Genomic DNA, 56,694 nt, shown 5'->3' with positions numbered 1-56,694 from the left:
ACTCCGCGTATGACACTGCCTCCGCCCAGGCCGTTGCCGCCGAGGAGCCGTCGCTCGATGTCCTGGACATCGAGTCGGCCCCTGAGAGCGCGGAGCCTCCCACCTTCGACGCGGCCGACCTTGGCGCGGAGGCGGAGCCCGCCGGGTTCTCTCCGGCGCCCATCGGGTCTCCCTTCACTGCCTCGGACGTGCCCTCCATCGAGCTGCGCGCCGTGCAGGTGGGCCCGGACCTTCAGGCTGAAACCCTCGCGGTCGACGGGGATCCGGCGCCCGCCCCCTCGCGTGAGTTCGCGAGCACGCCCTCCGCGCAGGAGATGTTCGACCTGAGCGGCAGCCCCGAGGAAACGGTGCCGCTCGCCGCTGCGGGCGAGTTCGTGGATTACCGCAACTTCGCCTCCGCCGGTGAGCGCGGGCTGGAGCTGCGGAGCGAGGAGCACGCCTCCGTCGCGGACTGGAGCACGGACTCGACCGAGGCCGTGCCGCTCATGAGCGAGGAGCCGACTCCCAGCGCCGATTGGAGCGGGGACCCGTCGGACGCGGTGCCGCTCGCGACCAACGCGGACTTCGTGTCGGAGATGGGGACGACCGGCGAGCCCTGGACCCCGACCTCCGCGGAGACGTCCGACACCGCGCAGCAGCCCGAGTGGTCCGCCTCCACCGAAGACGCCGCCGCCATCGAGCTGCAGCCCGAGTGGGCTTCGGCCTCCGAGCCGGCCTCCATGACCGGGGACGCGGAGGCTGCGACGGAGCTCCAGCCCGAGTGGGTCAGCGAGACAACACCGGAGACCAGCGCGAATCCTTCCGAGTGGTCCACCGCCACCGCCGAGTCGCCTGCTTCCGAGTGGTCCGCCACGTCGGCCGAGGAGTCCACGCCCGTCGAAGAGGCCACGCCGGCCAACGCGCCGATCTCCGACACGTCCCAGTTTGCCTGGTCAGCGCCCAAGTCCGCGCAGCCTGAGTGGGAGACGCTGGAGACGGAGGCCGCTCCCGAGGCCGCCCAGCCTGAGTGGGCCACTCCCGAAGCCGCGCAGACTCAGTGGGCCGCGCCCGCCGAAGCCGCTTCCGAGGAAGTGCAAGCCGAGTGGGCTACGCCCGCTGAAGAGGCTGCCCCCGAGTCGGCACAGCCGGAGTGGGCCACCCCCGCGACCGAGGCCGCCTCCGAAGAGGTCCAGGCCGAGTGGGCCACGCCCGCCGAGGAAGTCGCGCCAGAGGCTGTTCAGGCCGAGTGGGCCACGCCTGCGGGGGAACTCGCAGCAGCGCCCGCGCAGACCGACTGGTCCACGCCCGAGACCGAGACCGCGCAGGCCGAGTGGGCCACTCCCGTCGAAGAGCTTGCGCCCGAGACCGCGCAGGCCGAGTGGGCCACGCCCGTCGAGGAGCTCGCTCCCGAGGCCGTGCAGACCGAGTGGGCCACGCCCGTCGAAGAGCTTGCGCCCGAGGCCGTGCAGACCGAGTGGGCCGCGCCTTCCGCCGAAGCCGCCCCCGAGACCGCGCAGGCCGAGTGGGCCACGCCTGTCGAGGAGCTCGCTCCCGACGCAGTGCAGGCCGAGTGGTCCACGCCTTCCGCCGAAGCGGCTTCCGAAGCCGTGCAGGCCGAGTGGGCCACGCCTATCGAAGAGGCCGCGCCCGAGGCTGTCCAGGCTGAGTGGGAGACGCCGATCGAGGAGGCCGCGCCCGAGGCGGCCCAGGCGGAGTGGGCCTCCGCCGAAGCCGCATCCCAGCCCGCGCAGCCCGAGTGGGCGACGCCCGCCGCCGAAGCCGTACAGGCTGAGTGGGAGACGCCGGTCGAAGAGATTGCTCCCGAAGCCGTCCAGACCGAGTGGGCTGCTCAGTCCACCGAGGCCCCCTCCGACGCGGCCCAGCCCGAGTGGGCCACGCCCGTCGAGGAGCTCGCTCCCGAGGCCGTTCAGGCAGAGTGGACGCCTTCCTCCGAAGCGGCTCCCGAGCTGAACGCGCAGGCCGAGTGGGCCTCCCCGATGGAGGAGCTCCCCGCCGACGCCGTCCAGGCCGAGTGGTCGGAGCCCGCCACCGACGCCGCGCCCCAGGCCGCTCAGTCGGAGTGGGCCACGCCCGCCACCGACGCCGCGCCCCAGGCCGAGTGGGCTGCCCCCATGGAGGAGCTGCCCGCCGACGCCGTCCAGGCCGAGTGGTCCACGACCGACGCCGAGGCCGCCCCCACGGCCGCGTCCGAGTGGTCTCCCACCGCCGAGGCGCCTGCATCCGAGTGGGCCGAGCCCGGCGCACAGCCCGCGTCCACCTGGGACTCCGCTCCGGTCGCCGAAGCCGCCCCGGAGGAGCTACAGCCCGAGTGGGTGACGGCGGAAGCCGAGCCCGCTGCCGAGTGGAGCGCGCAGCAGCCCCCGCCCGCCGCCGCGTGGAGCGAGACCCCCGCCGAGGAAATCTCCCTCGCGGACGCGCCCGTCGAGGCCGCCCAGCCCGAGTGGAGCGACGCGCCCGTGGAGGTGGAGCCGGAGTCCTCCTGGAGTGACGCGTCCGCCCAGCCGTGGGCCGCCGAGCCCCCGGCTCCCGCCTGGGAGGCCAGCGCCAATCCCTTCGGTGCTCCGGCCCAGGACTTCTCCGCGTCGCACGACGTGGACGTCGGCCTCGACGCTCCGCCGGCCTCCCCCATCGAGGAAGAAGTCGCGGTGGAGATGGAGCCGGAGATGGCCGAAATCGAGCTCGTGGAGGAGTCCGTGGAGCCGCCGCCCCCGGCCTTCGCGCCGCCTCCGCCCGCGCCCGTCGCCGCCATCATGGCCGCGGCCTCGGTGGTCACCGCCGCCGTCACCCGGACTCCCACGGGCGCCACGGCGGCGCCCAGGGCCTCCAGCACGGGCACCCCGGTCGTCGTCCCGGCCGCGACCCAGGCGCCCGCCCCCAACCGCGTCGTCACGCGCGAGCCGTTCTTCGCCCAGGCGGCCGTGGTGGACTCGGCGCCCATCACCTCCTTCGTGGAGGGCGAGCACCGCGTCATCATCCACACCGTCGAGGGTCAGGTGAAGCGCGGCACCATCCGCGACGCGGACCTGCTCGACGAGGTCATCAACCTGGAGCAGCAGAGCGGCTTCGCCCCAGAGCAGATTCCGGGCAAGCGCGTGAAGGCCATCTTCTTCATGCTCACCGCCGGCGCGCGCCAGCCGCAGGCGGAGGGCCAGAAGATTCGCGTCACCTTCAACGACGGTCGCCAGGTGGCGGGCTTCTCGCAGGACTTCAAGGGCGCCACCCCGGGCTTCTTCGTCATCCCCGCGGACCAGCGCACCAACACCGCCCGCATCTTCATCTACCGCTCCAGCGTGCAGGCGGTGGCGGAGGGCTGAGGCTCCACCCCGGAAGGAGTGGAGTGCCCGGACCGGGTGCTCCCTCCCCCACACTCCCGCCCGCGCGCTCCCACGAGCCCGCAAGTGAAAGAGGGGCCCCCACTCGCGTGGGAGGCCCCTCCGTCATTCAGCGTGGCTGGGGCTTCGGACTACTTCTTGTCCGTCGCGGTCGCAGGCTTGGCCGGGGCCGCCGCCGGCTGCTTCTTCACCAGCGACAGGTCCAGGTTCACGGTGACTTCCTCACCCACCGCCACGCCGCCCGTCTCCAGCGCCGCGTTGTAGGTCAGGCCGAAGTCCTTGCGGTTCAGCTTGGTGGTCGCCTGCACGCCCGTACGGGTGTTGCCCCAGGGGTCCTTGGACTCCTTGGTCGGGCCCGTGACGTCCAGGACGACGGGCTTGGTGACGCCGTGCATGGTCAGGTTGCCGGAGACCTTCAGCATGCCCTCGCCGGCCTTCTCCACCTTGTTCGACTTGAAGGTGATGGTCGGGTACTTGGCCGTGTCGAAGAAGTCGGGGGCGCGCAGGTGCTCATCGCGCTTGGCATTGGCGGTGTTGACCGTGGTGGCATCCAGGACGGCCTCGACGGTGGACTTGGTGATGTCCTTCTCGTCGACATTCACGGTGCCGCTCTTCACGTTGAACGAGCCGTTCACGTTCGACACCATCATGTGCTTCACGGTGAAGCCCGCGCTCGAGTGGGAACCGTCAACGTCCCACGTGGAAGCCAGCGCCATCGAGGGGAGGGCGAACATCAGGGCGACAGCGCTCTTCATGGACATCTTCATTTGGGGTGTGCTCCTTGGGTACTGCGGTTTCAGGCGCGCGGCGCGAAGCCGCGCATCGACAAAGTTGAAATCCAGCGGCGTAAATTCTGGGCTCTCTGATGCGCGAGCCTTGTCTTCGGTGCATCCATTCACGACGGAAGCCTTCTACTGCAACCCCAGGACCAAGGCACGTAACACGCCAACCCGCTGGAATGACTCCAGTCTCCTGGCAGGGCATGCAACGGGTCTCTCATAATGATAGAGAGACACATCACTCTGGAAGGGAGTCGTACACCGTGGCTGGCGGATTCGAGCTGGGCTTGAACGAGCTGTTGTCCTTCGAGCCGGGCGGCGGGCTCATCCACTTCGCCGGCCAGCGGGCGATGCTGATGGACCCGGTGGCGCTGGGCCTGCTTCGCAAGGAGCTCATCGACCTGGTGGGTATCACCGCCGCTCGCGGCATCTTCACCCGGCTGGGTTACGCGCACGGCTGGCGGACGGCGGAGGCCCTGAAGACGGCGGTGGCCTGGCCGGACGAGTCCGTGTGGCGCCGGGCCGGAGGCCGCCTGCACATGCTGCAGGGCCAGGTCCGCGTGGAGCGCATGGAGCGCCGGCCGGACGAGGGCCCGGAGCCCTTCGCCGAGGCACAGTGGCGCGACTCCTATGAAGCCGAGCAGCACCTGCTGCACCTGGGCCAGGCGGATCAGCCGGTGTGCTGGAGCCTCACCGGCTTCGCGTCCGGCTACATGAGCTACGTCAACGGCAAGCCCATCTACGGCACGGAATTGCGCTGCGTGGGCCGTGGGGACGCGGCCTGCCACTTCGTCGGCCGGCCCGCCGAGGAGTGGAGCACCGAGTGCACCGAGGTGCTGCGCTTCTACGAGACGCAGTGCATGGAGGGCGTGCTGGCGCAGGTGACGGACGCGCTGAAGCAGGCCGAGCGCAAGCTGCGCGCGAAGCGCCAGTCCCTGGCGCGCGCGGGCGTGACGGAGGACCCGGCGGGCATGGTGGCGCGCTCGGAGTCCATGCTGCGGGTCATCAACCTCGCGCGCCGCGCGGCGAAGGTGGACTCCACGGTGCTCGTCACCGGCGAGAGCGGCGTGGGCAAGGAGCGCATCGCCCGGCTCATCCACGACGAGTCCGGCCGCGCGCACAAGGCCTTCGTCGCCGTCAACTGCGCCGCCGTCACGGAGAGCCTGCTGGAGAGCGAGCTGTTCGGCCACGCGCGGGGTGCCTTCACCGGGGCCACGCATGACCGCGCGGGCCTCTTCGAGGCGGCCCACGGCGGCACCCTCTTCCTGGACGAGGTGGGCGAGGTGCCCGCGTCCATGCAGGCCAAGCTGCTGCGCGTCCTCCAGGAGCGCGAGGTGCGACGCGTGGGCGAGAATGCCAGCCGCAAGGTGGACGTGCGCCTGGTGGCCGCCACCAACCGCGAGCTCGCGGAGGAGGTGCGCCTGGGCCGCTTCCGCCAGGACCTCTACTACCGCCTGCGCGTCATCGAGCTGAAGATTCCCCCGCTGCGCGAGCGGCGCGAGGACATCCTCCCCCTGGCGCGGCTGCTGCTCGCCGAGGCCGCGGAGCGGCTGGGCCGCAAGGTGGCCGGCCTGGCCCCCGATGCCGTCGACCAGCTCCTGCGCTACGGCTGGCCCGGCAACGTGCGGGAGCTGGGCAACGCGGTGGAGCGCGCGGTGGCCCTGTGCGAGGGCCAGCGCGTGGAGCGCGACGACCTGCCCGAGGAGGTGCGCGCCGCGCCACCCAACCTCATGCCCACCGGCAACCCGCGTCGGCTGGAGGACATGGAGAAGGAGTACATCCTCGCCGTGCTGGCGCAGAACGACGGCAACCGCGCGCGCACCGCCGAGCAGCTCGACATCGGCGTGGCCACGCTCTACCGCAAGCTCAAGCAGTACGGCCACCCCGAGGCGGCCCACTGAAAGGCCGCCTCCCGAGGCCCGGGGTCAGTTGAGGAACTGGTCCCGGTCCGGACGGCTCTGGTTCTTCGGCACCACGCGCAGGTGCTTGGAGCGGTCCTTCAGCTGGCGCTGCAGCCGCCAGTGCTGGAAGTGCAACAGCAGCCGGCGCGGGTTGGCGCCGCGCACGTAGGCGAACACCATGCCCAGCGCGAGCAGGTCCGGCACCTGCGCCTGCCACGGGCCGATGATGGCCATCAGCACCACGAAGCCCGCGCCCACGCCGGCCAGCGCGTTGCCCGACAGGGGGATGCCCCAGAAGTTCGTCTCACCCCGGCCGATGCTCAACCCGTACGCCACCCACAGCACGGTCGTCAGCACGTTGCCGCCGGTGTACGCCCGCGCCGTCGCGCCGGGCACCAGCATGGCCAGCAGCACGGTGATGAAGCCCGCCAGCGCGGTGACGCCCAGCGCCACCATCAGCAGGCGCTTGCCTCCCCAGATTGACTCCAGGTAGCCGCCGATGGACCAGGTGATGATGGCGCCGAAGATGATGCCGAGCGGGCTGCTCTCGATGAAGGCGTAGGTAATCGGCTGCCAGAGGAAGAAGCTGCCGAAGACGTAGTCGGGCAGCAGCAGCAGCAGCGCGCCCTGCCCTCCCTTGGTGAGGTGGTACAGCACGGAACCCGCCACCAGCGCGACGGCCAGCTTGGACGCCATGGTCTCCAGGCTGGGCAGCCCGCCGCCGCCCCTGCCGCCGAAGCTGCGCATCGGTCGCATTCAGTACTCCTCCACTCGCCCCTCAAAGAGCCGTCCAAAGGTGGTGGAACACCCGTCGCTTCGCAACCCCAAACGACAAGAGCGCCCATCCCCGTTATCAGGGAGAGCGCCCTCGCACACCGACTCTTCCTTCCGCCGCGCGGCCGCTCAGGCCTTCGGCTTGTAGAAGAGCGTGATGGTCAGACAGTGGAACTCCTTGTCGGAGGACTGCGTCACCACTCTGTCCACCACTTCGACGTTGGGGTTTTCCTTGAGCCACTTGGTGATGTTCTCACCCATGTTCTCGCGGTCACGCGCGAGAGTGGTGGAGAACACCTTGACTCCCGTGAAGCTGATAACGCCCATTCCGACCCTCGTCTAAACCAGAGATTCTGGACGTTTACCCCGAGACGATTCCGCCATCAAGAAACGGGGCCGAATTCCGGTCCTGGCGGACCCGGCGTCCACCGCGTCCCGTCTGCCAGGTTCCCTCCCGGGCCCCGGGGCCCGCAGTTCTTCGTCGGACACCAGGCCGGGGCTGGCCCGGGCCGCCCGGAGGACGGCGCGGGGCCCGGGCCCGCGGCTTCACCGGCTGCTTGCGGCCTTGCGAGACAGGCACGCGACCTCGTCCTTGCAGGACGGGCCGATGCCCTCGGGGTGCGCGGTGAGCGGCGTCTTGTCGCTCTCCTCCACGCCACACACCACGCACTTGCGCTTGCGGTTGCGGCGCTCGGCGCGGCGCTGCTCGGCGATGGCCTTGGCCCGCTCACGGGCCGTCTTCGCGTCCACCTCGTTGCTCATCTCGCGTCCCGTGTCCTGTGCGGCCATCAGAGTGCCTCGACCAGCACCGCGATGCCCTGGCCGCCACCGATGCAGGCAGACCCGATACCATAGCGAGCGCCGCGACGCTTCAGCTCGTACACCAGCGTGGTGGTGATGCGAGCCCCCGAGGCTCCCAGCGGGTGGCCCACGGCGATGGCGCCGCCATTGACGTTCGTCCTGTCACGCGGCAGGCCCAGCTCCTTCTCCACCGCGAGGTACTGCGGCGCGAAGGCCTCGTTGACCTCGAAGAGGTCCACGTCGGACAGCTGGCACTGCGCGCGCTCCAGCAGCCGGCGGATGGCCGGCGCGGGGCCGATGCCCATGATTTTCGGGTCGCACCCGGAGATGCCCCAGTTGACCAGCCGGGCAATGGGCTTCAGCCCGTGCTTCTCCACGAAGCTCCGCGTGGCCATCACCATGGAGCCCGCGCCGTCGCAGATGCCGCTGGCCGCGCCCGCGTGCACCACGCCGTCCTTCTTGAAGACCTTGGGCAGCTTGCGCAGCCCCTCCACCGTGGTCTCCGGACGGTTGTGCTCGTCGCGGGAGACGACGGTGTCGCCCTTCTTCCCCTTGAGGGTGACGGGGGAAATCTCGTCGTTGAAGCGGCCCGCCTCCTGCGCGGCGGCGAAGCGCTTCTGGGTGAGGACGGCGTACTCGTCCACGTGCTCCTGCGTGAGGGCGTAGTCCACCGCGAGCTGCTCGGCGGTGAGCGCCATGGCCTGGCCGGTGTAGCTGTCGGTGAGGGCCGTCCAGAGCATGTCCTCCAAGCCGCCCTTGCCCAGCGGCAGGCCCCAGCGGGCGCCGCGGATGACGTGGGGCGCCTGGCTCATGGACTCCGTGCCGCCAGCCAGCACGCAGCTCGCCTGGTCGGTCAGCATCATCTCCGCCGCGGTGACGAACGCCTGGAAGCCGGAGCCACACAGCCGGTTGACTCCCAGGGCGGGCACGGGGACGGGCACGCCGGTGCGCAGGCCCACGTGGCGCGGCAGGTAGATGGCATCCGAGCTGGTCTGCACCACGTTCCCGTACACGACGTGCTGGACGTCTTCCGGAGACACCTTCGCCTGGGCGAGGGCGGCCTTCGCCGACTCCACGGCGAGGTCGGTGGCGCTGAGGTCCTTCAGGCTGCCCCCGTAGGTACCGAACGGGGTGCGCTTGCCGGACAGGAAGTAGATCTCCTCGGTCTTGGACACGCTCTTCATGGTGGTCGTCTACCTACTCTCAACCCGCGCGCGGTGCACGCACGCCGTGACGTCGTGAGGTGTGGGGCGGGGTCGTCAGGGCACCCGCCGACCCAGGAAGGCACTGGCGACGATGGCCAGGGCCATGACGGTCCACAACAACCCTTGCAGGTTCTGCCGCCGAATCTCCTTGCGGCCGAGCCCCTGGTACCAGGAACGCCCGGCCGCCACGCGACCTTCCCAGGTGAAGTCACCCGTGGGGGTGAAGCCCTCCAGGCGGCGCAGGTGGGCGCGCAGCAGCCGCTCCGGCGAAGCGTCGTCCAGTGAACCGGACCGGTAGACGCCGGGCACCTCCAGCGCGGGGCGCCGGTAGCCCGCGGTGATGACGAAGCCCTGGGGGGCCACCGGGGTGAGGAGGTACAGCCGGGGCGCATCGTCCTGGCCCAGGTGGAGCGTGGCGAAGACGCGCTCGCCAGGGTGGGCCCAGTCGTAGGAGCGCGTGGCGCGCTGGAGACGGGGCTTCTCCTCGTGACTGCCGAGCGGCACGAAGCCGAGCGCCTGGAGCTGGGTGGCCATGGGCCCCAGCTCCAGCGGAAGGTCCATCTGGTCGGCGGGGGCCTCGGGCTCCACGCGGACGCTGGCGGGGAAGAGGAAGAGGATGGCGCGCCAGAGGTTGAGCGACAGCAGGACGATGGCGAGCACCAGGCCGCCGACGGCGACGCCCAGCTCGACGAGGAGGTTCATGCGGGGAGGACCTCGGGTCGCGCCAGCCCCCGCGCAGGGTGCGCGAGGACCTTCTGCGTGAGCGTCAGGGCGGGGCCACGGGAGACCATGGTCCGGGCACCCTAGCGGAAAGCGGCGGCTCCGTGCGCCCGCTTCAGCGCCGGGACGCGGAGGCGGGCAGGTCTCGCCAGCGCTCGAGGTCCACCTGGGAGAGGGGGTCCTCGCCACGCAGGAACTGCTCCAGGTGGCCCAGCGAGTCCACGCCGAAGAACAGCTCCCCGTCCGCGAGGATGCTGGGCACGCCAAAGGCTCCCGCGGCGAGCGCCTCCTCGGTGTTGCGGCGAACGCGGTCCTTGACCTCGGGCGTCTGGGCGGCGGCGAGCAGCGCCGGGGCCTCGAGCCCGGCGGACTGGATGGCGGCGGCCACCGCCTCGGGTGTCTCCACGCCCTTCCCGCCGCCCCAGACGGAGGTGAAGAGGGCGGACACCAGCCGGCCCCGGGCCTCCAGGTCCTCCACCGCGGCCGTCACCCGCAGCGCGAGCAACGGGTTGAACGGGTGGGACGGCGGCGGCACCAGCGGCACGCCGAACTCATGGGCGATGCGGCACGTGTGCTTGAAGACGTAGACGCGCTTGGGCGGAATCTCCGCCGGCCCCACGCTGCCGAGCGCGTTGAGCAGGCCCGCAAGCAGCACGGGCACGGGCTCCACGGCGCGGCCATGGCGTGCGGCGAGGGCGGGCATGCGCGTCCACGCGAGGTAGGCGTAGGGGGACAGGTAGTCCAGGCAGAAGCGGAGGGGGGCTCGGGCCATGCGGGGACTCTACCGCGTCCACTCCAAGGCGGCGGAGTCAGGCGGCGAGGCCGCTCAGCCTCACGCGCTCTGACGGACACCCGCGCGCCGCTGCAGGGCGCCGCGCAGGGAGCTCGTCAGCGACAGCAGGCTGGTGGCGCGCGCCTCGGTGAAGAGCGCCTCGGCCGCCGCCAGTTCCGCCACCGCGGCCTCGCTCAAGGGCTCGCGCTCCGCGAGGGACAGGCGCACCAGCCCCATCTGCAACACGTTCCCCGTCAGCTCCGCCAGCGCCAGCGCGCGCCGCAGGTGCGCGGTGCCCTCGGCCCCGGGCTGCAGCGCCGCCAGGGCCCGGCGGGCGATGATTTCATCCCACGGGTTGGCCAGCACCGGGTCCAGCGCCCGTGTGAGCGCGGCCTCGGCGGCCTCCGCCGCCGCCAGGAGGTTTCCCTGCTCCCGCTCGAACCGCGACTGGTACACGCGCAGGAGCGTCTCCATGCGCAGGCCGCCCTCGCGCGACGCCGCCAGCGCCTTCGGCAGCGACTGCCGCGCCGCCGCCGCGTCCTCGAAGAGCACGTCCCGGCACGCCTGGTACACCTGCACGTGGCACTGCAGCCATCTGTCTCCGGGCAGCACCTGCGCCAGCGTCTCCGCGCGAGCCACCACCGCCGCCACGTGCTCGTGCTCGCCGCGCTCCAGGTAGTAGGGCGGCGTGAAGATGGCCAGGTTGCGCTCCATCAGCCGGGGGTTGCCCAGCCGCCGCACCAGGTCCGTCTTCTCCGTGAAGGCGGGGACGAAGGACGCGCCATCGCCGGTGAAGGCCGCGCGCGTCACCACCGAGAACAGGTGGAACGCCCGCACGTCGGTGAAGCCGTGGGCCTCCGCCACCGCGTACCCGTCGCGCGTGGCCTGCACGTCCAGCGGCTCGCCGCGCAGCGCCAGGTTCATGTTCATCATGTAGCCGCCCATGCCCAGCGCCCACGCCAGGCGCTTGGGGAGCCGGCCCATGGCCTCGCGCAGCCCGCGCAGCCGCGCCAGCTGCTCGTACTGCGTCTCCAGCACGCCCGCGAAGCGGCCCGTGTACGCGCAGAGCACCGCGGGCGACAGCAGCGTCCCCGCCCGGTACGGAGACACCTCCGGCTGCTCGGCCTCCACGCGCTTCAGCAGCGTCGACAGCGCCTCCGTCCGCCCGACGATGGCCAGCGCCATGCCCTGGAGGATTTGCAGCTCCGCCTGCTTCCAGAAGGTGTCCGCGGGAGAAGCGTACGCATCCGCCTCGCGCTCGCGGAACAGCTCTCGCAGCCGCGCGGGCCGGTCCACCTCCGGCGCGGCGCACGCGGACTCCAGCGCCTCCAGCGCCTGCCGCCGCCCCTCCGCCAGGTCCACCGTGGCTTCCCAGTGCGCGAAGAGCTTCTCCGCGAAGGCCAGCGACGTGGGCGGGTCGCTGGAGTAGCCCACCTCCACCATCGTCACCCAGATGCGCAGCAGCAGCCTGTCGCGCCCCGGGAAGTCCGGCGCGGCCTCCAGCAGCGCCGCCGCCTCCTTCAGGAGCAGCGTCGCCTCCAGCAGCGCCTGGGCCTCAATCGCGGCGCGGCCCGCGTCCAGCAGCGGGCCGATGGCCAGCTCCGGCTCCGACGAGCGCAGGTAGTGCCAGCCCACCGTGCGCGACAGGTCCGGCCGCTGCGTGTGCAGCGTCTGGAGCGCCAGCGCCACCTGCCCGTGCGCCACCCGCCGCTCGGCCTCCGGCGTGCTGTCGTAGACGGCCTGGTGCACGGTGTCGTGCGTGAAGACGTAGCGCCCCTCCACCTCCTGGAGGAACTGCCGCTCGACGATGGCGTCCAGCACCGCGAACAGGTCCACCTCGGGCAGGTCCGCCAGCGCGCGCACCATGGGCAGGTCCAGGCTGCGTCCCGCGGGCGCCAGCCTGCGCAGCAGCGCCACCTGCTCCGGCGGGGCGGTGGCCAGGCGCGCCAGCACCGCGTCCTGGATGCTGGCCGGCAGGGGCCGCGTGTCCAGCCCCGCCTCCGCGTTCCACCGGCCCCCCACGCGCGTCAGCGCATTCGCCTCCACCAGCGCGCGCAGGCACTCGGTGGCGAAGAAGGCATTGCCGCCCGTGGTGGCGTGCAGCCGCGCCACGAAGCCCTCGGGCACCGACAGCCCCGGCAGGGCCAGCTCCACCAGCGTGCGCACGTGGTCCACGGCCAGCGGGTCCAGGTCCATGCGCGTGGTGAGCTTCTCGTCCACCGTCTGGAAGGCCAGGCTCAGCCGGCTCAGCTCGCCGGAGCGGAACGTGCCCACCACCATGCCGCGCGTGCCGTGCAGCGTGCGGATGAGCACGTTGAGCACCTCCAGCGTGGCGCTGTCCGCCCACTGCAAGTCTTCGAAGCACAGCACCAGCGTCATCTGGCGCCCCAGCGCCTGCACCCACTCCGCCAGCGCGCCGAAGAAGGCCAGCTTCTCCTCGCCCACCGCTGGCGGCACCCCGTGGGGCGCCGCACCCGGCTCCGTCGCCACCAACCCCGGCAGCAGCCGCACCAGCTTCGGCGACAGCCGCTCCATCATGTCCACCGGCGTGTGCGGAATCAGGCAGCGCAGCGCCTGGGCAATCGGCATCAGCGGCGCCTGTCCCTCGGCCCGGCACTGCCCCCGGCCGAAGGGCAGCTCCGCCAGCTTCGCCTGCAGCTCGAACTCCTGGAGCAGCCGCGTCTTGCCCACGCCCGCCGGCGCGCCGATGAGCACCGCGTGCGACTGGCCCCAGTCCGCCTCGGCCAGCCCGTTCATCAGCGCCTCGAGCTCCGCGCCGCGCCCCACCACCTCCGGCACGTGCAGGTAGCTGGCGCGCGCCGACAGCGTCTCCTCCGGCAGCGGCTCGCCGCTGGCGTGGCACAGCGCCTCCAGCAGCTCCCCTGCGTCCTGGAAGCGCTCGCGCGGGTCCTTCGCCAGCAGCAGGAGGATGAGCTCCTCCAGCTGCGGCTCCACGGGGCAAATCGTGGAGGGCCGCGGCGGCGGGCGCGTCAGGTGGTCCGCCAGCAGCGCCGCCGGGGTGTTGCGCTTGAAGGGCAGCCGGCGCGTGACGAGGTAGTAGGCCATCACCCCCAACGAGTACAGGTCCGCGCGCCCGTCGATGCTGGCGCCGCGCTGCCACTCTGGAGCCAGGTACTCCAGCGTGCCCTTGAGGCGGCCGGGGCTGGGCGTGCCCAGCTGGTGCATCACCCCGAAGTCCATCAGCTTCACCGCGCCGGAGCGGGTGATGCGCACGTTGCTGGCCTTGATGTCGCAGTGCACGTACAGCCGCGAGTGCAGGAAGGCCAGCACCTGCGCCATCTGGATGAGCACCCGGTACAGCGTGCGCGTGTCCAGCGGCTCGTCGCGCGCCAGCGTGCTCAGGTCCTTCCCGTCCACCACCTCCATGGTGATGAAGCGGTTGCCGGCCTCCGTCATGCCCCAGTCGAAGACCTTCAGCGTGCCGGGGTGTTGCAGCTTCTTCATCGCGAAGAACTCATGCCGGAACATCAGCACCAGCTCCTCCGTCTTCCCCGCCGTCAGGCCCGCGGGGACCTGCATCTCCTTGAGCGCCACGCGGCGCTTCTCGTGCAGGTCCGACGCCAGCCAGATGCGGCCCATGCCACCCTCACCCAGCAGGCCCTCCACCTGGTAGCGCCCCGTCACCACCATGCCCACGTCCAGTGAGCGGCGCTCCCCGGCGCGCGCCCCCGGGAGGGTGATGGGCGTGCGGATGCGGTCCCCCCAGCTACTTGGAGGACGGCTGCGCTCGTCCAGGACGGTTGTCTTCTCCTCGTCGCTCACGGAGGTGCGGTGGGACCCGGGGGTTAGCGGAATCCAGAGGTCAATGGAATATCACGTTTCCACGGTACGAGCACGTTCAGTGGTCATCAAAACGGGTAACAGCGGACCTCCACCCCACGTGCGCAGGCAAGTGACAGCCGGAGCGTGCCCTGCTCGTGCGCCTGCCGGACGGCCCTTCCCTCAGGGCCCGGTGGGCGGGTGCACATCCTTCCCCACAGGGGTGCCGGCCAGGGGCCGTGTACCCGTGAGGGAGGCGGACGATGCGCGCGGGCACGAGGCGATGGCTGGCATGGGCGGGAGCGCTGGGACTGGCGACGCTGGCGGCCTGTGACGGCCCCGCGCCGGACGAAGCGGACACCCCGCCCGACGTCGATGACGTGGCCGCGGCCACGGTGACGCTGGAGCCGGGCCACTGCGCGGGCGTGGTGGTGGAGGATGGCCGGCACGCCCTCACCGCGGCGCACTGCGTCCGGCCGGATGACACGCGGGTACACCTGTCATTCCTGGGCGGACAGCGGCTCGGAGGCACCTACGTGCACGTGGACCGCGGCCGGGACGTGGCCGTCATCCGGCTGGACGCCCGGGCGCCGGTGCGGCCGCTGGAGGTGGCGGACGGGCTGCCCGCGCCCGGCGACGCCCTGGTCTTCACCGGCCGGAACGACAGGCCCGGCGACGCACAGGAGGCCCAGCTGGAGCGGCTGGGCCGCTGCCCCTCGCTGCCGGAGGTGCCGGCCGCCCTCTTCACCACGATGCGGGGCCGGCCCGGAGACTCGGGGGCGCCGCTGGTGGACTCGCGGATGCAGGTGGTGGGGCTCGTCCATGGCGGCGCGGCCTGCCGCATCGCTACGCCCACCGCCGGACTGGGCCCGCTGGTGGAGGACCTGTCGCGCGGCGGCCCGGAGCTGGCGCGGGGCGCCACCCGGCGGCGCTAGCCCACCACCCGGCCGGCCGGGCCTTGCTTGCCCGCCGCGCCGCCGCTTCCGAACTTCAGTCGGGCAGGCAGGGCATGCGCACGGAGGCGACACCATGGCGGGCAACACAAAGGACTTTCAGCCGCGCAACCGGGGGCAGGTGGAGGACGCGCAGGACCGGGGTGCCGCCGAGACGGCCCGACAGCTGGGCAAGGAGCGCGACGCCAGCCCCACCTCGGACACCGACTGGGAGGCCCGGGTGGAGCGCGGCGAGGAGTGGACGACGGAGCAGGTGCCCGAGCGCGAGGCGCGCGGTGACGAGGAGCCGGACTCCGACGTGTCCCGGCGCGGGCTGGTGAACCCGCCTCCAGAGGAGTAACCCCCCGATTTCCCGCCCGGCCCCCGAGCGGCGGGGCGCCATGGGGCCCGAAGGCCCCGACTGGGGGCAATGCGGACCCCTTGCTCCCAATGCGCGGGACGGGGATGCTGGAGACCTGACCGATTGGATGAGGGAGCGCTGGACCCACCTGGCGCCTCCCCCAGCCCCGGGGGCGGAAGCGCCGTGAAGCCGAAGGTCCTCATCGTCGAGAACTCATGGACGATGCGGGAGACGCTGCGTCTCCTGCTGTCCGGCGAATTCGACTGCACCACCGCGGCCGACGGCGAAACGGGCCTGTCGCTCGCGATGGCCAGCCCTCCGGACGTGCTGCTGTCCGATGTGAACATGGACGGCATGGACGGCTACGAGCTGTGCCGCCGGTTCCGCGCCGAGCCCACGCTGCAGCAGATTCCCGTCATCTTCGTCAGCGGCTACCCGCCCCGCGAGGCGGGCGATGCGGCCCAGTCCGGGCCGGACGTGTACCTCGTCAAGCCGGTGAAGCCGCAGGTGCTCATCGCGGAAATCCACACCCTGCTGGGCGCCCGCCTCACCACCCAGGCCGTCGGCAAGCCCTGACCCGGGCCGCGCTCAGCTTCCCCTGTACGTGGAGTAGCCGAAGGGGCTCAGCAGCAGCGGGACGTGGTAGTGCTCGTCCGGCGCGGTGAGCTCGAACACCACCGTCACGGAGGGGTAGAAGCCCTTCTCGCCTTGCGCGCGGAAGTAGGCCCCCGTGTCGAAGGCCATGCGGTAGACGCCGGTCTCCACGCGGGCGCCCTGGGGCAGGAAGTCGCGCACGCGCCCGTCGTCGTTGGTGATGCCGCGCGCCAGCTCCTTCCAGGTGCCAGCAGGCCCTTGCAGCTCCAGGGTGATGGGGACACCGGCGGCCGGGCGGCCGCGGTGCGTGTCGAGGACATGGGTGGAAAGAGTGCTCATGACGCCAGCAGCTTCTCCAGTCGGATGCGGGTGATTTTCGCCTGCTCCTCGGCGGCGATGCGCAGCTCCTCGTCCGGAGGGTTGTCCAGCCGCGCGCGCAGCAGGTCCAGCATCTCCGCCGCGCTCTTCCCGGTGGCGCACACCAGGAAGATGAAACCGAACCGCCGCTCGTACTCTGCATTGCCGTCGGCCAGCCCCTGCAGCACCGCCTCGTCCGCGCCGCTCACCCCGCCCTGCTCCTGCGAGGACCAGGACGCGGTGGACGCGAACTTCGCGCGAAGCTGGGACACGTCGCCGATGCGGGGGTGGTGCGTGAAGGCCTCGCGCCAGTCCTCCGGCCCCGTCTGCTTCCAGAGCCACGAGGCCTCCGCGAGCAGGTGCTCGGCGTCGCGGAAGGGCCGAGAGCGGACCATGCCGTCCGCCCAGCGCGAGGAGCCACAGCAGCGCAGCAGCTCCGCGCGGGCCTCGGAGGGCAGCAGCTTGTTGAGTCGCTCCAGCGCGCTCATGCCGGCCGCCCGTGGACCCGCAGCCGGCTGACGCCGCCGTCGGGGAAGATTTTCAAGCGCACGTGGGTGAAGGGCCCCTGGGCGCGCAGCTCGGACTCGAAGAAGTGCCGGTGGTCCGCCTGCAGCTTCGTGCGCGGCAGCAGCTCCGTCCAGGCGATGTCGTGCGCGTTGGCGAAGTCCACCACCGGCTCGCGCAGGTAGCAGCCCTCCAGGGACGCGGACTCCGGGAAGTTGCCCTTGTAGTGCGCGGTGTCCACCTCCACCTTCTGCACGGTGCCCGGCACGGCCAGCTTCACCACAATCCAGTCGAAGCCCGGCAGCGTCCGCTTGCGCCGCGTCTCCCAGCCCTCGCCCATGTTGGCCGCGCGGCCCGGGAGGATGAGGTTGTCCTTGGGGCTGAAGAAGGAGTCGTTGCACGTCACCACCGTGCCGCCGTGCTCCGCCGCCGCCAGGTCCACCGTGCCACTCGCGCGCGTCAGGCGCTCGAAGTCCGGCCGCACCTCGCCGTGCACGCGGAAGCGCGCCACGCCGCCATCCGGGTAGATGTTGAGGCGCAGGTGCGTCCAGCGCTGCTCGCTGGCGATGGGGAACAGGTTGCGCGAGCCCCCTTGCAGCCGGAGCTGCGGGAGGATGCGCGTCCACTTCGCGTCCACCAGCGACTCGGGAGTGGGCGTGCCCTCCACCTCCAGCGCGTCCACCGAGGCATACTCGGGGAAGTTGCCGAGGAAGTGGTTGGTGTCGATGTCCACGCCGCGCACCACGCCCGGCAGGCCGAGCTGGAGGATGCACCAGTCGTGGCCCGGCACGCGCTTGCGGCGCGACTCCCAGCCGTCCATCCACTTGCCCTGCTCGGTGTACTTGCCGGGGATGAAGACGCCCCGGCCGGGCTTGAGGAGGTTCTCCTTGCCCGCGAAGAACTCGTCGCTGGCCAGCAGGGCGCGGCCGCCCACGTGTTCAGCCGCCAGGTCGATGAACTCGGTGAAAGCGACGCGCAGCTTTCCCTCTTCGGGTGCGTGCATGGTGTGTGGTCTCCAGACTTTCAGGCTTCGGCGCGCGCCGTGACAGGGCGGCGCACCCAGCGTCCAACCGGGCGCGGCAACGGCTGGCCGCGCTCATGAATCTTCATTCCCCGCAGGAACGTCATCTCCACCACGCCCGTCAGCGTCCGGCCCGCGTAGGGCGTAATCGGATGACGGTGTAGCAGGCGCGAGGGCTCCACGGTGAAGGAAGCCTCCGGGTCGAAGACGACGAGGTCCGCGTCCGCCCCGGGTGCCAGCGTGCCCTTCACGCCCTCCAGCCCTACCAGCCGCGCCGGGGCCTCGCACATCCAGCGCACCAGCGACTCCAGCCCGTGCCCGCGCTTGCGCGCCTCCGTCCACACCGCCGGCAGGCTGAGCTGCAGGGAGGCAATGCCCCCCCACGCCGCGCCGAAGTCCCCGCGCTCCAGGTGCTTCAGGGCCGGCGTGCAGGGCGAGTGGTCCGACACCACCATTTCGATGTCTCCCTGCGCCAGCCCGCTCCACAGCCGCTCGCGGTTCTCCGCCTCGCGGATGGGCGGCGCGCACTTGAAGTGGGTGGCGCCGTCCTCGATTTCCTCCGCCGTGAAGGAGAGGTAGTGCGGACACGTCTCCACCGACACGTCCAGGCCCTCGCGCCGGGCGTCGCGCAGGATGGACAGCGCGTTCGCCGACGACAGGTGGACGATGTGCACGCGGCAGCGGTGCTTGCGCGCCAGCTCCATCATCATCCGGATGGCGTCGTCCTCCCAGCGCTTCGGGCGGGACTCCAGATAGCCGCGGTACGTGCGCGGGTCTGCTCCCGCCGGCGCCCGCCGCACGGGCGACTCCAGCTCCGCGTGGACGATGAGCGGCACAGCCCGCCGCGCCAGCACCGGCATGGCCACGTCGAGCACCGCGCTGTCCGCATGGGGGAACTCGTCCACGCCCGACGGACACAGGAAGCACTTGAAGCCGGCGATGCCCGCGTCGATGAGCGCCTCCAGCTGGTCCGCGTTGCCGGGAATGACGCCGCCCCAGAAGGCATGGTCCACCTGGCAGCGCCCTTCCGCGGCGCGGGCCTTGAGCTGGAGCGCGTCCAGCGTGGTGGTGGGCGGCAGCGAGTTGAGCGGCATGTCCACCACGGTGGTGATGCCGCCGGCCGCCGCCGCGCGCGTGGCCGTCTCGAAGCCCTCCCACTCGGTGCGGCCGGGCTCGTTGATGTGCGCGTGGCTGTCCACCACGCCGGGCATCACCACCTTGTCGCCCACATCCGTCACCGGCAGGCCCGCCGGAATCTCGGAGGGGGCCACCACCGCGGCCACCTTGCCGTCCTTCACCACCACCGCCGCCTCGCGCATGCCGCCGGGCGCCAACACCCGCCGGCTGCGCAGCACGAACTGCTCTCCGCTCATGGCTCGAATTCCTTCTCGTCGTAGCGTTCCAGGGACTCGAAGAAGGCGTCCCGGTCATCCAGGTAGAGCTGCCGCGTCACCCCGCTCACCAGCTTGGGCAGGCCGTACTTCATTCCGGAGATGCTGGCACCCCCGAAGCCCAGCGACAGCAGGCAGCCGAAGGTGAAGTTGAAGATGGAGGCGAGATGCGGCGCGCGGCCCGGGTGCTTCTCCTGCAGCTCGAAGTGGGCGCCCAGGTACGGGTGGCGCAGCAGGTCCGCATGCTCCTGCCCCGAGGGCGGCGTGTAGCGGTCCTTCCACAGGGCGATGTCCCCGTGCAGCAGCGCCAGCTCCGGACGCAGCGACAGGTCCGTCACGGTGCCGCTGCCGACGATGAGCTTGTCGAAGGTGAACTGCCCCTGCGGCGTGGTGACGCGGGCCCGGCCGCCCACCTCCTCGGCGGAGAGCCACGGGCTGCCGCCGTGCAGGTGGAACTGGGGGAAGGTGCGGGCGCGACGGAAGGTGTCCGCGGGCGGCAATTGCCCCATCTCCATGATGCGGTGGATGAAGCGCCAGCGGTCCGCGTCCGGCAGGTCGGCGTGGTGCTTGAGGAAGCCCACGAACTCGGCCCAGCGGTACGGGTTGACGTTGGGCAGCGTCTTGCGGCGGTAGAAGAGGCTCACCTCGGAGGCGCCGTGCTCCAGCGCCACGGCGGCGTTGTCGAAGGCGGAGGCGCCAGCGCCCAGCACGCCCACGCTCCTGCCGCGCAGGGCCTCGAAGTCGATGTCGTCGCGCGTGTGGGCGTACAGCTCGCGGGGCAGGCCGGCAATCACGGACGGCACCTCCCAGCGGCCCGAGCCGTCGATGCCGGTGGCCAGCACCACCTTGCGCGCATACAGCACCCCGGCGTCGCCCTCGCGGGTGTGCTGGAGGGGGGCGACGAAGCACTCCTCCTCCGCGCTCCACGCCAGCGCGCCCACGCGGGTGCGGCAGCGCACTGGGATTTCCAGCGTGCGGCGGTACCAGTTGAGGTAGTCCGCCCACATCTCCTTGGGGACGCGCTCCACCTCCTGCCACGCCGCGTCACCGTGTTGGGCCTCGTACCAGGACTGGAAGCAGAGGTTGGGGAGGTTGTGGTCCGGGCCGGTGAGGTGCTTCGGCGTGCGCAGCGTGTGCATGCGCGCGAAGGTCTTCCACGGCCCGGCCAGGTCCGGCTCGCTGTCGTCCACCACGAGCAGGTTGGTGACGCGCTCGCGCATCAGCCCGAAGGCGGCGGTGAGGCCGCTCTGCCCGCCGCCGATGATGAGCACGTCCAGCACCTTCTGCCCGGCCCGCGTGCAGCGCGGCAGCACCCAGGGGCGCTTGGGGTACTCCAGCCGCTCGAGGTCCTTGCGAATCGCGTCCTCCAGCGCGGAGAGACCGGGGGCCGAGGGGGACTCGGGGCTGCGAGGCAGGATGCGCATGGCCCACATCGTACCCGTGCTCCAAGACATCGGGTCAATGTCACCCGGAAGACAGAGAACCCCATGGAAATCAAAGGGTTCACTGATAGCAGGCCCCTGCTTCCTCGCTGCCCCCGCCAGGCGGGTTGGTTATGCTCCGCCGCCCTTTGTTTCCCGACCCGAGGTCCGCCCGCGTGATCAACGCCATTACCCGCGTCCCGCCGCCGAAGAACGAGCCCGTCCTCTCCCACGCGCCTGGGTCGCCCGAGCGCCGCGAGCTGCAGGCCACGCTCAAGCGCATGAGCGCCGAGCAGATTGAGATTCCCGTCATCATCGGCGGCAAGCACATCCGCACCGGCAAGACGGACACGGTGCGCATGCCGCACAAGCACTCGCACGTGCTGGCCACGCTGCACGAGGCGGACGGCAGCCACGTGGAGCAGGCCATCCAGGCCGCGCTGTCCGTCAAGGACGACTGGGCGCGGATGCCCTTCCAGTCGCGCGCCGCCATCTTCCTGCGCGCCGCGGAGCTGCTGGCCACGCGCTACCGCCCCCTCCTCAACGCCTCCACGATGCTGGGGCAGTCCAAGACAGCCCACCAGGCGGAAATCGACGCCACGTGCGAGGCCGTGGACTTCCTGCGCTACAACGTCCACTTCGCGGAGCAGATTCTCGGCATGCAGCCGGAGGCCGCGCCGCAGACGTGGAACATGTCGGACTACCGCCCGCTGGACGGCTTCGTCCTCGCGGTGGCGCCCTTCAACTTCTCGTCCATTGCCCTCAACCTGGCCACCGCGCCGGCGCTGATGGGCAACGTGGTGCTCTTCAAGCCCTCGTCCACGGCGGCCCTGAGCGCCTGGTACATCATGGAGCTGATGCGCGAGGCGGGCCTGCCCGACGGCGTCATCAACATGCTGCCCGGCGACGGCCCGACGGTGGGCAACCCGGCCATGGCCAGCCCGCACCTGGGCGGCATCCACTTCACCGGCTCCACGCCCACGTTCAACGCGATGTGGCGCACGGTGGGAGAGAACATCTCCAAGTACAAGCAGTACCCCCGGCTGGTGGGTGAGACGGGCGGCAAGGACTTCATCGTCGCCCACGCGTCCGCGGCGGATGACCTGGAGGCGCTCGCGGTGGCCATCGTCCGCGGCGGCTTCGAGTACCAGGGCCAGAAGTGCTCCGCGGCCAGCCGCGTCTTCATCCCCGAGTCCCTGTGGCCGAAGCTGAAGCCCCGCCTCCAGGCGCTCGCCAGCGACATCCGCATGGGCGACGTGACGGACTTCCGCAACTTCATGGGCGCCGTCATCGACGAGAAGTCCTTCAAGCGCACGTCCTCGTACCTGGACCTGGCGAAGAACGACCCGCAGGCCAGCATCGTGACGGGCGGCACGGCGGACTCGAAGGAGGGCTGGTTCGTGAAGCCCACGCTGGTGCAGCTCAATGACCCGCGCCACCGCATCCTCCGCGAGGAAATCTTCGCGCCGGTGGTGGGCATCCACGTGTACCCCGACGCGCGCTACGAGGAGACGCTGCGCGAGGTCGACCAGGCCGCCTCCTACGCCCTCACCGGCGCGGTGTTCGCCCGGGACAGGAAGGCCATCGACACGGCGATGCGCGAGCTGCGCCACGCGGCGGGCAACTTCTACATCAACGACAAGCCCACGGGCGCGGTGGTGGGCCAGCAGCCCTTCGGCGGTGGGCGCGCGTCGGGCACCAACGACAAGGCGGGCTCCATGCTCAACCTGCTCCGCTGGACGAGCCCCCGCACCATCAAGGAGACCTTCGTGCCGCCCGTGAAGGTGCCCTACCCCTTCATGGACAGCGACCCGCACGAAGGGGCCATCTAACGCCATGGGCGGTCCGTTCCCCGGCATCGCGGGCCTGGACACGTACGCGCTGGTGGACGGCGGCTGCCGCGTGGAGGTCATCCCCTCGCGCGGCGCCCTCGTCACCCGGATGACGGTGGACGGCGACGAGGTGCTCTACCTCGACGAGGCCACCGTCGCCGACCCGGCGAAGAACGTGCGCGGCGGCATTCCCGTGCTCTTCCCCATCGCGGGCGCGCTGCCGGGGGACACGTACCCGGCGGCCGGCGAGGAGTACTCGCTGCCGCAGCATGGCTTCGCACGGAAGCTGCCCTGGAAGGTGCGGCAGTCGGAGGACTCCCTGTTGGTGGTGGGCCTGTCCTCCACTGTCGAGACGCGGCGCCAGTTTCCGTGGAGGTTCGACGCGCAGCTCACCTTCTCGCTGGTGGGCTCGCGGCTGACGCTGGCCTTCGACGTGGAGAATCAGGACCGCAAGCCCCTGCCGCTGCACCTGGGCTTCCACCCCTACTTCCGGGTGACGGAGGCACTGAAGCCCCGGGCGAGTGTAGAGACGAACGCCACGCACGCCTGGGACAACCGCCTCAAGCGGGAGGTGGCCTTCACCGGGTTGGACCTCACCGCGGACGAGTTGGACCTGCACCTGAGGGACCACTCGGGCGCGGGGACGAAGCTGGAGCGCGGGCCGGGAAGCCGGCCGGTGCGCCTGTCCTGGAGCCCGGAGTTCCGCCTGCTCGTGGTGTGGACGCTCAAGGGGAAGGACTTCGTCTGCGTGGAGCCCTGGACGGCGGCGGCGGGTGCGCTGGCCACCGGACAAGGCCTGCTGCACGTGCAGCCCGGGGAGCGGGCCTCGCTCGCGTTCGACATCGAGGCGTGAGCGTCCGCTGCCTCCCCGGCGCGTTGGCCGGGGAGCACGGCGGGCGCTGGTGTCTCCTCCTGCCCCTGGCTGCTTGCGTCCTGAAGCGCGCGTCCCCAGCGGTGCCTTGAAGGCCACCACCACGGGAGAGCGCCATGTCCACGGTCAGGTCCATGCAGTCACACGGAAGGGGGCGGGTACCGTCCGCCTGGGTGCTCGCCATGCTCTTGCTGGGCATGGTGCTCCCTGGAGTCGCGCGGGCCGCGGACGTGCGCACCGGGGAAAGGGTGGTGGTAGGCCCCCAGGAGGTCATCAACGATGACCTGTATGTCTTTGCCCGGGAGGTGGACATCCAGGGCACTGTCCGAGGGGACGTGGTGGCGATGGCCCGGAAGGTCACTCTCCAAGGCAGGGTGGAAGGCGACGTGTTCTCCGCTGCCGGGGAGACGCTGGCGAATGGACAGGTGGACGGCAGCCTCCGGAGCGCCACCAACACCCTCCAGTTGGGGGCCACCGTGGGCAAGGATGCGCTGCTCGCCGGCAACCAAATGAGCCTGCTCCCCGGGGGGAACATCCCGGGGGACCTCCTCATCGCCGGGAACAAGGTGGACGTCCGGACTCCGGTGGGCGGAGACGCACGGGCCGCCGCGCAGGCGCTCACGCTGGGAGCGCCGGTGCAAGGCACCCTGAGTGCCGAGGTGGGCACGCTGAACTTCACCGAAGGGGCACGCATTGGCGGAGACCTGAGCGTGACCTCCGAGGATGCGGTGCAGGTGCCTCCCGGCGCGGTGGCGGGACAGGTGGAACAGACGCGTACCGAGAGCCAGAGCGCGGGGAGCACGGCGCTCGGCGTGTTCTATCTCTGGGTGCGCTCCATCGTCGGACTGTTCGCCCTCGGGTTGCTGCTGGCGCTCCTGGCGCCCCGGCTCGCGAGGAGTGCGCCGGTGGTGCTGCGGGAGCGGCCCTGGCAGAGCCTGGGCTGGGGTGTCCTGGCCTTCGTGGTTGCTCCCATCGCCGCCTCCATCGTGTTCGCGGTGGGGCTCGTGGTGGGAGGCTGGTGGCTTGGCGTATTCGTGCTGGCGCTCTACGTGCTGGCGCTCCTGGCGAGCTTCCCCGTGGTGGGGATGCTCATTGGCAGGAAATTACTGGAGCGGTTCGGCAGGCACGGGCCCTCGCTGGTCCTCGCACTGCTGACGGGCCTCGTCCTGCTGACGCTCCTGCGGCGGGTGCCATTCCTCGGTGGAGTGGTCGGACTGGTCACCATGTTCTTCGGTCTGGGGGCGCTGCTGCTGGCCATCCGGGGCCTGCGCCGCCCCACCACCCCGCTCAGCGCTCCCGCCTGACCGCGACACACAGCTCGAGGGCCGCTACTTCCGCTCGTCCTCGTCCGAGGGGTCAACGGGCTTCGGTCGCGGCCATCCAATCCACTCAATGGCTCTGGATGCCGCATCGGCCACGGTACCCACCCATCCCTCTACCGGGGTCTTGTCCGCGAGCATCTCCTTGAGCGCCGGAATGAGCGGCGGATGATTCGATGATCCCAGTGCGAAGAGGGCGCAGTAGCGGACCTCGGGCGAGGGGTCTTTCAGTGCATCGAGCAGTGCCTTGACCGCGATTTCAAACTCCCTGGAGTCCGCACTCACTTTGTTGAACAGGTAGGCAAGCCCCTCCGAGGCCTGCCCCCGTACCTTGGGAGCCTCGCTACGGTCTTCGAGGATGCGGACCATGAGGCCCCACAGCGCGAGATCGTCATGCCAGGACAGCGCATAGAGGATGGCATGCCTCGTCTCGATACGGCGCTCCGGCTCAAGGAGTTCGAGCAACCTGGACGTGGTCGACGCGTCGGCGGAAAGAAGCTTGGCCGCTCCAACCATGGCCTCGCGGTCGGGTCCCAGGATGTCCTTCAGCGCGGTTTCACGCTGCTCCTGCGACAACGGCTCACGCTTGCTCATGTTCGTACCCCCGGACCTCGGGCACCAGCAGGTTCACTCGTCCGCTCATGAAGAGAATCCTCGCCTGGGTGCGGGCACGTGGGGAACAGGAGTCACCGCCGACACGTCCTCCCCGACGGACATTCTCGTCTACGAGGCCAGAGTCCCGGACTGGCTGTCTCTGCGGCCGCGTCCCGGGGTGCGGGCCCGCAGCGAGACGCAGCCGGCGAGTGCAGGCCCCACCGGACTGGAAGCAGGCCCCAACGTCCATGGCACCAAGCATCCCGGAGTGCGCGCTACTTCGTGCCTGTGGCCAGCGCCCCGGCGAGCGCCAGCAGCTCCGTGCGCAGCCAGCGGTTGCGCGGCTCCGAGTCCGACTGCCGGTGCCAGTACACGTGCAGCTCCAGCGGAGGCAGTGCCAGCGGCATCGGCATCAGATGGTTGCCCACCATGGAGTGCAGCTGCTCCGCGCGGCGCCGCGCCATGGTGAGCAACAGGTCCGAGCCGGAAATGATGTGGAACGCGGCCTCGTAGCTCTGGCACCGCGCGTTGACGTCGCGCTGGTAGCCCAGGCGGGTGAGCACCATGTCCTCCACGGCCAGCCCCGTGCGCCGGGATGACACGGTGACGTGCCCCGCTGCCATATACGCTGCCACGTCCAGCCTGCGCCGCCGCCGGCCCACCACACAGAAGGTGTCCCGCAGCAGCAGCGTGTGCCGCAGGTCCGCCCCCGTCGGCTGCTCCACGTCGAGCGACAGGTCCACCCGTCCCGACGCCAGGTCCCGCTCCAGCCGGGGCCGGTCCAGCCGGACGCTCCGCACCCGTGCCTCGGGGGCGCTCTCCCGCAAGCGCGCCACCAGGTGCGGGACGATGGACGGCTCCAGCAAATCGTTCATCGCCACGGTGACGGAGCCCACGTCGCGCCGGGGGTCGAAGCCCCGGGTGCGGTGCACGGCGCCCTCGAACAGGGCGAGCGCCTCGCGAATCTCCGGCGCCAGCCGCTCCGCGAACGGCGTCGGCGCCACTCCCCTCCCCTCCCGGACGAAGAGCGGCTCCCCCAGCTGCTCCTTCAGCCGGGCGAGCGCATGGCTCACCGCCGACTGGCTGAGGAACAGCACCTCCGCGGCCCGGGTGAGGCTCCGCTCCCGGAGCACCACGTCGAAGACCCGGAAGAGGTTGAGATCGAGCTGCGCCAGCCGGGCTGAGTCCTGAACAGGATTCATGACAACACATGACCAACATTCATTGGATGCATCAACAGCGGAGTGCGCAGGATGCCGACATCACCTCAAGGAGAACCCCGCGATGGACTTCGAGCCGAGCGCCCGAACCAAGGACTACCTGGAGCGCATCAAGCGGTTCATGCGCGAGCACATCGACCCGGTCGAAGCCCGCTACCGGGACGAGGTCAACGCCACCTGCCACGGGGGCGACTGGAAGACCTGGAAGGTGCCGTCGGTGATGGAGGAGCTGAAGGCCCGCGCGAAGGCGGAAGGGCTGTGGAACCTCTTCCTCCCCGACGCGAAGCTCGGCGCCGGCCTCAGCGTCCTTGAGTATGCGCCCCTGGCCGAGGAGATGGGCCGCAGCTTCATCGCCCCCGAGGTCTTCAACTGCAGCGCTCCTGACACCGGCAACATGGAGGTGCTCTGGAAGTACGGCTCCGAGGAGCAGAAGGCGCGCTGGCTCACGCCGCTGCTCGCGGGAGACATCCGCTCGGTGTTCTGCATGACGGAGCCCGAGGTGGCCTCGTCGGACGCCACCAACATGCAGGCCACCGCCGTCGTGGACGGGAACGAGGTCGTCCTCAACGGCAGCAAGTGGTGGTCCAGCGGCCTGGGCCACCCGAACGCGAAGGTCACCATCTTCATGGCCCGCACGCCCGAGACCGGGGGCGACCGCCACCACCAGCACTCCATGGTGCTGGTGCCCCTGGATGCCAAGGGTGTGAGCATCCGCCGCATGCTGCCGGTGTTCGGCGACTACGACGCCCCCCATGGCCACGGGGAAGTCCACTTCCAGGACGTGCGCGTGCCGCTCAACAACATCATCTCCGGGCCGGGCATGGGCTTCGAGATTGCCCAGGGCCGGCTCGGCCCCGGCCGCATCCACCACTGCATGCGCTGCATCGGCGCGTCCGAGCGGGCGCTGGAGCTGATGATCGACCGAGGCATGAAGCGCACCGCCTTCGGCAAGCAATTGCTCAACCTGGGTGGCAACCGCGAGCGCGTCGCCGAGGCACGCATCGCCATCGACCAGGCGCGCCTGCTGACGCTCTACGCCGCCTGGAAGATGGACCAGGTCGGCGCCCTGGGCGCGATGACGGAGATTTCCGCCATCAAGGTGACCGCGCCCAACGTGCTCCAGAAGGTGGTGGACGACGCCATCCAGATTCACGGCGGCGCGGGCGTGTCCCAGGACACGCAGCTGTCGGGCTTCTTCGCCCAGGCGCGCACCCTGCGCCTCGCGGACGGTCCGGACGAGGTCCACAAGGGGCTCATCGCCCGCATCGAGCTGTCGAAGCGCGGCTTCTCCCGGAGCTGAAGCGTCCATGGCCAACCAGCGCATCTTCATCACCGGCGGGGCCAGCGGGCTCGGGAAGGCCATCGCCCTGCGCTTCGCCCGAGCGGGGTGGAAGGTCTGCATCGCCGACCTCAACGAGGCCCGGGGCGCGGAGACGTTGTCTGCCCTGGGCTCGGACGGCTACTTCCTGCGCTGCGACGTGACGCGCGAGGAGGACCTGCGCGCCGCCGCGGAGTCGCTCCAGGCGCGCTGGGGCGGCGTGGACGTGGTGGTGAACAACGCGGGCGTCGCCCAGGCCGGCGCCATCGAGGACGTCTCCATCGATGACTGGCGGTGGATCATCGACATCAACCTGCTGGGCGTGGTGCGGGGCTGCAAGGTGTTCACCCCCGTGTTCCGCCTGCAGGGGCACGGGCACTTCGTCAACGTCGCCTCCATGGCGGGCCTGCTCGATGTGCCGATGATGAGCAGCTACAACGCCACCAAGGCGGCCGTCGTCTCGCTGTCGGAGACGCTGCACAACGAGCTGGCGGACGCGAATATCGGTGTCAGCGTCGTGTGTCCGTCCTTCTTCAAGACGAACCTGGGCGACTCGCTGCGCACCACGGACCCGCGGCTGGGGGCCACCATGGCGCGGCTCCTGGAGCGCTCGGCCGTCACCGCGGACGACATCGCCAACGACGTCTTCCGGGCGGTGGAGCAGCGGAAGTTCTACGTCCTGTCGCACGCGGAGGGGCGCCGGGCGTGGCTGATGAAGCGCTTCCTCCCGCGCGGCATCTACGCGAAGGTGATGCGCAGGAGCACCGCCCGGATGCGCCCAAGCCCCGGCCCCACACCGACGACATGAGGGAGAGAAAGCACGCCATGGCTTCCACCACCCCCATCGACCCGTCCGGGGCCGTCCGCCCCGGCGAGGAGCTGAACGTCCCCGCCGTCGACGCCTGGCTCAAGGCGCTGGTGCCCTCGCTGGAGGGCACGCCGCAAATCACCCAGTACTCGGGGGGCGCCTCCAACTGGACGTACCGGCTGAAGTACCCGAACCGCGACCTCATCCTGCGCCGGCCCCCGTCGGGCACGAAGGCGAAGTCCGCGCATGACATGGGCCGCGAGTTCAAGGTGCAGCAGGCCCTGAAGCCAGCCTACCCGGCCGTGCCCACCATGGTGGGCCTGTGCCAGGACGCGTCCGTCATCGGCTCCGAGTTCTATGTGATGGAGCGCATCGAGGGCGTCATCCCTCGCAAGCAAATGCCCCGGGGGCTCACCCTGGACAAGGCGCAGACGCGGCAGCTCTGCCTCAATGTCATCGACAAGCTGGTGGAGCTCCACTCCGTGGACGCGGCGTCCGTGGGACTGTCCTCGCTGGGCAAGGGTCCGGGCTATCCGAAGCGGCAGATTGAGGGCTGGTCGGACCGGTACGAGAAGGCGCGCACCTGGAACGTGCTCGGCTTCAAGTACGTGCGGGACTGGCTCAAGGCCCACACGCCCGATGACGTTGCCACCTGTGTCATCCACAACGACTGGCGCTTCGACAACGTGGTGCTCGACGCGGGTGACCCCACCCGCGTCATCGGCGTGCTCGACTGGGAGATGGCCACGCTGGGCGACCCGCTGATGGACCTGGGCAACGCGCTGGCCTACTGGGTCCACGCGGACGACAACTTCATGCTGCGGATGACACGCCGCCAGCCCACGCACCTGCCCGGCATGCTCCGGCGCGAAGAGGTGGTGGAGTACTACTGCGACCGCATGAAGCTGAAGCCCGCGAACTGGACCTTCTACGAGGTCTACGGCCTCTTCCGGCTCGCGGTCATCATCCAGCAAATCTACTACCGCTATCACCACAAGCAGACGCGCAACCCGGCGTTCAAGAACTTCTGGGTGCTGGCCAACTACCTCGGCCTGCGCTGCGAGCGGCTCGTCCGCACGAAGGGGGCCCGCTGATGGGCGTGGTGTACCTGGTCCGCCATGGACAGGCCTCGTTCGGGGCCGCGGACTATGACCAGCTCTCGGAGACGGGCGTCGCGCAGGCGCGCGTGCTCGGGGAGACGCTGCGCTCCCGGCTTCCTCGCGCGGACGCGGTCGTCACGGGCACCCTGGTGCGCCACCGGCAGACCGCCGACGCGTGCCTCGCCGCGCTGAAGTGTGACGTCCCCCAGCGGCGCTCGAAGGGCTTCGACGAGTTCGACATGGACGAAATCATCGTCCGCCATGAGCCGCGCTACGAGGACCGCACGCTGCTGATGCAGGACATCGCCGGAGCGACGGAACCGCGTCGCGCGTTCCAGGCGCTGTTCACGGAGGCCGTCGCCCGCTGGGTGGGTGGCGGGTTCGACGACGAGTACACCGAGCCCTGGCCCGTCTTCAGGGACCGCTGCATCCGGGCGATGGACGAGCTGATTCGCGAGCTGGGCGCCTCGAAGAACGCGCTGGTGTTCACCTCCGGCGGCCCGATTACGGCCATCTGCCAGGACCTGCTGCGGATTCCCGACGAGCACGCCTTCCGGCTGAACACGGCCCTGGCGAACTGTGGCGTCACCAAGGTCGTCTACAGCGAGCGCACCCGGTTCCTGTCCACGATGAACGAGCACGGCTTTTTCGAGGGGACGCAGCGCGCGCTGCTCACCTACCGCTGAGGGCTGCACGATGCGCAAGAACATCCTGATTACCGGCGCCAGCTCCGGCCTGGGCGAGGGCATGGCCCGCGAGTTCGCCGCCCAGGGCCGCAACCTCGCGCTGTGCGCGCGCCGCACCGAGCGGCTGGACGCGCTCAAGGCGGAGCTGGTGGCGAAGCACCCGGGCGTCACCATCTCCGTGCGGGCCCTGGACGTGAATGACCACGCGCAGGTGTTCAGCGTGTTCGACGCATTCACGCAGGACCTGGGCAGCCTGGACCGCTTCATCGTCAACGCGGGCGTCGGGCAGGGGAAGCGAATTGGCACCGGCCACTTCGCCGTCAACGTGCAGACGGCGCAGACGAACTTCGTCGCCGCGCTGGCGCAGTGCGAGGCGGCGGTGGGCATCCTCCGCAAGCAGGGCCAGGGACACCTGGTGACGATTTCGTCGATGAGCGCCATGCGCGGGCTGCCCCGGCACCTGACGGCCTACGCGGCGACGAAGGCCGGCCTCGCCACCCTGACGGAGGGCATCCGCGCCGAGCTGCTGGGGACGCGCATCAAGGTCACCACCATCTACCCCGGCTACATCCACACGGAGCTGAACGCGGGGGCGAAGAACCTGCCCTTCGCCGTGGACTCCGAGAAGGGCTCGCGCGCCCTGGTGAAGGCGATTGAGCGCGAGCCCGTGAAGGCCTACGTGCCCGGCTGGCCTTGGGCGGCCGTGGGCTTCTTCCTGCGGAACCTGCCGCTCAAGCTCGTCGCGCGCATGTCGTGAGGGTGCGCGGGCCTGTATCCTGACGCGGCCCGGCCGCTTCGAGCCCACCTCGGGGCGGCCTCCCCATGCCAGACACCGAGTCCCCACCCGCGCAGCCCACCACCACCGTAGCCCCTCCAGCCCGGCTCGGGCTGATGGCACGCTTCGGTCCAGGAATGCTCGTCGCGGCCACCGGCGTTGGCGCGGGAGACCTGCTCACCGCCAGCCTGGGCGGCTCGACGGTGGGCGTGTCCATCCTCTGGGCCGCCGTGCTGGGCGCCTTGCTGAAGGGCTTCCTCAACGAGGGCATCGCCCGCTGGCAGCTCGCCACCGGCACCACGGTGCTGGAGGGCTGGGCCCGGTTCGGCGCCTGGCTGCGCTACCTCTTCCTCATCTACCTGCTGGGCTGGAGCTTCTTCACCGGCGGGGCACTCATCTCCGCGTGTGGCGCCGCGGGAGATGCTCTGTGGCCCCTGAGCAGTGAGCCGGAGACGTCCCGGCGCATCTGGGGCGTGCTGCACTCGCTCGTCGGCCTGGGGCTGGTCTGGTTCGGCGGCTTCCGCCTGTTCGAGAAGCTGATGGCCGCCTGCACCGGCCTGATGTTCGTCGCCGTCCTCTTCACCGCCGTGGGCTCGGGCCCGGACTGGGGCGCCGCCGCGCGAGGAGTCGTCATCCCCTCCATCCCCCCGGGAGGCGCGGGCTGGGTGCTGGGGCTGCTGGGCGGCGTGGGCGGCACCGTGACGATGCTCTCCTACGGCTACTGGATTCGCCAGAAGGGCCGCGAGGGCGCGCAGTGGCTGCGGACCTGTCAGGCGGACCTCGCCGTGGGCTATTCGCTGACGGCGCTGTTCGGCATGGCCATGGTGCTCATCGGCTCCACGCTGGAGCTGCAAGGCAGTGGGCTGAAGGTGGCGAACCTGCTGGCGCAGCGGCTGGGGGAAGTCATCGGCCCCGCGGGCTACTGGCTCTTCCTCTGGGGCTTCTGGGGCGCCGTCTTCTCCAGTCTGCTGGGGGTCTGGGAGGGGGTCCCCTACCTCTTCGCGGACTTCCTCCGCATCCACCGGAAGCAGCCCGCGCATCAGGTCGACCTGAGGACCACCCGGGCGTGGCGCCTGTACCTAGTGGCGCTCGCCCTGGTGCCCCTGCCCATGCTGTGGGCGCCGCTCCAGCGCGCGCAGCTCGCCTACGCGGTGGTGGGCTCCCTCTTCATGCCGCTGCTCGCCGCCACGCTGCTGTGGATGAACAACCGGCGTGACTGGGTGGGCGGGCTGCGGAGCAACTGGCTCATCAACGCCGCGCTCGTCGCCACGCTGCTGCTGTTCCTCGGAGTCGGGCTCGATGAAGCCCTTGAAGCATTCCGCAAGCTGCGGGGGCCGTGAGCCGCGCCTCAGGCGCTTCCCACTCCCGCCTCACTGACCATCCCCGCCTCGTTCTCCGCGCCGTACCGCAGCGACTCCCACGCGAGCATGACCTGCTTGCGCGCCGGCCCCCAGCGGTAGTCCCCGAAGACGCCCGTCTTCCGCAGCACCCGGTGGCAGGGGATGAGCAGCGCCACGGGGTTGTCCCCCACCGCCGAGCCCACCGCGCGCACCGCCTTCGGATTGCCGATGGCCCGGGCAAGGTCCTCGTACGTCGCGACCTGGCCGGGGGAGATGCGCAGCAACGCCTGCCACACCTGCACCTGGAAGGGCGTACCCTTCACCAGCACCGATAGCGGCGTGGGCTCACGCGGCGGCTGCTCGGGGAAGATGCGCTCCGCCCAGGACGCTGTGCCGTCCCGAGACTCCACGAAGGCGGCCCGGGGCCACTGCGCGCGCAGCGAGGCCAGGGCCTCTTCCGCCGACTCGCCGGTGAGGAAGTGGAGGCCGCAGATGCCGCGCTCACAGGCGGCGATGAGGCAGTCGCCGAACGGGGACGGATGGATGCCGTACCGCACGGTGAGCCCCTCGCCCCCCTGCTTGAACTCGCCCGGCGTCATCGCGGTGAGGGTGACGAAGAGCTCGTGCAGCCGGCCTCCGCCGGACAGGCCCACCGTGTAGGACGTGTCGAGCACGCTGCGCCGCTCGGCGAGCAGGCGCCGGGCCGAGCTGAACGTGTGCACCTGGAGGAAGCGCTTGGGGCTGATGCCTGCCCAGCGCGTGAAGAGCCGCTGGAAGTGGAACGGGCTCAGGCCCACGTGCGCCGCGACGTCGTCGAGCGACGGCTGCTCGCGTGCATGGACGTCGAGGTAGAGGATGGCCTGCTCGATTCGGGCGTAGTCGCTGGTCGCCATGCCACGGCTCCTGGGAAGGGCGCTTCCACACCGATATGGCCGCCGGGGCGCGCGGGAACAACCCGGTTCTTGCGCCCCCTCGCCCCGCCGGACGCAGCAAGGAGCGGGTCGTCCGCCCGGGGCGTGCTCCCTACCCTGTCTCGCGTCCACCCTCTCCCGGAGCACCGATGCGCCTCTACGACTATCCTCCTTCCGCCAACGGCTACAAGGTCCGCCTCCTGCTCTCCTGGCTCGGCAGGCCGTACGAGCTGGTGCCGGTGGACATCTTCTCGGGCGAGAGCCGCACCGAGGACTTCCTCCGGAACAAGAACCCCGATGGACGCATCCCCGTGCTCGAGCCCGAGCCGGGCCGCTTCCTCGCGGAGTCCAATGCCATCCTCCTCTACCTCGCGCAGGGCACGCCGCTGCTGCCGGACGACGCCTTCGCTCGCGCCCAGGTGAACCAGTGGCTCTTCTTCGAGCAGAACAGCCTGGAGCCCAATGTGGGCACCGTGCGCTTCTGGCACCTGACGGGCCGCGCCAGCCGCTACCCCGAGGCCTTCCGCCTGCGCGTGGAGCGGGGCCATGAGGCGCTCGCCGCGCTGGAGCGCCACCTGCGCGAGCGCGAGTTCCTCGTGGGCGAGCACCCCACCGTGGCGGACCTCGCGCTATATGCGTACGCACACGTGGCGCCCGAGGGTGGCTTCGACCTGGAGCGGTACCCCACGGTGTCGGCCTGGCTGGAGCGGGTGAAGGCCCGGCCCGGCCACATCGGCGCGCTGGCGCCGTACACCGCCAACGCGCACGTCGTCGCCGCGCTGACGGCCTGACGACTCCGGCACCCGGCAGGGGCACCACATGACCGGCCTCGCCGACCTTCGCGCGCACGCGGGCCCTCCCGGGAGCACTCCTGGACCGTGCTGTTCGGAAATGTCGGGGGATTTGCGCGGCGAAATGTCCCGACATTCCCGAACAGGACGCCTCCGGACTCGCCCCCGGCCGGCTCGGGCCGTCCTTACGGCGAGTCGTTCCGGAGGCGGGTGAGGCGAACTGAACAGGAAGCCTTCAGGCCCGGCTCGGGTCGGGCCGCGACCGGGTGAGCGACCGGGAAGCGCGTGAGGCAGAGGGAATGCACGTCGCGCCCGACATCCCCCTGGCCTCGACACCGCTACACGCTGCGCATCAGTCGTTGTTCGTCGCCGGCCGCACGCCACCGTAGAAGTGGCCATACGGCTGGAAGGACCAGAGCGCCGCGCCCCACCGCTCGTAGAGCTTGAGCGTGCCGGGCGCGAACATCGTGTCGTAGTAGCACGCGGCGACGCCCGTCCCGAGCTTCACCTCCGGACTGCCAGCGAGCACGCGCGGCCCGACGCCGGGCTGTTGCAGCGTGGCCACCGGGGCGGAGTAGTCCGGCTCACCATTGTTCGCCAGTGGGTAGGAGAAGATGTTGCAAGCGATGTAGCCGGGCTCGCAGAGGCTCTTGTATTCCGCGTACGAGACCTCCTGCCCCAGGAAGCCCGTGTTGAGGGCCTCGGTGGAGAACTCGGCCAGCTTCGCGCCGTCCGGGATGCGCAGCACGTGGACGTACGGAGTCAGCACCCAGTACGCCTTCCGGACGAAGTTGGGCGCCACGATGATGATGGGAATCTGGCAGTCATCGCTCCGCTGGAAGTGCGTGAAGAACCGCCACTGGCTGCCGGAGACGTAGAGCTCCGGGTTCCCCCACGGGTCGCTGCCCACCGCCACGCGGTAGCCATTCGTATAGAAGCTGTTGTCCCAGGGCTTCCTCGGCACCTGCGCGAGGTAGCCATGCAGCTCGCCGCCCCAGCGGTTGAACACCCGCACGTGCGGGCCGCCACCCGGGCCGGGGACGGTGACAATCTCCGAGACACCATCCCGCGTGACGTCACCCGCGCCCAGCCGCACGCCGCCGGTGAAGCCCGGGTCGTAGGCCCAGAACTCATGCATGAGCCAGGGGCCGCCGTTGATCTTCCACACGCGCACCAGGGGACCATGGCCACGACCTAGCGCGGTGATGACCTCGTCGTAGCCGTCTCCGTCCACGTCGCCCGTGGCCACGAAGACACCGCCACGGAAGTTCGAGTCGTAGGCGAAGAACTGGCTGAGCACCGCGCCGTTGTTGGGGTCCAGCACCTTCACCAGCGGGCCACCCCCGTCGCTGGTGCCGGTGACGATGTCCGAGCGCCAGTTCGTGGTGACGCGGCCGGTGGCCATCTCCACGCCCACGCTCATCGTGGACTCGTAGGCATAGAAGGAGACCCAGTTGTGATTGGTATTCGGGTCGAACGTCTTCACCGCCGGGCCTCCGCCGGGGCCGGCACCGGTGGCGTACAGCGGGGCGTTGGGCTTGGCGGATGCCGTCGCCGTGACGGCGAGCGCCGCGAAAAACAGCAGATGCTTCATGAGACCTCCAGGGGTGAGTAGGGACTGCGGCAGGGAGGACGAAGCCTTTCCGCAGGCCCTGACATCCCGGGAATAGACGGATTCGGCACGACGAACAGCCCAACCTCACCCACACCACGCTCCCGTCCCTCCGCATCGCGCGCAACGACAAGGTCCGTGAGCAGCGCTTCAAGAAGCTGACCGTGCGCGAAACCACCCCACCTCCGGAATGAAGCGGCCAGTGCGCGCCACCCAACGCTCGTCACGGACGCGCGGCTTGACTCATGCCGGGCACGGGGCTATCCGTACTGGCGAATGACGAACTTCCGCTCCATGTGTCGAATGTCGAAGCCAGGTGGGCTCCAGCCCGCCAGCGTCGGCTGACGTCCGTCACTCCGACACTGACGAGCCACTGGAGCCCACCCACCCGCGAGGGTTGGTGGGCTTCGTCGTTCCTGGACGCGCGCTCTCCCCTCGCCCCCTTCCGCCGAGGAACCGCGTCCCATGTCCACGTCCATCGTCCCCTTCCCCACGTCGGCCCCGCGCCTCTTCGACCTGTCGCTCCCCGGCCTGAAGCTGGAGGCCGGAGCGCGCCTCCCGCTTCACCTGGTGCGCGGCTGGTGGTGGGGCCCCGAGGAGGACCTCCCCTGGCTGCACTCGCGCGCCCGCGTCCTCTCCGACGAGGAGGCCCGCGACATCACCCTGCGCGTCATCCGCCGCACCACCACCGAGCAGCGCGAAGCCGCCGAGCGCGCCCGCCCCCGTGGCCCGGCCCGCACGCCGCCTCCGGTGCCCACCGTGCTGGTGGTGCACGCGCTCACCGGCGACATGCGCGCGGGGGGAGAGGGCGGCTGGTGGGAGCCGCTCATCGGCCCGGGGCGCGCGCTGGACCCTACGCGCGTGCGGTTGCTGTGCTTCAACAACCTGGGCTCCTGCTACGGCACCACCGGTCCCGCCGACGAGGGCTTTCCGGGGAGGCTGGACGACGCGCGCTTCGGACCACCGCCTCCGGTGGAGAAGGGAGACCTGCGGCAGGACGAGCAGCAGCTTCCCGCCACCGTCACGCCGTGGGACCAGGCACGCAGCATCCTCCTGGCGCTGGACGCGCTGGACGTGGACGAGGTGGCGCTCGTGACGGGAGGCTCGCTGGGAGGCATGGTGGTCCTCTGCCTCGCGGCGCTGGCACCGGAGCGCTTCGCGCGCATGGCCCCCATCGCCACCGCCGAGTCCGCCACCGCCTGGGTGGTGGGCTTCAACCACGTGGCCCGGCAGGCGCTGCTATTGGACCCGGGCTTTCCCGAGGCGCCACACCGGGGGCTGGAGCTGGCCCGGCAGCTCGCCATGCTCACCTACCGCGCGGAGGCGGCACTGCAGACGCACCAGGCACGTCCTCCCGAGTGGTCCTCACGAGCCCTCTACCCCGTGCAGAGCTACCTGGAGCACCAGGGCCGCAAGCTGGAGGCACGCTTCGACGCACGCGCCTACCTGGCGCAGCTGGGCGCCATGGACCACCATGACCTCGCGCGCTGCCCGGACGGAGGACTGCCCCGCATCCGCGCGAGCGCGCTGTGCGTGGGCATCGACCGAGACCAGCTCTTCCTCCCGCACCACATGGAGGCCCTGACCCGGCGCCTGCGCGAGCACGGCCGCCATGCCGAGCACGCCGTGCTGTCCAGCCCGTACGGGCATGACGGATTCCTCGTGGAGTGGGAGCCCATGGCCGCGCTGCTCACCCGCGCGCTCACGCTCCCCGTGGCCTCAGGCGCCAGGGTCCAGGTGGCGTAGCACCGCGCCCTCCACGCGCCGCGTGGCGGCTCACCCCACCTTGCGCTGCCCCGGCACCACCGGCGGCTCGTGGTGGGACCACGTCGGCGGCTCGGCCTCGCACGTGAAGGCCCGCAGCCGGCGGTAGTCCGGGTACGACGCCTGGAGCGACAGCACGTCCCCGGCCTTGATGACCTCGTCACCGCTGGGGTGCAGCGTCTCGGTGGCCCCCCGCACCAGCGACAGCGACAGCGCGCCGAACCTGTCGCGCACGCTGGAAATCGTCAGTCCGGGCAGGCCCTCGCGTGCCTCGAAGAGGGAGACCACCATCAGGTGCTTGCCCAGGTGGAACGAGTGGATGATGCGCGGGTCCATGGCCGCCAGCGCCATGGCCGGGGCCGCCAGCGACGAGCTGGAGAGCGCCTCCGCCTTGAAGGTGTCCCGCACCTTGCCGCTCAGGTCGTCGTCGAACAGGCGGATGACCACGCGGATGTCCGGGTTGAGCCGGCGCGCGTCCAGGGCGATGTTCAGGTTGGCCAGGTCATCGTCCGTGGCGCAGACGATGGCGGAGGCATTCTTCACGTTGGTGCGCGGCAGGCACAGCGGGCTGCGCGTGTCGTCGATGAGCAGGGGCACCTGCTCGTCGCGCAGCGCGGAGACGAAGGCGGCGTCCTCGCGCTTCTCCACCACCACCACGTCCCGGCCCATCTCCCGCAGCTGCGCGACGACGCGGTAGCCCACCCGCCCCGCCCCGCACACCACGACGTGTCCCTTCATCGTCTCGGTGACCACCTCTATCCACTCCTTGTCGTTCTTGTGCCGGGCGAAGAAGAGGTAGGCGAAGCGCACCACGCCATCCACCACCAGGGCGATGCCCACCGGCGGAATCACCAGGTTGAGCAGCTCGATGAGCCAGTCGTGCACGTACGGCAGCGAGGGCTGGCCGTAGAGCAGGAAGTAGACGTGGTGGAGCGCCTCGCCAAAGGTGAGGGACGTGCCGTCCTGCCGCACGTAGCGCCAGCAGAACAGCAGCGGCCCAATCAGGAACAGCGCCGCCGACAGCACCAGCGTCGTGCGGAAGCGCCGGGTGAGCGCCCGCAGGTAGCGCAGGTTGGCCTGGAGGTTCCGACGAGACACCGCCACCATGGGACGTCTCCTCGACCTAGGACGCCGGGGTGATACCGGTCTCCGCCTCGTTGCGCGCGCGCCGCCGCTCCACCAGCCACACCAGCAGCACGCCCAGCTCGTAGCAGAGCAGCATGGGGCCCGCCATCAGCGACAGGTTCACCACGTCGCCGGTGGGGGTGATGACGGCCGCGGCGATGAGGCACACCACGAAGGCATGGCGCTGGTAGCGGAAGAGCCACTTCGACTGCACCACGCCCACCACGCCCAGCAGCGCCATCACCAGCGGCAGCTCGAAGATGATGCCGAAGGCGAGGATGAGCAGCAGCACCAGGGAGAGCTGCTCGTGCATGGACAGCATGGGCCGCGTCCAGCGCGCGGCGTCATGCTGCGCGTACCCGGCGGCCAGCTCCTTCTCCAGCTTCCACAGTCCGGCCAGCTCCTCCGAGCGCGTGGACGCCACGCCCGCCAGCAGGCTGGCCGACTGGTCCATGGCCGCCGCCGCCGCCACGTAGTCCTGGCGCCCGTACGCCGTCACCGCCTCCACCCGCTTCTCCACCGCCTGGCGCAGCACGCCCCGCTCCGTGGAGTAGCCGGTCGACGCCGCGTCCAGCAGGGAGCCCAGGCCGTCCAGCCGCGCCTTCAGCTCCACGCTGACCGCAGGGGCCTGCTGCGGCTCCGACACCTTGCCCTCGCCGTCCGTCCGGAGGCTGGTGCTCGTCTCCTTCGCGAGCACTCCCGCCCGCTCGGCGTCGCCCACGCGCAGGAAGCGCAGGGCGTCGTCCGCGCGCAGCCGGGCCGTGTCCAGCCGCTGCTCCAGCGCCAGCGTCTCCTCCTCGTTGAGGAGGAACTTGAACATGGAGGGCAGCACCGCGAAGTAGCAGAAGCACGCGCCCAGGATGAAGGCGATGGAGCCGAACGCGACGAAGGGCGCGGCGAAGCGGCGCTCCTCCGGGTACAGGCCCGGGGACACGAAGCCCCAGATCTGCAGCAGGATGACGGGCGTGGTGAGGAAGATGCCGCAGTACACGCCCACCTTCATGAGGACGTTTATCTCCTCGATGCCGGACGTGTAGATGAGGGCGCGGCTGCCCTCGGGGAGCGCTTCCAGCACCGGCCGCATCAACAGGCCGAAGATGGGCTTGGCGAAGAGCAGCGAGATGGTGCCCAGCACGGCGACCGCGATGGTGCACCGGAGCAGGCGCGAGCGGAGTTCGGTGAGGTGGTCCGCGAGGCTCATACGGACCTCGGGCTCGGGAGAGACGGGCGGGGGACTCAGGACTCAGCTCCGTTTCGGCGCGTTGCGTGCGACCGTGCCCGGAACGGGCACCGGTGCATCAGGGGTGAACGGCGCCGGCTCCGCCGGGGCCGAAGACTCCAGGGGCGTGCCCGGCGCGGAAGGCTCGGGCTCGCGAAGGAACGAGGGCTCCAGCTGCCGGGGCCCCGTCGCATCCAGCTCCAGCACCTGCGTCCCGTGGCCAGGGGCCTGCCCGGCGCCCGGCTCGCCAGCCTCGGGGGACTGCTCCACCGGGGCGGCGACGCCCGCTTCGGGCGTGGGGAACTGGGGCGGCTCGGGCAGGGCCACCGGGGAGGGCTGCGAGTGGGCGAACGGCGTACCGGGGCGGATGGGCGGGGTGGGGTCCCGGGAGATTTCCTGGTCCATCGTGTAGAACTCGCGCTCCACGACGTTGCGGACCTCGTCCGTCTGGCGGCGGAACTCGCGCATGAACTTGCCGATGCCCCGCGCCAGCTCGGGCAGCCGCGTCGGCCCGAGAATGAGCAGCGCGGCCACACAGATGAGCACCATTTCGCCTGCGCCGATGTTGAACATGGTCCTGACGCGCTCCCCGAAAAGGCAGCCTGGGTTATCGCGCCATGGGACGGCCGGTGCAACCGCTCGTCTCATCCGGGCGTCCGCCCGTCACCGTGGGAGGGCGGCAGGCGGCCAGGCGCATCTCGAGACTCAAGACTGGTGGGGGGTGGCTCCGGGGGACAGGGGGACGGCCAGGCCCTGGGCCGGAGGCACCGCCAGGGCCCGGGCCTGCTCCCGGGAGCGCACCCGCCGCTCCACCACGCGGAGCATGGGGGGCACCAGCAGCGTCAGGGCGATGGAGACCCCGGCCACCGTCTCCATGCCGCCCAAGGTGCCATCCGGCCGGTCCGTCAACAGCTGCACGCTGAGGAAGGCGCCCAGGGCCGCGGCCATGTGCTGGATGGCGGACTGCAGGGACATGAAGCGCGCCCGCACCGGATTCTCCGGCACCCGCGAGGTGAGCGTGTTGTAGGCGACGTTGCGCATCCCCATGGACAGCATGAAGCCCATGAAGAGCACCGGCACCGGCAGCCAGCGCGGGTAGTCCACGAAGCCCACGTAGGTGGACACCACCGCCAGCACCGAGCCCACCGTGCCCACGATGAAGGCCCCATGCCGGTCCACCTGCGGGCCCGCCACCCGCAGCGTGGCGAAGCTCACCAGGCCGCCCACGAAGTACGCCAGCTTCAGGCTCTCGCGCGGGTAGCCCAGGTTCTGCTGCACGTAGGCGGCGATGTTGGGGACGATGACGAAGCTGGCCATCATCACCAGCGCCGTCATGAGGTAGGACAGCTGCACGTCCCCGCGGGACAGCAGCTCCAGCACGCCCACGGGCTGCGCCCGCCGCTCGGCCGTCAGGTGCCCGCGCACGGGCGGCAGGTAGAAGATGGCGCCCGCGGCGACCAGCAGCCCCAGCCCCGCCACCACGAAGAAGGGCACCCGCCAGCCGCCCCACTCCGCCATGGCCAGCGCCAGGGGCACGCCGAGGATGGACGCCACGGAGAAGGCCCCCATCACCGCCCCCAGCGCCCGCCCGCGCCGCTCCACCGGCACCAGGTCCGCGATGATGGACAGGGACAGCGACGTGGCCGGCCCGCCGAAGATGCCGGCCGCCACGCGCGTCAGCAGCAGCGTGGTGAGCCCGGTGGCGAAGCCGCCCGCCGCGGTGGCCAGCACCAGCCCCAGCATGGACACCGCCAGCGCCTTGCGCCGGTCGAACCGGTCCAGGAAGTACCCGCCCACCAGCCCCGCCACGCTCGCCGCCGCCGTGTAGGCGCCGCCAATGGTGCCGATGTGCGACGGGGCGATGCCCAGCCCCCTCGCGAAGTCCGGGCCCAGCGGCATGACCATCACGAAGTCCAGGATGTTGACGAACTGGACCGCGCCGATGAGGAACACCACGGCGCGCTCGGACACCTGTCGTTCTGAGGGCATGCGGCCTTCTACCTAAGCGATTCACGTCCGCGTTGCACGCCTACACGCGGAAGCGACGCACCTCGGCACGGAGGATTTCCGCCTGCCGCTGGAGGTTGTCGATGGCCTCCTCCAGTTGGCGCACCGAGCGTGTCTGGTGCTCGGACACGCCCTTGATGGTCTCCACTGCCTTGAGCACCTGCTCGCTGCCCTTGGTCTGCTCCTTCTGGGCGCGGTTCAGGTGGGTGACCATCTCGTTGATGCTCTCAATCGAGCGCGTAATCTGCTTGCTGCCGTGCGCCTGCTCCTGGCTGCTGCGCTGCACGTGGGCGGTGAGCGCCTTCATCTTCTCCGCGCTCTTCATGATCTGCTCGCCGCCCTTGGCCTGCTCGTTGGAGGCCTTGGAAATCTGCGACACCGTCTCGCTGATGCGGTGGATGGAGGCCGTCACCTGCTTGCTGCCGCGCGCCTGCTCCACGGTGGCGCGGGCAATGGCCTTCACCATCTGCGTGGACTTCTGGGTGCTGTCGTTGATTTTGCGCAGCGCCCCTTCCGCCTCGCGGCCCAGCTGCACGCCCTCCTCCACGTTGCGCACGCCCTGGTTCATCACCACCACGGCGTTGCGGCTCTCCTCCTGGATGCTGCGGATGAGCTCGGCGATTTCCTTCGTGGACGCGCCGGTGCGCTCGGCCAGGTCCTTGATTTCCTCCGCCACCACCGCGAAGCCCTTGCCGTGCTCGCCCGCCTGCGCGGCGATGATGGCGGCGTTGAGCGCCAGGAGGTTGGTCTGCTCCGCCACGTCGTCGATGACGTTGAGGATGTTGCCAATCTCGGAGATGCGGCGCCCCAGGCTGTCGATGACGCCGGCCGCCGAGCGGCTGGTGTCCTTGATGCGGTCGATGCCGGTGAGCGTCTTGCGCAGGGCCTCCACGCCCGTCTGCGCATCCTCGAAGACCTGCTCGGACAGCCGGGCCGTCTCCTTGGCGTTGGCCTCCACCTGGCCGATGGCCGCGTCCATCTGGTTGATGGCCGAGGACGTCTCCTCCGTGGAGGCGGACAGCTCATGGATGTTCTTGGCCACCTCCTTGATGGAGAACGTCATCTCCTCAATCGCGCTGGTGGTCTCCTCCACGCTGGCGGCCATGGCCTGGACGTTCTCCGCCACCTCGTCGTTGGTGGCGGCCATCTCCATGATGGAGGAGCTGCTCTCCTCGGCGCTCTGGTAGAGGACCTCGACGTTCTCCGCGATGCCGCGCAGCGAGGCCATCATCTCCACCATGGACGAGGACGTCTCCTCCACGCGAGCCTGCACGGTGCCCGCGCCGGAGGACACGGTGGTGCCGGTGCGGTGGATCTGCTCGACGACGCCCGCCACCACGTCGGACACGCCGCGCACCCGGCCCAGCGTGTCGCGCCAGCTCTGGGCGATGCGGTTGAGCGCCTCGGCAAGCTGTCCCAATTCGTCCCGGGTGCCCACGTCCACGCGCCCGGTGAGGTCCGCCTCCGCCAGCCGGCGCGCCATGCTCATCATCGCGTCCAGCGGCACGAGGATGAACGCGCGGGAGATGAAGAAGGCCACCGCGAGGAAGAGCGCCAGGCCGATGCCGAACGCCAGCAGCACGACGTGGCGCAGCGAGGTGACGACCTCCTCGATGCCGGAGAAGTCCACCACCACCAGCACCTGCCCGCTGCCGCTCTCGCGCAGGGACAGCGGGTGGGCCACGGCCTTGTCGCCATTGGCGAAGCCGAAGCCGTCGAGCGCCGTCACCTCCGGACGGGCGCGGAGCTCGTCCTGGAACCACGCGGGAGGCGCCTCCGGGTGGGTGGCGACCACCCGGCCGTCCCCGGCCAGGACGGCGATGACGGGGAAGTCGTCGTCCCCGGCGTGCAGGCGCTCCAGGCTGGCCGTCAGGCCCGCGTCGGGCTGGGTGGCCAGCACGGTGGCGACCTGCTCCGCCTTGTCCTCGCCATGCTTCAGCAGGCGGGTCTCAAGGTAGGCCTCCACCCGCGACGGGACGACGAAATAGAGCGTCCCGAGGATGAGGGCGAGCACCAGGGCGAAGGAGCCGAGCAGCAGGCTTCGCAGGCCGGGTTTCTTGAGGCGGGGAGTCAAGCCCGGGCACTGTAGGGACTGAATCACCGGCAGGGCAAGAACCGGCGCCCCCTGCCCCATCCGCCCACCCGCCGCCGGGGCCTGACTCCCCCCGCGCGGATGCGTAAGGTCTCAGGTGATGACCGCCACACTGCTGCTGACCGACCCGCTCTTCCTCCAGCACGACCCCGGCCAGGGCCACCCGGAGTCGCCCGCCCGGCTCAAGCGCGTCCTGGGCGTGCTGGCCAGCACCCCGGTGCGGGGCACGGTGATGGCCTCGCCCCGCTCGGCCACGGGCGAGGAGCTGGCCGCCGTGCACACCCCGGAGCTGCTTGCCTACCTGGAGCGCCTGAGCGGCCACCAGGCGCAAATCGACCCGGACACGCAGGTGTCGCCGGACAGCGTGGACGCGGCGCGGCTGGCGGCCGGGGCATCGGTGCAGGCGGTGGAGGAGGTCATGAAGGGCCGCGCGCGCAACGCCTTCGCGCTGGTGCGGCCACCGGGGCACCACGCCGAGCCGGGCCGCGCCATGGGCTTCTGCCTCTTCAACAACGTGGCCATCGCCGCGGAGGCCGGGCGCAGGCTGGGCGCGGAGCGCGTCCTCGTCCTCGACTGGGACGTGCACCACGGCAACGGCACCCAGGCGGCCTTCTACGGGCGGCGCGACGTCATGTACCAGTCCGTGCACCAGTACCCCTACTACCCGGGCACCGGCGCGGCCCACGAGGTGGGCGTGGGCGAGGGAGAGGGCTACACCGTCAATGTCGGCCTGCCCGGCGGCAACTCGGACGCGGACTACGGGATGCTCTTCGAGGAGCTGTTCCTCCCGGTGGCGGAGGCGTACCGGCCCCAGCTCATCCTGGTGTCCGCGGGGTTCGACCCGCACCAGCACGACCCCATCGGCGGCATGGACGTCACCGAGCGAGGCTTCGCCGCCATGTGCGCGTCCATGAAGTCCCTCGCCGAGCGCGTCTGCGACGGCAAGCTCGTGCTGATGCTGGAGGGTGGCTACTCCCTGGAGGGGCTGTCCCAGTCCGTGCACGCCTGCGCGGAGGTGCTGGCCGGGCGCGCGGACGGCTTCCCCACCGGCACGACGAACGCGGACGCGAAGCGCGCGCTCGAGGCGAGCCGCGACGCGCTGCGGCCGTACTGGTCCATGCTGTGAGGTGGAGCGCGCGACGTCACGCGTGCTGCGGCTGGGGCTGCGGCCGGCGCACGTAGCGCTCGACGGTGCCCAGGAGCTGCTCCAGGTCCACCGGCTTCTTCAGGTAGCCGGCCACACCGAGCGCCGCCACGTCCCGCGCGCTCACGCCCTGGCCGGAGACAACCACCACGGGGAGGGAGGCAATCGAGGCGTCGGCGAGCTGCCGCTCGCGGAAGTCCCAGCCGCTGATGTCCGGCATCATCAGGTCGAGCAGGATGACGGCCGGACGCGCGCCCCGCCGCAGCAGCTCCAGCGCCTCACGGCCGCCCCGGGCCAGCAGCACCGTGTACCCCTCCAGCTCCAGCACGTCCTTGAAGGCGAGCAGGATGTCGGGGTCGTCGTCGACCGCCATCACGCTGTTCCATAACGTCATGCTCGCGCGCCTCCCCCGAGACCATAAGGTGCGGACGGGCGAGCCCCCGCGCCATGGCCCTGGCGACGCAGCCCCTGGGACCGGGCTGGGTGCGGGCGGGGCCGGGCGCGCGCCCGTCAGCCAACAGGCCCTCCACCTTCGGGGTGGGGTGCTGCGCCAGGGGAGCGGTTGAGCGGAAGCCGCGAGCACCCGCCGTGGCACGGATTTGTGTCCCACCCTGCTCCCAACCGTGCGAGAAGCCTCTCGCACTCAGGAGGACTGCATGGCGGAGATGAGCTACCGGACGGCCCTGGTGACGGGCGCCTCGAGCGGCCTGGGCCGCGGGCTGGCGCTGTGGCTGGCCAAGCGGGGCCTGCGCGTGTTCGCCTCGGGGCGGCGGCTTCCCCAGCTCCAGGCCCTGGCCGCCGAGGCCCAGGCCGCCGGCGCCACCGTGGAGCCGCTGGAGCTGGACGTCACCCAGGCGGACGCGACCCTGGAGCGCATCCGCGAGCTCGACGCCGAGTGTGGGGGGCTGGACCTGGTCGTGGCCAACGCCGGCGTGGGCGGCGTCACCCACGCCAAGCGCCTGCAATGGGAGAAGGTGCGCGGCATCATCGACACCAACGTCACCGGCGCCGTCGCCACGCTGAGCGCCGTGCTACCGCAGATGGTGGAGCGGCGGCGCGGCCACCTGGTGGGCATCTCCAGCCTCGCGGCGTACCGGGGGCTGGCGGGCCACGCGGCCTACTCCGCCTCCAAGGCCTTCCTGGCCACCTTCATGGAGAGCCTGCGCGTGGACCTGGGCGGCACCGGCGTGCGCGTCACCTGCGTCTACCCCGGCTTCGTGAAGAGCGAGATGACGGCGAAGAACGACTTCCCCATGCCCTTTCTCATGGAGACGGACGCGGCCGTGGAGCTGATGGGCAAGGGCATCCTCCGTGGCGACACGGAGCTGACCTTCCCCTGGCAGCTCGCCCTTCCCACGCGACTGGTGAAGGTGCTGCCCAATCCCCTCTTCGACGCCGCCGCGCGCCGGCTGCGCTGACGCGTTCCACCTCTTTCAGGAGACCGCCCGGTGACTTCACTCCCCCCGTCCTTCTCCCACAACTTCCACGCCCTCGCGGACCAGCGCTCGCCGTTCTGCCTCGGCATCGACCCGTCGAAGGACCTGCTCACCCGCTGGGGGCTGCCTGACACCGCCCAGGGCCTGCGAGACTTCTGCGACCGCCTGGCCGACGCCGCCGGTGACAGGGTGGCGCTGGTGAAGCCGCAGAGCGCCTTCTTCGAGCGCCACGGCCCGGACGGACTGAAGGTGCTCCAGCACGTGATGAAGCGCTTCAAGCAGGCCGGCGCCCTGACGCTGCTGGACGTGAAGCGCGGGGACATCGGCTCCACCATGGACGCGTATGCGCAGAGCCTCTTCGGCCCGAACAGCGCCTACCAGGCGGACGCCGCCACGTTCTCCGCGTATCTTGGGCTCGGCGCCCTGGTGAAGACGATTGAATTGGCGCGCGCGGCCAGCGCCTTCGCCTTCATCGTGGTGCGCTCGTCCAACCCGGAGGGCACGTCCCTCCAGACGTCCACCGGCACCGACGGCCGCACCGTGGCCGAGGCCCTGGCGGACGGCATCCGCGAGCTGAACGAGAAGCCCGGCCCGGGAGCGCCGCCGGTGGTGGGCGCCGTCATGGGCGCCACCCTCCCCGACAGCGACAGGGGCGTCGTCGAGCGGCTCGGCGGGGCGCTGATGCTCACGCCCGGCATCGGCGCGCAGGGCGCCGGCTTCGATGACCTGAAGCGCCTGTTCGACGGGCGCGAGGCCCAGGTGGTCCCCACCGCCACGCGCTCCGTGCTGGAGGCGGGCCCGGACACCGCGTCCCTGCGCGAGGCGCTGGAGCGCCACCTGGAGCCCGCGCGCCGCTTCCGCGCCAACGCGTCTACTGCGCGCCCATCATGAACTGGTCCACGTCGACCTGGTTCTTGTCGGGCACGGCGTCCTTGGGCTCGGTGCCCTTCTTGAAGAACATCAGCTCGGAGCCCTTCGCGCCCGGCGACGCAACCTTCCCCGTCTTCTTGTCGATGTAGAGCTTCACCAGGTCCATCGACTGCCACGGGAAGAACTCGGACTGGGGCCGGCCCTCCAGGGCGCGCTTCATGTAGTTGAGCCAGATGGGCAGCGCGGCGCGACCGCCCGTCTCGTAGTGGCCCAGCGGGTGCTGATTCAGGTCGTACCCCACCCACGCCACCGTGACGAGGTCCCGGGTGTAGGCGGCGAACCACGCGTCGAAGGCGTCGTTGGTGGTGCCCGTCTTGCCCGCGGTGGGCTTGCCCAGCCGGCTGGCCGGGCCGCCGGTGCCCTGGAGCACCACGCCGCGCAGCAGGTGCGTGAGGATGAAGCCCGTCTCCGGGCTCATCACCTGCTCGCCCGGCTCGAAGAGGCGCGCGTAGCCGGCGGCGACGCGGTCCTGCAGCGGGGCCCACGCGTCGTCATAGGCGGTGTGGTCCTCCAGCGTGCGGCCCCAGCGGTCCTCAATCTTGCGGATGAAGTACGTGGGCTTCTTGCGGCCGTAGCGGTTGAAGGTGGCGTAGGCGTTGGCCAGGTCCACCGGGTACACGCACGAGGAGCCCAGCGCGGCGGAGAAGTCCATGTTCATGGGCGTGGTGATGCCGAGCTTCTGGCTCCACGCGGCCATGTTCTTCACACCCACCGCGCCGAAGGTCTTCACCGCGGGGATGTTCAGGGAGTTGATCATCGCGGTGCGCAGCAGCACGTCGCCCACGAACTCCTGCTTGAAGTTCTCCGGCTTCCACGACACCTTGTTGTCCGGGTCGTGCTCCACAATCGGCGAGTCGACGATGACGCTGGCTTCCGTCCAGTCGAGCTGCTCCAGCGCCGCCGAGTAGACGAAGGGCTTGAAGGAGCTGCCCGGCTGGCGGCAGGCCTGGAACGCGCGGTTGAACTCGTTGTCGTCGAAGTCGTACCCACCCACCATCGCGGTGAGGTACTGGCGGTGGGGGTCGATGGAGACGAGCGCGCTCTGCGCCTCGGGCGTCTGCTCCAGGCGGAAGAGCGTCACGCCCTCCTCCGGAATCTCCTCGGCCAGCTTCTTCTCCCACTGCTCCTTGTCGTCGGTGAGCTCCTTCTTCGTCACGTGGCGCACCACGACGACGTCGCCCACGGCGATGGCCTTCTTCACCGACGAGATCATCATCGCCGGGTAGTAGGCCACGGGATTCACCTTGCGCGCCCAGCGCATGCCCAGCAGCGGCAGCCGGCCGGCGTGCGGGCCCACCTGCACGTCCGCGCCCTTGCCGTCCGCGTCAATCGCCGTGACGACGGCGACGTAGAGCCGGTTGTCCACCAGCTCCTGCTTGCCCATGGACTTCTTCGCGCGCTCCAGGAAGGTCTTGATGGCCTCCGGCGAGGCGAGCTGCTGCACCGGCCCGCGCCAGCCCTGGCGCTTGTCCAATGACAAGAGGCCGTCCAGCACCGCGTCCTGCGCGGCGCGCTGGCGCTCGCTGTCCATGGTGGTGAAGACCTTGAGGCCCTCCTTCAGCAGCACGGGGTTGCTGTACCGGTCCACCATGTCCTTGCGGACCTGCTCCACGAAGTACGGCGCGAACTCGTGGAAGACGTCCTCCACCGGGTACACCTTCACCGGCTCGGCGTTGGCGGTGTCGTGCTCCGCCTGCGAAATCATGCCCTCGTCCAGCATGCGGCGCAGCACGTAGGAGCGGCGCTTGCGCGCGGCCTCCGGACGCAGGAAGGGCGAGTAGCGGCTGGGCGCCTGGGGCAGGCCGGCGACGAGCGTCATCTCCCCCAGCGTCAAGTCACGGACGTCCTTGCGGTAGTAGTTCTCCGCCGCGCTCTGCACGCCGTAGCTGTGGTGCCCGAGGAAGACGTTGTTGAGGTAGAGGTAGAGAATCTCCTCCTTGGTCAGCGACTGCTCCAGCCGCAGGGCGAGGATGGCCTCGCGAATCTTGCGGGTGAGCGTCTTGGCGGTGGCGGACTTGTAGCCCTCCGCGGAGATGAGGACGGCCTTCGCCGTCTGCTGCGTGAGGGTGGAGCCGCCCTGGATGCCGCCGGAGCGCAGGCCCAGCTTGGAGCCCACCGTCTTGAAGCCGGCGCGCGCGGTGCCCAGCACGTCCACGCCGAAGTGGTCGAAGAAGCTGGAGTCCTCGCTGGCGATGAAGGCCTGGACGAGCCGCTTCGGAATCCGCTCGTAGGGCACCACCTTGCGGCGCTCGTTGTAGAACTCGCCGGCCAGCACCGCGTCGTCGGTGTAGACCTCGGTGACGATGGGCGGCCAGTACTCGTCCACCTTGGGGATGGCGGGCAGCCCGTCCGAGTACACGTAGTACACGGCCACCACGGCCACCACGGCGGCGGTGGCGCCGGTCAGCGTCAGCCACCCGGCGGCCTTGAGGAGGAACTTCCACCAGCGCCCGGGGGGAACGCCGTCGAGCACCAGCTTCGAGCGGCTGCGGTCAGTCGTCTTGGGGTCGGCCATACGCGTTTCGGAACCTTGCGGGCTTCAGGGCACCAATGCAGCCCGCTTGAGCACGTCCCGGAGCTCGGGTGCGAGGGGGGCCTCCACGGCCACCTTCACACCGCCTTCGGGATGCGGAAATTCAATGCGCTCGGCGTGCAGGAACAGACGTTTCAGCCCCCAGCGCGCCCGCACGTCGCGGTTGAAGGCGAAATCTCCGTACTTCTTGTCACCCGCCACCGGGTGTCCGATGGCGGCCAGATGCCTTCTTATCTGATGGGTGCGCCCGGTCTCGATGGAGCAGGACAGGAGCGCTGCGTCGCCCGACTGCTTGACGACCTTCCACCGGGTGAGGGCCTCCTGCATGTTCACCCCACGACGGGCCTTGGACTCGGCCGTCTGCTGGTGCTCCGACAGGGGCAGGTCGATGACCCCGGAATCCTTGGGCATCTTCCCCTTCACCAGGGTGAGGTAGCGCTTCTTGGAGAGGCCGTTGGTGAAGACGTCGGTGAAGTGCACCATCGCCGGGCGGCGCTTGGCCACCAGGATGACGCCCGAGGTCTCCCGGTCCAACCGGTGGGCGGGGGAGGCGGCGAAGTCGTTGCGGACGGCCTTGGGGCCCAGGTAGGCGCGCACATAGTCCACCAGCGTGCCGCCGGTGATGCCGCTGCCGGTATGGACGGCCATGCCACTGGGCTTGTCCACGGCCATGAGCCAGTCGTCCTCCCTCAGAATGACCAGCCGGCTGGGGTCCACCGGCGGGGGCGGGGGCGTCGGACGGTCCGATTTCGGACGGTCGTCGGCCGTGAGCTGCTGCTCGTCGCCGCGGATGGTGAGCACGTCTCCCTCGGCTAGCAACTGCTCGGGCTGAGCACGCTTTCCGTTCACCCGCACCTTCTTGGTGCGAATCATCTTGAAGAGGTGGCTCACCGGGACATTGGGGAGCCGTTTGCGCAGGTGCTTGTCCAGCCGCATCCCGGCGGTGTCGGCTTCGATTCGGTACTCGATCATTTGTGCTGGCGTGCGGACCAGACCATACGAATAATCCCCGGTCCATGGCGAAAGCCCCGAGTATCGAGAAGCTTCTTCAGAGTGGTTCGGCGGAATGGAACCGGATGCGCAAGTCCGGTCAGGTCTCAACCGACCATACCGGCGCTACCTTTACCCAACTTTTCTCCGCCAACACGGACCTGTCAGGCCTCGGCCTCATCGGCTCCGAGTGGGAGCGGTGTGACCTCTCCAAGGTCAACTTCCGGGACGCGGACCTGTCCAACGCCTACTTCCATGGCGGCCGGCTCCAGGACTGCGACTTCCGGGGGGCCAACCTCGAAGGAGCGACATTCGAGAAGCTGAAGCTCCTGCGCTGCGACTTCACGGGCGCCAAGGGGCTGGACGACGTCGAGATGGACGACGTGGACATGGACCGGGTCGTCGGTCTGGACGGCGAGGAGGCCCCTCCGCCCCCCCCGCCCCCGGCCCAGGGCATCACCGCGTTCACCCGTGAGCAGCGCGAGAAGGCGCTGGGCGCCCAGGCCGCGGCGGTCATGCAGGGGGAGCCGGCGGGCGAGGAACTGCCGCCGTTCCGCCCGCAGGACCCGCCGGGCTCGCTCTTCTTCCGGGCGCTGAAGCGCCTGGCCATGCCTCCGGTGTGGGTGCTGGACGTGCCGGGCCTGCGCCCGCTGCTCCCGCAGCGGCTGCCTCCGGGCAGCCAGCTGGAGACGCTGTACCGCGAGGCGGTGAAGACGCGGCTGGAGAACAAGAAGCCGTCGGCGGACCCGTCCGTGGTGGAGCGGGCGCAGAAGGCGCTGCGCATGGGGGCGAAGGACGCCGCCGTGGCCGCCATGTACCTGCGCGAGGTGGGCGTGGTGCCGCTGGCGCGCTTCTCCGCGGCGCAGGTGCTGAAGGCCGCCCTCCAGGAGGAGGTGCAGGTGGATGACCTGACGGGCTCCATCGACCCCCGCACCACGGGCGCGCTGCTGGAGCTGCGGCTGACGCACGACGTGGTGGAGCACCTGCAGGAGGCGCGGCGCCGGCTGGCGGCCACGCAGCTCTACACGTCGCTGCTGGAGGCGGGCTTCAACCCGGAGAACAACTGGGACGAGGCGCTGGAGTCGAGCGACGCGGCGATGGAGCTGGCGCAGGCGGCCACGGGCGAGGACCGCAACGCCCTGTTCGAGGGCTTCCAGGTGTTCGCCGCGCTGCCGGAAGAGGCGCGGCTGCGCCGGCTGGCGTACCTGGCCGAGTCCATGTCCAACCTGGAGCTCATCAGCCGGCTGCCGGAGGGCATGGAGCCGGGGTGGCTGAACGGCCCGGAGACGCGCGAGTGCCATGAGCGGGAGATGACGTACGTCCAGGCGCTGAAGGCGCAGGACATCCCCGCGAAGGTGCCGGCGCTGGCGAAGGCGGAGCTCGGCGTTCCCGAGGGCGAGGTGCCCGAGGACAGCGACGACGACCTCTTCGTCCACGTGCGCTGCGACGTGTGCGGCAAGGAGAAGCTCATCGTCCAGTCGCCGGACGTCTGAAGTCCCGGTGACGGTGCAGGCCCGCGGGGCCGCTCGGGTCCGGGAGTCTTCCCGGGCCTGGCGGCCCCGAGGTGTTTCTGGAGGTCAGACGAGGCGTTCGCGGGCGGCGATGACCTTCGCGGCCCAGTCCCGGCCCTCTTGCCCTGGGAGCCAGGTGTCGAAGCGCCCCTCGCGGATGAGCTGGACGAGGCGTTCGTCGCGGGCCAGCAGGTGGGGCATGCGCCACTGGAACCGCAGCGCCGCCGCCCCGTCCGCCTTGAAGTCCTCGTGGGCCACCAGTTCTTCCAGGTAGCGCGAGTAGGTGTCGAAGAGGCGGTCCACGGTGGAGGCGACCGGCAGCGCGTAGCCCTGCTCGTAGGTGTCGACCCACACGACGGGCTGTCGGCCCTGGTCATCCGCCAGTTCTGGAACGGTGGCGTAGTAGTGGGCCAGGAACGGCTCGCCCCCGAAGACGAAAAACGACGAGAACAAGGCTTTCTGCCAGCTCTCCCTCATGGCCCTGTTCTGCTCTTCCAGCGCATTGACCTCGTCGTTCATGTCGAAGATGACGAGTCCATCGACATCCGCGGCAAAAACTCCCCTCCCCACCCTGGAATAGAAGCTGGCGAGAAGGGGGTCCAAAGAGGTACCCGCGATTCGAGTGAATGGCTCCGGCGGATGGCGCCCCGGGGGTTGGGTGACCACTCGAAGCCCGAGTCTTCCGCACACGTCGAGCAGTCGATCAAGGCCAGGCAGGCCCACTTCATCCATGAGTTCGGCCTCCGCTACTCGATGCCCGGAAAGAGTCTTTTCAGGGCGTCGAGCGCAGCTTTCTCCGCGGCTTCAACTGCCTTGGCCGACGGCGGTGCTGGAACGACCTGGTGGTACCAAGGCTGGAATCGACCATCAATGATGTCGGCGGTCCTGAGCACATCATCGGCCGTTGCCTGGGGGCGAGCCTGCCGGAACCGGTCCCAGAGGCTGCTGATACGCCGGTGGACTGACACCTCGACCATCGCCAGATTCTTTGCCGCGTTGATGTCCTCGGCCGGGAAGAGGTGGGCGTACTGCAGGGGGCGTCGATGGTGGACCGGCCAATCTTCCGGACGGGAATCCATGACGGAGATGAGGTGACGATTCTGCGACTTGTAGAACTGGCGTGCCTGCCCCCGGAGCACGTTCTTTTCGTCCGTGGTCAACGGCGTACTGGCGAGGCCCTCGATGCGCGCCATCAGCGCTCGTAGTTCCTGCCGCTCCCCCCCGCTCAGGGCCTTCTCCCCTTCGAGCTGCGCCTTCGCCCACAGCCGCTCGAAGGTCCGCTTCTCCCCGCCCGACAGCCGCGTCAGCATCGTGCGCAGCCAGCCCGCCGCGGCCTCCTTGCCCTGACGCAGCGCCTTCAGGACGATGCCGCCGCCTCGCACCGCGAGGAACCCCGCCCCCTTCGCGAGCACGCCTCCCACGTACCAGAGGGCCAGTTCCTCCACGCCCCGCTGTGCCAACCACGCGAAGCCCTCGTGCACGCCCTCGCGCCAGCGCCGCAGGATGTCCTCGTGCAGCGCCCGGTACTCAGCGACGGCATCGGCGTCGAGTCCGTCCGGCGGAGAGGCGCGGACCACTCGCGCTCCCTCGACCCACCCGCCTGCCCGCACCGCGTCCTCGCGGTGCACCAGCACCAGCTCCAGTCGCACCGCGCGCGGCCCCAGGCCCTCCATGAAGGGCAGCAGCACCTTCACCGCCTCGGCATGCACCGTCTCCGACACCGCCCGGGGCTCGTCTCTGGCCCCCGGCCGCGTCACCTGGTAGCCCTTCAGCTCCCAGCCCTCCACACGCCCATCTTCCAGCCTCGCCTCCACCTCCACCCGGGCCGCGCCACCGGCGGGGACGGACACCGCGCGCAGCAGCCTGGCCAGCCCCTCCGTCTGCGCCTCGCGGGTGGGAGCCAGTGTGCCCTCCCAGCGCACCGGGAGGCTCTTCGCTTCCAGCGGGCGCTGGGCGTGGGAGCCCGATTCATAGTCCACGGCCCAGCCCGACTCCTGCCGCCGCAGCGCCAGCCGCACCTCGCCCGTGCGCTGCTTCGCATACGCCTCGAAGACGGTCCGCAGCGAATCGAAGGCGGTGTCCGAGTCCACCGGCCGGCCCGCTGGGCCTTCCCGTCCGGAGGCCTCGTACGCCACCAACGTCAGCGCACCACGCTCCACCCAGAACGTAAACGCCAGGCGCGCGCCCACCTCGTGCACGTCACCGGCCACGGCCCATACCTGGGCCGCCGCTCGCGCCGCCTCCGCACTCGCGGCCTGCTCCAGCGCGGACTCGTCCATGCCAGCGGGCAGGCCTTTGCCCACCCACACCGTGCCGCCCGAGCCGTCATGCGTCGTCGCGCAGCCGGCCCACACCACCGACAGGGAAAGGAGGACCGTTGCCACGAGAATTCGCGTCATGAGTTCCGCCCCCTTCCAGGTGGAGTACGTGCCGCGTTGAACCGCGAGGAGGGGAGCGCCCACCTCGCCTGGAGTACCGCCGCCAGCACGCCTTCGCCTTCCCGCGCGCGGGCTACGTCGGCAGCACGTACGTCACCGGCTTCGGCAGCATCACCCGCACCTCGTCCCCGGCGCGGAGGACTCCCGGCCGCTCCACCCAGGCCACCAGGCCGCGTCGCTGCCACGCAGCCTTCACGAAGCGGCTCGCCAGCTTCTCCCTGTCCGGGTGGTGCGCCTCGATGACGCGCCCCGGGCCGGTGCAGGGCTCGTTCTCCCCTTCCACCGCAAGCACCGCGTCCCCGGGGAAGAACAGCCGCGTCCCCGGCGGCAGGTGCGTCAGCTTCGGCACTCCGGCGAGCTCCAGGTTGGCGCCCAGCCACGCCGCCAGCACCTTTGGAACGCCCAGCGCATCCGCCACCTGGGCCAGCTCCTCGCTCGACACCAGCGACAGCTGCCGCGTGTTGCGGATGGGCGTGCCCTTGGGGAACCACGGCGTGCGCACGTCCGCCGGCCGCGTCAGCCCCGCGTGCCGGTCCCCTTCGAGTCCCTCGAAGGACACCTTCGCCTCGGGCAGCTCCCGGGTGACGAAGGACTTGCGCTCGGTACACACGAGGACGCGCACGGCGCGGCCGGCGAGCTGCGGAGTACGGGCCATGGCCCTCCTTCTAACCCGCCGCGCCGCCCCTGTCAGAGCAGGGTGAGCTGCTGCGGCTTCCCGCCCAGCGGCCGCGCGTCCAGGCCGGCGTCGCGCAGGGCCTGCGCCAGCTCTTCCGCGAAGCCGTGGCAGGTAATCACCTCTCTCGCGCCCGTGGACTTCGCGTAGGACACCAGCGAGGGGAAGTCCGCGTGGTCCGACAGCGGGAAGGCCACGTCCGCGCCGTAGCGCCGCGCCGCCCCCGGGTCCACCGCCCAGCCCGTCAGCACCGCCGTGGCCCTCGGCCACAGTGGCGCCAGCGCCCCACCCCGCGCCTGGTGTGGCGGGATGAAGAGCACCTCGCCCGGCTCCACCTTGCCGTCGTAGCGGCGCAGGTTCTCAATCGGCACGCCCAGCTCCGCGTAGAGCTGCGCCACCTCGTGGATGGAGGCGTGCGCCACCAGCGGGAAGCCACGGCCAGCGAGGAACTTCATCGCCTCCTGGCTCTTTCCCAGCGGGTAGCCGAGCAGCACCGGCACCGCGCCGCGCTCGAGCTGCTTGCGCACCCACGCCTCCACCTGTCCCAGCACCTCCGCGCGGGGCGGGAAGCGGTAGCGCGGGTGGCCGAAGGTGGACTCGATGACGAGCGTGTCGCACTCGGCCACCACCGTCGCCTCGGCGGTGAGCGACGGCGCCACGTTCAGGTCGCCGGTGTAGACGATGCGCTTCCCATCCGCGCGGATGACGCGGAGCTGCGCGCTGCCCAGGATGTGGCCCGCCGGCAGCAGCTCCAGCACCAGCGGCCCCAGGTCGAAGGGCTGCCCATAGGGCACCGAGAGCGGCGCATTCACGGGCCCCAGCCGGTGCGTCATGAAGCGCAGCGTGGCCGCCGTGGCGATGGTGCGCTCATGCCGGGCGATGTGGTCCGAGTGGCCATGGCTGACGAAGCACAGCGGAGACTTCCGCTTCGCATCCAGGGACAGGGGGGTGCCCGTCAGGTGCATCCCGTTTCGCCGCAGCTCCACACTCATGGGAAGGGCCCGGATATA

Annotated in this window: 49 protein-coding genes (1 of these 49 cut by a window edge); 20 read left to right on the top strand and 29 right to left on the bottom strand. The window is 70.6% G+C overall.

Translation table 11 applies throughout. The features are described 5' to 3' along the window. Positions 1–3,314, top strand: partial view of a DUF6982 domain-containing protein gene (locus G4D85_RS08045; protein ID WP_240359143.1) — the 3' portion only. Its footprint begins 2,176 nt before the window's first position; 3,314 of the gene's 5,490 nt are visible here — the last part of the coding sequence; its start codon lies off the left edge, out of view; it ends in the stop codon at positions 3,312–3,314. Between the two features lie 149 nt (positions 3,315–3,463). Here G4D85_RS08045 and G4D85_RS08040 read toward each other — a convergent pair whose 3' ends face one another. Then, on the bottom strand, positions 3,464–4,099 hold the full coding sequence (locus G4D85_RS08040; RefSeq protein WP_164009686.1) for a YceI family protein: 636 nt from the start codon (positions 4,097–4,099) through the stop codon (positions 3,464–3,466). Between the two features lie 275 nt (positions 4,100–4,374). Between G4D85_RS08040 and G4D85_RS08035 the strand changes: the two genes are divergently transcribed. Continuing rightward, complete coding sequence (locus tag G4D85_RS08035; RefSeq protein ID WP_164009685.1) at positions 4,375–6,012, top strand: sigma-54-dependent Fis family transcriptional regulator; 1,638 nt, start codon at positions 4,375–4,377, stop codon at positions 6,010–6,012. Between the two features lie 24 nt (positions 6,013–6,036). Here the strand turns inward: G4D85_RS08035 and G4D85_RS08030 are convergent, their stop codons facing one another. The 7 genes from G4D85_RS08030 to G4D85_RS08000 all read right to left on the bottom strand — a co-directional run bounded on the left by G4D85_RS08030 (position 6,037) and on the right by G4D85_RS08000 (position 13,935). Beyond that, a complete protein-coding gene (locus G4D85_RS08030) occupies positions 6,037–6,768 on the bottom strand; it encodes a DUF1751 domain-containing protein (protein ID WP_164009683.1) in 732 nt (243 codons plus the stop codon). 147 nt (positions 6,769–6,915) lie between these two features. After that, positions 6,916–7,113, bottom strand: coding sequence for a hypothetical protein (locus G4D85_RS08025; RefSeq protein ID WP_163995518.1), 198 nt, complete (start codon positions 7,111–7,113; stop codon positions 6,916–6,918). 219 nt (positions 7,114–7,332) lie between these two features. Next, positions 7,333–7,548, bottom strand: coding sequence for a hypothetical protein (locus tag G4D85_RS08020; RefSeq protein WP_164010534.1), 216 nt, complete (start codon positions 7,546–7,548; stop codon positions 7,333–7,335). A 26-nt stretch (positions 7,549–7,574) separates the two neighbouring features. Continuing rightward, positions 7,575–8,771 (bottom strand): acetyl-CoA C-acetyltransferase, encoded by a 1,197-nt coding sequence (locus tag G4D85_RS08015; protein ID WP_164009681.1) that lies wholly within the window; start codon positions 8,769–8,771, stop codon positions 7,575–7,577. Between the two features lie 75 nt (positions 8,772–8,846). After that, a complete protein-coding gene (locus tag G4D85_RS08010; RefSeq protein ID WP_164009679.1) occupies positions 8,847–9,494 on the bottom strand; it encodes a hypothetical protein in 648 nt (215 codons plus the stop codon). Positions 9,495–9,627: 133 nt separating this feature from the next. Further along, positions 9,628–10,284, bottom strand: coding sequence for a 2-hydroxychromene-2-carboxylate isomerase (locus tag G4D85_RS08005; protein ID WP_164009677.1), 657 nt, complete (start codon positions 10,282–10,284; stop codon positions 9,628–9,630). A 60-nt stretch (positions 10,285–10,344) separates the two neighbouring features. Continuing rightward, a complete protein-coding gene (locus G4D85_RS08000) occupies positions 10,345–13,935 on the bottom strand; it encodes a protein kinase domain-containing protein (RefSeq protein WP_240359183.1) in 3,591 nt (1,196 codons plus the stop codon). Between the two features lie 392 nt (positions 13,936–14,327). Here G4D85_RS08000 and G4D85_RS07995 point away from each other — a divergent pair, with 392 nt between their 5' ends. From G4D85_RS07995 to G4D85_RS07985, 3 genes are all read left to right on the top strand, one after another. Continuing rightward, positions 14,328–14,999, top strand: coding sequence for a S1 family peptidase (locus tag G4D85_RS07995; protein WP_164009675.1), 672 nt, complete (start codon positions 14,328–14,330; stop codon positions 14,997–14,999). A 94-nt stretch (positions 15,000–15,093) separates the two neighbouring features. Then, on the top strand, positions 15,094–15,357 hold the full coding sequence (locus tag G4D85_RS07990) for a hypothetical protein (RefSeq protein ID WP_240359142.1): 264 nt from the start codon (positions 15,094–15,096) through the stop codon (positions 15,355–15,357). 183 nt (positions 15,358–15,540) lie between these two features. After that, positions 15,541–15,933, top strand: coding sequence for a response regulator (locus tag G4D85_RS07985; protein ID WP_205525466.1), 393 nt, complete (start codon positions 15,541–15,543; stop codon positions 15,931–15,933). A gap of 12 nt (positions 15,934–15,945) precedes the next feature. Here G4D85_RS07985 and uraH read toward each other — a convergent pair whose 3' ends face one another. The 5 genes from uraH to G4D85_RS07960 are packed head-to-tail and all read right to left on the bottom strand — an operon-like array spanning position 15,946 to position 20,648. After that, a complete protein-coding gene (uraH, locus tag G4D85_RS07980) occupies positions 15,946–16,290 on the bottom strand; it encodes a hydroxyisourate hydrolase (protein WP_164009672.1) in 345 nt (114 codons plus the stop codon). Next, positions 16,287–16,796 (bottom strand): 2-oxo-4-hydroxy-4-carboxy-5-ureidoimidazoline decarboxylase, encoded by a 510-nt coding sequence (gene uraD, locus G4D85_RS07975; RefSeq protein WP_164009670.1) that lies wholly within the window; start codon positions 16,794–16,796, stop codon positions 16,287–16,289. The genes uraH and uraD overlap by 4 nt, the downstream gene beginning before the upstream one ends. Next, positions 16,793–17,815, bottom strand: a complete 1,023-nt coding sequence (gene alc / locus G4D85_RS07970) for an allantoicase (RefSeq protein ID WP_164009668.1) — start codon at positions 17,813–17,815, stop codon at positions 16,793–16,795. The genes uraD and alc overlap by 4 nt, the downstream gene beginning before the upstream one ends. Before the next feature lie 20 nt (positions 17,816–17,835). Beyond that, the gene (gene allB, locus G4D85_RS07965) at positions 17,836–19,206 is read right to left on the bottom strand and encodes an allantoinase AllB (protein ID WP_164009665.1); all 1,371 of its coding nucleotides are present in this window, start codon (positions 19,204–19,206) and stop codon (positions 17,836–17,838) included. Next, positions 19,203–20,648, bottom strand: coding sequence for an FAD/NAD(P)-binding protein (locus G4D85_RS07960; RefSeq protein WP_164009663.1), 1,446 nt, complete (start codon positions 20,646–20,648; stop codon positions 19,203–19,205). Before G4D85_RS07960 ends, allB begins: the two co-directional genes overlap by 4 nt. Positions 20,649–20,821: 173 nt before the next feature. On the opposite strand from G4D85_RS07960, the gene pruA reads away from it, so the two are divergent. From pruA to G4D85_RS07945, 3 genes are all read left to right on the top strand, one after another. Then, entirely contained in the window at positions 20,822–22,477 is a 1,656-nt protein-coding gene (gene pruA, locus G4D85_RS07955; protein ID WP_164009661.1) for an L-glutamate gamma-semialdehyde dehydrogenase, read from the top strand. 4 nt (positions 22,478–22,481) lie between these two features. Next, positions 22,482–23,330, top strand: coding sequence for an aldose epimerase family protein (locus G4D85_RS07950; RefSeq protein WP_164009659.1), 849 nt, complete (start codon positions 22,482–22,484; stop codon positions 23,328–23,330). A gap of 134 nt (positions 23,331–23,464) precedes the next feature. Further along, positions 23,465–24,652, top strand: a complete 1,188-nt coding sequence (locus tag G4D85_RS07945; RefSeq protein WP_205525465.1) for a DUF8173 domain-containing protein — start codon at positions 23,465–23,467, stop codon at positions 24,650–24,652. Positions 24,653–24,676: 24 nt separating this feature from the next. Here the strand turns inward: G4D85_RS07945 and G4D85_RS07940 are convergent, their stop codons facing one another. Both G4D85_RS07940 and G4D85_RS07935 read right to left on the bottom strand, forming a co-directional pair. Continuing rightward, positions 24,677–25,261 carry a HEAT repeat domain-containing protein gene (locus tag G4D85_RS07940; protein ID WP_205525464.1) on the bottom strand — a complete coding sequence of 195 codons (585 nt, stop codon included), beginning with the start codon at positions 25,259–25,261 and terminating at the stop codon, positions 24,677–24,679. A gap of 275 nt (positions 25,262–25,536) precedes the next feature. Next, a complete protein-coding gene (locus G4D85_RS07935) occupies positions 25,537–26,463 on the bottom strand; it encodes a LysR family transcriptional regulator (protein WP_164009655.1) in 927 nt (308 codons plus the stop codon). Between the two features lie 82 nt (positions 26,464–26,545). Here G4D85_RS07935 and G4D85_RS07930 point away from each other — a divergent pair, with 82 nt between their 5' ends. The 6 genes from G4D85_RS07930 (at position 26,546) to G4D85_RS07905 (ending at position 32,508) form a co-directional block, all read left to right on the top strand. Beyond that, entirely contained in the window at positions 26,546–27,781 is a 1,236-nt protein-coding gene (locus G4D85_RS07930; RefSeq protein ID WP_164009653.1) for an acyl-CoA dehydrogenase family protein, read from the top strand. A gap of 7 nt (positions 27,782–27,788) precedes the next feature. Next, complete coding sequence (locus G4D85_RS07925; RefSeq protein WP_164009651.1) at positions 27,789–28,607, top strand: SDR family oxidoreductase; 819 nt, start codon at positions 27,789–27,791, stop codon at positions 28,605–28,607. 17 nt (positions 28,608–28,624) lie between these two features. Beyond that, complete coding sequence (locus G4D85_RS07920; RefSeq protein WP_164009649.1) at positions 28,625–29,701, top strand: phosphotransferase family protein; 1,077 nt, start codon at positions 28,625–28,627, stop codon at positions 29,699–29,701. Beyond that, positions 29,701–30,393: a histidine phosphatase family protein gene (locus tag G4D85_RS07915; protein WP_164009647.1), complete on the top strand. Its 693-nt coding sequence runs from the start codon at positions 29,701–29,703 to the stop codon at positions 30,391–30,393. The genes G4D85_RS07920 and G4D85_RS07915 overlap by 1 nt, the downstream gene beginning before the upstream one ends. 10 nt (positions 30,394–30,403) lie before the next feature. Beyond that, a complete protein-coding gene (locus tag G4D85_RS07910) occupies positions 30,404–31,150 on the top strand; it encodes an SDR family oxidoreductase (RefSeq protein ID WP_164009645.1) in 747 nt (248 codons plus the stop codon). 65 nt (positions 31,151–31,215) lie between these two features. Further along, positions 31,216–32,508 carry an Nramp family divalent metal transporter gene (locus G4D85_RS07905; protein WP_240359141.1) on the top strand — a complete coding sequence of 431 codons (1,293 nt, stop codon included), beginning with the start codon at positions 31,216–31,218 and terminating at the stop codon, positions 32,506–32,508. An 8-nt stretch (positions 32,509–32,516) separates the two neighbouring features. On the opposite strand, the gene G4D85_RS07900 is transcribed toward G4D85_RS07905, so the two are convergent. Next, a complete protein-coding gene (locus tag G4D85_RS07900; RefSeq protein WP_164009643.1) occupies positions 32,517–33,401 on the bottom strand; it encodes a methylated-DNA--[protein]-cysteine S-methyltransferase in 885 nt (294 codons plus the stop codon). 167 nt (positions 33,402–33,568) lie between these two features. On the opposite strand from G4D85_RS07900, the gene G4D85_RS07895 reads away from it, so the two are divergent. Further along, positions 33,569–34,210 carry a glutathione S-transferase family protein gene (locus tag G4D85_RS07895; protein ID WP_164009641.1) on the top strand — a complete coding sequence of 214 codons (642 nt, stop codon included), beginning with the start codon at positions 33,569–33,571 and terminating at the stop codon, positions 34,208–34,210. 352 nt (positions 34,211–34,562) lie between these two features. On the opposite strand, the gene G4D85_RS07890 is transcribed toward G4D85_RS07895, so the two are convergent. Beyond that, the gene (locus tag G4D85_RS07890) at positions 34,563–35,804 is read right to left on the bottom strand and encodes a hypothetical protein (protein ID WP_164009639.1); all 1,242 of its coding nucleotides are present in this window, start codon (positions 35,802–35,804) and stop codon (positions 34,563–34,565) included. 483 nt (positions 35,805–36,287) lie between these two features. On the opposite strand from G4D85_RS07890, the gene G4D85_RS07885 reads away from it, so the two are divergent. Next, on the top strand, positions 36,288–37,568 hold the full coding sequence (locus G4D85_RS07885; protein WP_164009637.1) for an alpha/beta fold hydrolase: 1,281 nt from the start codon (positions 36,288–36,290) through the stop codon (positions 37,566–37,568). A gap of 30 nt (positions 37,569–37,598) precedes the next feature. Here the strand turns inward: G4D85_RS07885 and G4D85_RS07880 are convergent, their stop codons facing one another. The 5 genes from G4D85_RS07880 to G4D85_RS07860 all read right to left on the bottom strand — a co-directional run bounded on the left by G4D85_RS07880 (position 37,599) and on the right by G4D85_RS07860 (position 44,011). Next, positions 37,599–38,693, bottom strand: a complete 1,095-nt coding sequence (locus G4D85_RS07880) for a potassium channel family protein (protein WP_164009635.1) — start codon at positions 38,691–38,693, stop codon at positions 37,599–37,601. A gap of 16 nt (positions 38,694–38,709) precedes the next feature. Further along, positions 38,710–39,912 (bottom strand): twin-arginine translocase subunit TatC, encoded by a 1,203-nt coding sequence (gene tatC / locus G4D85_RS07875; protein ID WP_164009634.1) that lies wholly within the window; start codon positions 39,910–39,912, stop codon positions 38,710–38,712. A 42-nt stretch (positions 39,913–39,954) separates the two neighbouring features. Continuing rightward, the gene (locus G4D85_RS07870) at positions 39,955–40,503 is read right to left on the bottom strand and encodes a twin-arginine translocase TatA/TatE family subunit (RefSeq protein WP_164009632.1); all 549 of its coding nucleotides are present in this window, start codon (positions 40,501–40,503) and stop codon (positions 39,955–39,957) included. Between the two features lie 132 nt (positions 40,504–40,635). Next, positions 40,636–41,919 (bottom strand): MFS transporter, encoded by a 1,284-nt coding sequence (locus G4D85_RS07865; protein WP_164009630.1) that lies wholly within the window; start codon positions 41,917–41,919, stop codon positions 40,636–40,638. Between the two features lie 40 nt (positions 41,920–41,959). Continuing rightward, complete coding sequence (locus G4D85_RS07860) at positions 41,960–44,011, bottom strand: methyl-accepting chemotaxis protein (protein ID WP_240359140.1); 2,052 nt, start codon at positions 44,009–44,011, stop codon at positions 41,960–41,962. 118 nt (positions 44,012–44,129) lie between these two features. Here G4D85_RS07860 and G4D85_RS07855 point away from each other — a divergent pair, with 118 nt between their 5' ends. Then, the gene (locus tag G4D85_RS07855) at positions 44,130–45,155 is read left to right on the top strand and encodes a histone deacetylase family protein (RefSeq protein ID WP_164009626.1); all 1,026 of its coding nucleotides are present in this window, start codon (positions 44,130–44,132) and stop codon (positions 45,153–45,155) included. Positions 45,156–45,171: 16 nt separating this feature from the next. Here the strand turns inward: G4D85_RS07855 and G4D85_RS07850 are convergent, their stop codons facing one another. Then, complete coding sequence (locus G4D85_RS07850; protein WP_164009624.1) at positions 45,172–45,567, bottom strand: response regulator; 396 nt, start codon at positions 45,565–45,567, stop codon at positions 45,172–45,174. Positions 45,568–45,829: 262 nt separating this feature from the next. On the opposite strand from G4D85_RS07850, the gene G4D85_RS07845 reads away from it, so the two are divergent. Continuing rightward, the gene (locus tag G4D85_RS07845) at positions 45,830–46,591 is read left to right on the top strand and encodes an SDR family NAD(P)-dependent oxidoreductase (protein ID WP_164009622.1); all 762 of its coding nucleotides are present in this window, start codon (positions 45,830–45,832) and stop codon (positions 46,589–46,591) included. A gap of 30 nt (positions 46,592–46,621) precedes the next feature. After that, on the top strand, positions 46,622–47,500 hold the full coding sequence (pyrF, locus tag G4D85_RS07840; RefSeq protein WP_164009619.1) for an orotidine-5'-phosphate decarboxylase: 879 nt from the start codon (positions 46,622–46,624) through the stop codon (positions 47,498–47,500). Here the strand turns inward: pyrF and G4D85_RS07835 are convergent. Together G4D85_RS07835 and G4D85_RS07830 are read right to left on the bottom strand one after the other, a co-directional pair. After that, positions 47,481–50,054: a penicillin-binding protein 1A gene (locus tag G4D85_RS07835; protein ID WP_164009617.1), complete on the bottom strand. Its 2,574-nt coding sequence runs from the start codon at positions 50,052–50,054 to the stop codon at positions 47,481–47,483. The genes pyrF and G4D85_RS07835 overlap by 20 nt on opposite strands. Before the next feature lie 24 nt (positions 50,055–50,078). Further along, complete coding sequence (locus G4D85_RS07830; RefSeq protein ID WP_164009615.1) at positions 50,079–51,044, bottom strand: RluA family pseudouridine synthase; 966 nt, start codon at positions 51,042–51,044, stop codon at positions 50,079–50,081. 44 nt (positions 51,045–51,088) lie between these two features. On the opposite strand from G4D85_RS07830, the gene G4D85_RS07825 reads away from it, so the two are divergent. Next, positions 51,089–52,555 carry a pentapeptide repeat-containing protein gene (locus G4D85_RS07825; protein WP_205525463.1) on the top strand — a complete coding sequence of 489 codons (1,467 nt, stop codon included), beginning with the start codon at positions 51,089–51,091 and terminating at the stop codon, positions 52,553–52,555. Positions 52,556–52,639: 84 nt separating this feature from the next. On the opposite strand, the gene G4D85_RS07820 is transcribed toward G4D85_RS07825, so the two are convergent. The 4 genes from G4D85_RS07820 to G4D85_RS07805 form a co-directional block, all read right to left on the bottom strand. After that, positions 52,640–53,026, bottom strand: a complete 387-nt coding sequence (locus G4D85_RS07820) for a hypothetical protein (protein WP_205525462.1) — start codon at positions 53,024–53,026, stop codon at positions 52,640–52,642. Between the two features lie 293 nt (positions 53,027–53,319). Next, entirely contained in the window at positions 53,320–54,972 is a 1,653-nt protein-coding gene (locus G4D85_RS07815) for a hypothetical protein (protein ID WP_164009608.1), read from the bottom strand. Positions 54,973–55,084: 112 nt separating this feature from the next. Further along, on the bottom strand, positions 55,085–55,666 hold the full coding sequence (locus G4D85_RS07810; RefSeq protein WP_164009606.1) for an MOSC domain-containing protein: 582 nt from the start codon (positions 55,664–55,666) through the stop codon (positions 55,085–55,087). Between the two features lie 32 nt (positions 55,667–55,698). After that, the gene (locus tag G4D85_RS07805) at positions 55,699–56,676 is read right to left on the bottom strand and encodes an MBL fold metallo-hydrolase (protein WP_164009604.1); all 978 of its coding nucleotides are present in this window, start codon (positions 56,674–56,676) and stop codon (positions 55,699–55,701) included. Between the last annotated feature and the right edge of the window lie 18 nt (positions 56,677–56,694).

Source organism: Pyxidicoccus trucidator, assembly GCF_010894435.1.
GTDB lineage: Bacteria > Myxococcota > Myxococcia > Myxococcales > Myxococcaceae > Myxococcus > Myxococcus trucidator.
The sequence above is the reverse complement of the archived record's forward strand: the minus strand, read 5'-3'. Positions and strand labels throughout refer to the sequence as shown.

Bases quoted from the DNA above. Each gene is read 5' to 3' on its own strand.
- G4D85_RS08040 (WP_164009686.1), bottom strand. From the start codon at position 4,099: ATGAAGATGTCCATGAAGAGCGCTGTCGCCCTGATGTTCGCCCTCCCC.
- G4D85_RS07945 (WP_205525465.1), top strand. From the start codon at position 23,465: ATGTCCACGGTCAGGTCCATGCAGTCACACGGAAGGGGGCGGGTACCG.
- G4D85_RS07845 (WP_164009622.1), top strand. From the start codon at position 45,830: ATGGCGGAGATGAGCTACCGGACGGCCCTGGTGACGGGCGCCTCGAGC.
- G4D85_RS08020 (WP_164010534.1), bottom strand. From the start codon at position 7,548: ATGAGCAACGAGGTGGACGCGAAGACGGCCCGTGAGCGGGCCAAGGCC.
- G4D85_RS08010 (WP_164009679.1), bottom strand. From the start codon at position 9,494: ATGAACCTCCTCGTCGAGCTGGGCGTCGCCGTCGGCGGCCTGGTGCTC.
- G4D85_RS07990 (WP_240359142.1), top strand. From the start codon at position 15,094: ATGGCGGGCAACACAAAGGACTTTCAGCCGCGCAACCGGGGGCAGGTG.
- G4D85_RS07890 (WP_164009639.1), bottom strand. From the start codon at position 35,804: ATGAAGCATCTGCTGTTTTTCGCGGCGCTCGCCGTCACGGCGACGGCA.
- G4D85_RS07830 (WP_164009615.1), bottom strand. From the start codon at position 51,044: ATGATCGAGTACCGAATCGAAGCCGACACCGCCGGGATGCGGCTGGAC.
- G4D85_RS08015 (WP_164009681.1), bottom strand. From the start codon at position 8,771: ATGAAGAGCGTGTCCAAGACCGAGGAGATCTACTTCCTGTCCGGCAAG.
- G4D85_RS07925 (WP_164009651.1), top strand. From the start codon at position 27,789: ATGGCCAACCAGCGCATCTTCATCACCGGCGGGGCCAGCGGGCTCGGG.
- G4D85_RS07895 (WP_164009641.1), top strand. From the start codon at position 33,569: ATGCGCCTCTACGACTATCCTCCTTCCGCCAACGGCTACAAGGTCCGC.
- G4D85_RS07880 (WP_164009635.1), bottom strand. From the start codon at position 38,693: ATGGTGGCGGTGTCTCGTCGGAACCTCCAGGCCAACCTGCGCTACCTG.
- G4D85_RS07930 (WP_164009653.1), top strand. From the start codon at position 26,546: ATGGACTTCGAGCCGAGCGCCCGAACCAAGGACTACCTGGAGCGCATC.
- G4D85_RS07950 (WP_164009659.1), top strand. From the start codon at position 22,482: ATGGGCGGTCCGTTCCCCGGCATCGCGGGCCTGGACACGTACGCGCTG.
- G4D85_RS08025 (WP_163995518.1), bottom strand. From the start codon at position 7,113: ATGGGCGTTATCAGCTTCACGGGAGTCAAGGTGTTCTCCACCACTCTC.
- G4D85_RS07900 (WP_164009643.1), bottom strand. From the start codon at position 33,401: ATGGCGACCAGCGACTACGCCCGAATCGAGCAGGCCATCCTCTACCTC.
- G4D85_RS07815 (WP_164009608.1), bottom strand. From the start codon at position 54,972: ATGACGCGAATTCTCGTGGCAACGGTCCTCCTTTCCCTGTCGGTGGTG.
- G4D85_RS07995 (WP_164009675.1), top strand. From the start codon at position 14,328: ATGCGCGCGGGCACGAGGCGATGGCTGGCATGGGCGGGAGCGCTGGGA.
- G4D85_RS07835 (WP_164009617.1), bottom strand. From the start codon at position 50,054: ATGGCCGACCCCAAGACGACTGACCGCAGCCGCTCGAAGCTGGTGCTC.
- G4D85_RS07940 (WP_205525464.1), bottom strand. From the start codon at position 25,261: ATGAGCAAGCGTGAGCCGTTGTCGCAGGAGCAGCGTGAAACCGCGCTG.
- G4D85_RS07935 (WP_164009655.1), bottom strand. From the start codon at position 26,463: ATGAATCCTGTTCAGGACTCAGCCCGGCTGGCGCAGCTCGATCTCAAC.
- G4D85_RS07865 (WP_164009630.1), bottom strand. From the start codon at position 41,919: ATGCCCTCAGAACGACAGGTGTCCGAGCGCGCCGTGGTGTTCCTCATC.
- G4D85_RS07905 (WP_240359141.1), top strand. From the start codon at position 31,216: ATGCCAGACACCGAGTCCCCACCCGCGCAGCCCACCACCACCGTAGCC.
- G4D85_RS08005 (WP_164009677.1), bottom strand. From the start codon at position 10,284: ATGGCCCGAGCCCCCCTCCGCTTCTGCCTGGACTACCTGTCCCCCTAC.
- G4D85_RS07960 (WP_164009663.1), bottom strand. From the start codon at position 20,648: ATGCGCATCCTGCCTCGCAGCCCCGAGTCCCCCTCGGCCCCCGGTCTC.
- allB (WP_164009665.1), bottom strand. From the start codon at position 19,206: ATGAGCGGAGAGCAGTTCGTGCTGCGCAGCCGGCGGGTGTTGGCGCCC.
- G4D85_RS07915 (WP_164009647.1), top strand. From the start codon at position 29,701: ATGGGCGTGGTGTACCTGGTCCGCCATGGACAGGCCTCGTTCGGGGCC.
- uraH (WP_164009672.1), bottom strand. From the start codon at position 16,290: ATGAGCACTCTTTCCACCCATGTCCTCGACACGCACCGCGGCCGCCCG.
- G4D85_RS07910 (WP_164009645.1), top strand. From the start codon at position 30,404: ATGCGCAAGAACATCCTGATTACCGGCGCCAGCTCCGGCCTGGGCGAG.
- G4D85_RS07805 (WP_164009604.1), bottom strand. From the start codon at position 56,676: ATGAGTGTGGAGCTGCGGCGAAACGGGATGCACCTGACGGGCACCCCC.
- tatC (WP_164009634.1), bottom strand. From the start codon at position 39,912: ATGAGCCTCGCGGACCACCTCACCGAACTCCGCTCGCGCCTGCTCCGG.
- alc (WP_164009668.1), bottom strand. From the start codon at position 17,815: ATGCACGCACCCGAAGAGGGAAAGCTGCGCGTCGCTTTCACCGAGTTC.
- uraD (WP_164009670.1), bottom strand. From the start codon at position 16,796: ATGAGCGCGCTGGAGCGACTCAACAAGCTGCTGCCCTCCGAGGCCCGC.
- G4D85_RS07920 (WP_164009649.1), top strand. From the start codon at position 28,625: ATGGCTTCCACCACCCCCATCGACCCGTCCGGGGCCGTCCGCCCCGGC.
- G4D85_RS07870 (WP_164009632.1), bottom strand. From the start codon at position 40,503: ATGTTCAACATCGGCGCAGGCGAAATGGTGCTCATCTGTGTGGCCGCG.
- G4D85_RS08030 (WP_164009683.1), bottom strand. From the start codon at position 6,768: ATGCGACCGATGCGCAGCTTCGGCGGCAGGGGCGGCGGCGGGCTGCCC.
- G4D85_RS08000 (WP_240359183.1), bottom strand. From the start codon at position 13,935: ATGGTGGTGACGGGGCGCTACCAGGTGGAGGGCCTGCTGGGTGAGGGT.
- G4D85_RS07855 (WP_164009626.1), top strand. From the start codon at position 44,130: ATGACCGCCACACTGCTGCTGACCGACCCGCTCTTCCTCCAGCACGAC.
- G4D85_RS07850 (WP_164009624.1), bottom strand. From the start codon at position 45,567: ATGACGTTATGGAACAGCGTGATGGCGGTCGACGACGACCCCGACATC.
- G4D85_RS07885 (WP_164009637.1), top strand. From the start codon at position 36,288: ATGTCCACGTCCATCGTCCCCTTCCCCACGTCGGCCCCGCGCCTCTTC.
- G4D85_RS07810 (WP_164009606.1), bottom strand. From the start codon at position 55,666: ATGGCCCGTACTCCGCAGCTCGCCGGCCGCGCCGTGCGCGTCCTCGTG.
- G4D85_RS07825 (WP_205525463.1), top strand. From the start codon at position 51,089: ATGGCGAAAGCCCCGAGTATCGAGAAGCTTCTTCAGAGTGGTTCGGCG.